Raw genomic sequence first — 41,093 nt, 5'->3', positions numbered from 1 at the left:
GTGTTTGGCGCCTTGTTGTGGAAGTAGGGAGGTTGGGGGGGGGGGGGAGGGGGGGCCGCCCACCGTGTGGTGGGCGGCCCCCGGCCCAGCTCAGCGGCGCTCAGTCGCGCGGCTTCTCGCGCATCTCCCAGGTCTCGATGACGTCGCCCTCGGCGATGTCCTTGAAGCCCAGGTTGATACCGCACTCGTAGCCCTCGCGGACCTCGGTGACGTCGTCCTTCTCACGACGCAGGGTCTCGATGGTGAGGTCGCCGTTGACGACCACGCCGTCGCGCACCAGACGCGCCTTGGCCCCGCGCCGGATGACGCCCGAGCGCACCAGGGAGCCCGCGATGGAGCCGAACCTCGAGGAGTGGAAGACCTGACGGACCTCGGCAGTACCGAGCTCGACCTCCTCGTAGACGGGCTTGAGCATGCCCTTCATCGAGGCCTCAACGTCCTCGATCGCCGCGTAGATGACCGAGTAGAACTTCATGTCCACGCCCTCGCGGTCGGCCATCTCGGCGACCCGCACCGCGGGGCGCACGTTGAAGCCGATGATGACGGCGGAGTCCACCGTGGCGAGGTTGACGTCGTTCTGCGTGATCGCACCGACACCGCGGTGGATGATGCGCAGCGCGACCTCGTCGCCGACGTCGATCTTGAGCAGCGAGTCCTCCAGCGCCTCGACCGCACCCGAGCTGTCGCCCTTGAGGATGAGGTTGAGGGTGTCAACCTTGCCCTCCTTGAGGACGTCGGTGAGGTTCTCCAGGGACACGCGCTTGCGGCGCCGGGCCAGCAGGGCGGCGCGCTCCGCGGCCTCACGCTTGTCGGCGATCTGGCGGGCGGTGCGGTCGTCGGGGGCGACGATGAAGGAGTCACCGGCGCTCGGCACGCTGGTCAGGCCCAGCACGAGGGCCGGACGCGCGGGACCGACCTCCTCCAGGTTCTGGCCGTGCTCGTCGAACATGGCGCGCACGCGCCCGTAGGCGGAGCCGGCGACGATGGGGTCGCCCACCCGCAGGGTGCCCTGCTGGACGAGGACCGTCGTCGTGGCGCCACGGCCCTTGTCGAGCTTGGCCTCGATGGTGACACCGCGGGCGTCACTGCTCGGGTTCGCCCGCAGGTCCAGGGCGGCGTCGGCGGTGAGCACGACGGCCTCAAGCAGCTCGTCGATGTTGAGGCGCTGCTTGGCGGAGATGTCAACGAACATCGTGTCGCCGCCGTACTCCTCGGGCACCAGGCCGTACTCGGTGAGCTGGCCACGGATCTTGTCCGGGTTGGCGCCCTCCTTGTCGATCTTGTTGACCGCGACGACGATCGGCACGTTGGCCGCCTGCGCGTGGTTGAGGGCCTCAATGGTCTGCGGCATGACACCGTCGTCGGCGGCCACCACGAGGATGGCGATGTCGGTGACCTCGGCACCTCGGGCACGCATGGCGGTGAAGGCCTCGTGACCGGGGGTGTCGATGAAGGTGATCGACCGGCGCTCGTCACCGACGGAGACCCGCACCTGGTAGGCACCGATGGACTGGGTGATGCCACCGGCCTCGCCGGCGACGACGTCCGTGGAGCGGATGGCGTCGAGCAGCTTGGTCTTACCGTGATCGACGTGGCCCATGACGGTGACCACCGGCGGACGGGACTCGAGGTCCTCGTCGGACCAGCCGGCCTCCTCGGCCTCGAGGTCGATGTCGAAGGACTCGAGCAGCTCGCGGTCCTCGTCCTCGGCGGAGACGAGCTCGACGTTGTAGCCGAGCTCGACGCCCAGGAGCTGGAAGGTGTCCTCGTCCAGGGACTGGGTGGCCGTGGCCATCTCACCGAGGTGGAACAGCACGGTGATAAGGGCGGCGGGGTTCGCGTTGATCTTCTCGGCGAAGTCCGTCAGGGTCGCGCCCTGGCGGATGCGCACCGGGGTCGAGCCGTCACCGCGCGGGACGATGACGCCGCCCAGCGACGGTGCGCTCTGCTGCTCGAACTCCTGCCGCTTCGCGCGCTTGGACTTGCGCCCGCGGGGCGCGCCGCCACCACGCCCGAAGGCGCCCTGCGTCGAGCCGCGCCCGCCGCGGCCGCCACGAGGGCCGCCGCCGAAGCCGCCGCCGGGACGTCCGGCGCCACCGGCGCCCTGGCCACCACGGCCGGCAGCTCCCGGCCGGCCACCGCGGCCGGCCTGGCCGCCGCGCGCCGGGGCACCCGGGCGCCCCACGGAGGAGGTGCCCGGCATCATGCCGGGGTTGGGACGCAGGCCACCGGGGCGCGGACCCGGACGGGCACCGCCCTGCGGGCGCGGCCCGGCTCCCTGGGGACGAGGCGCGCCGGCGCCAGCACCCTGACGGCGCGGGGCACCCGGGCGCGGACCGCCCTGGCCCGGCTGGCCGCCCTGGCCGCGCGAGCCGCCCGGACGGGGCATGCCCTGCGAGGAGGCGAAGGGGTTGTTGCCCGGACGCGGCGCACCCGGACGCGGCGCACCCGGACGCGGCGCACCCGGGCGCGGGCCCGGAGTCGGGGCGCTGCGGCGCTCAGCGGGGGCCGTGTCTCGCTGGGGCGCGGCCGGACGCGGCCCGGGGGCCGGGCGCGGCGACGGGGCCTCGGCGGTGGCCGGGGCAGCGGGCGCAGCCGGGCGCGGCGCGGCAGGCCTGGCGGCGGGCTTGGGCGCGGCCGGACGGGCCGCAGGCTTGGCGCCCGCCTCGGCCCTGGGCCCGAAGTGCTCGCGCACGCGGCGCGCCACCGGGGGCTCAACGGCGGAGGAGGCCGCCTTGACGAACTCTCCCTGGTCCTTGAGCCAGGCCAGGATCACCTTCGAGGTGATCTTCTTGCCAGTGGGGTCGAGCTCCTTGGCGAGCTCGTGAACGCGTGGTTTAGCCACATTTCTCCTGTCAGGTTGCCTGCTCCTGACCAGGAGCAGGCGCTAGTAGAGGCAGCTCATCGCTGGGTACTCATCGGGTGCCCATCGGCTTCCTACCCGCCTTTGCAATCGGTGTTCCCGGTCCCAGGACCGGTGTCATGCGCTCAGGCCCTGCCCTTGCGGGAGAGCCAGTCGCGCACGGGGGCCGCATCCAACGGCCCACGGGTGCGCAGCGCGCGCCCAAGGGCGCCCCTGCGCTCAGCGAGCTCCAGGCACGCGGGGTCCGGGTGGATCCACGCGCCCCTCCCGGGCGACACCGCCCGAGGGTCGACGGCGAGCCCGCCGCCGTCGAGGACCAGACGCAGCAGCTGCGCCCGGGGACCCTTGCCGCGGCACCCGACACAGGTGCGCTCGGGCACGTGTGAGGTGCTCGTGGCCGTCACGCGTGTCCTTCCGCTCATCCTGCCCGGGCGCCTTGTGCACGGCAGGCCGCACCCAAGGCTGGCAGGGTCCGCGTCAAGTTTACCGGCGGCCCGCTCAGGCCTCGTCGCCGGGCTGTGAGGGACCGGTCACGTCGTCAGCGCGCGAGCCGGTGCCGGGCACGACCCGCCCGGACTCGGAGTCCGCGTGGATGTCGATCTTCCAGCCGGTCAGGCGCGCGGCGAGGCGGGCGTTCTGCCCCTCCTTGCCGATGGCCAGCGAGAGCTGGAAGTCCGGGACGGTCGCACGGGCCGTCTTGTCCTCCATCGACACGATGCGCACCTCGGACACGCGCGCGGGCGACAGCGCGTTGGCGACGAAGCGCGCCGGGTCCTCGGAGTAGTCCACGATGTCGATCTTCTCGCCACCGAGCTCAGAGGTGACGGCGCGCACGCGCTGGCCCATCGGACCGATGCAGGCGCCCTTGGCGTTGACACCCTTGACGCGCGAGCGCACGGCCATCTTGGTGCGGTGGCCGGCCTCGCGGGCGATCGCGACGATCTCGACGTCGCCGGAGCCGATCTCGGGGACCTCGCGCTCGAAGAGCTTGCGCACCAGGCCCGGGTGTGAGCGGGAGAGGATGATCTGGGCCCCCTTGAGGCCGCGCGAGACCTCGGTGACGTAGACGCGCACGCGGTCGCCGTGGCGGTGGCGCTCGCCGGGGACCTGCTCGTGTGGCGGCATGATCCCCTCGTGCTCCTCGTCCAGGCGCACGTAGACAAGGCGGGGGTCACGCCCCTGCTCGACGGTGCCGGAGATGAGCTCCCCCGCCTTGTCCTTGAAGACCCCCAGGACCTCGAAGTCGCGACGGTCCTGGATGCGCTGGACGATGACCGAGCGGGCCGTGGCCTGGGCGATGCGCCCGAAGTCCTCCGGGGTGTCGTCGAAGAACTCACCGGTGGGCTGGTCCTGCTCGTCCAGCTCCGGGGCGAGGACGGTCATGTGCCCGCTGCGGCGGTCGATCTCGACCTGGGAGCCGCGGATCGCGCCGGGGACCTTGAGGTAGGCGGTGAGGATGGCGTCCTCGATGGCGGGAAGGAGGTCGTCCAGGTCGATGCCCAGCTCGTCGGCCGCGCCTCGCAGCTCCGGCATGTTGATGTCCATGGTGTCCTGGGTGTCCTCTCTCGTCTGGTGGGGCGCTCGGGCCCGGTGCGCGGCCGCCCGGCCGCAGGTGTCTGGTGGTCGGGGTGTCAGAGGACGACGACGGTCCGGGCCTCGGTGACCTCGTCCAGGGGGAGCGTCGTGGCGGCCCCGTCGACGTCAAGCGTGAGGGTGTCCGCGTCGGTGGCGAGCAGCGTTCCGGTGAGCGTCGCGCCGGCCGTGGTGACGGCGACGGTGTGGCCGACGGCGCGGCGCAGGTGGCGCGGGGTGGTCAGCCTCCGCTCGGCGCCGGGGCTGAGGACCTCGAGGGTGTACTGGCCCTTGACCGGGTCAGCGGCGTCCAGGGCCGCGGAGACGGCCCCGGTGGCGGCGGTCACCATGTCCAGGTCGATGTCGCCCTCGCCGTCGGGAAGGTCAACGACGACGCGGACGGCGCAGTGGCGCCCGGCCCTCGTGGTCTCAACACCCTCGAGGAAGAGCCCCACGCCCTCCACCACGGGGGTGAGCAGCTCGGTGAGCCGGGTGGCGAGAGCGTCGGCCATGGGTGTCCCTCCAGGGTCGGTGGCGCCCGCGGGCGGGCAGGCGCCCAGCCCGCGGGCGTGGTCATACGCGCCCATGCTACCCGTCCGTGGCAGGATCACCGCGTGACGAGCATCCCCACAGGCCCCGCCGACCGCCTCACGCCCCTTGGCCGCACGGCCGCGCTCCTGGCCGTGTGCGCCCTCGCCGTCGGCACCACCGGCTGCGGGCTGAGGATCGGTGAGGCGGCACCCCGGACCCTCCCCTCGGCCTCCGAGCAGGAGTCCGTGCGCGACGGCCTCGCCCGCCGCACCGTGCTCGTGGCCTCAACCGCCTCCTCCTTCCTGGCCGCCTTCCCCGAGGACCCGGCCGCCGGCATCGCCTCCGCCCTCGTGACGGACACCGCCGTCCAGCTCGAGGCCCTGGGCGGGGTGTGGGAGCCCTACACGGCACCCGTGCCCTCGACCTTCCCGACAGCCTCCCCGGTCGCCACGGCCGCAGCGGGGGCCTCGCGCGACGCCCTGGTCGAGGCCCTCACCGCCGGCGCCGCGCAGGCACGTGAGGCCTGCCTCACCGCCGCCCAGGCACAGGAGGCCTCGCTCTACGCCGCCGTGGCCGTGTCCTGGTCGGTGGCGCTGGAGGCTCTTGAGCCCGGCACCGCCGGGGCCGAGGGTCGCGCCACGCCGACCTCCGAGCCCCTGCCCGGTGCCCTGCTCCAGGCCTACGACGCCGCCCGCTACGCCCTGGAGGAGGTGGCGGCGCGCGGTGACGAGGAGACCCGCTCACGCGCCCAGGCGCAGGCGGCCGGGGCCGACGACCTCGTCAACGCCTCCGTCGCCCTGGGCGGTGAGGACACGCGGCTCGCCGCCTACGCCGCGCCTGGCGCCCAGGACGGTGCGAGCGCCGAGGTGACCTGGGCCCGCCAGGTGTGGCTACGTGTGGCCGACGCCGAGGTGGTCGCCGTGTCCACCACCACGGGCCGGGCGCGCGCCGAGGCCCTGGACGCGGCCGTGGCGGCGGCGTTGACGGCCGTCTCCTGGGGCGCGGACGTCAGCGCCCTTCCGGGGCACTGAGCCGGCCTGCCGGCTGCGGCCCCTCGACCCACCAGCGCAGGCGGCTGACGCTCACACCCCTCGTGCTGGCGCACGCCCCCAGGAGCGCGGCGGCGTCGCCCTCGTCCCTCACCAGGCGCAGGCGGCAGGGGCCGATGAGACGGCTCCAGGCGTCCACAAGCGCCACCGCCTGGGTGCGCGAGCGCACCAGCGAGGCGGGCACCGCCAGCATGATGACCCGGTCGGGACCGCGCCACAGGGCCGCCTCGAGGCGCGACAGCAGGCGCCGCAGCACGCCGAGCCTGCTGCCGGCCCGCCGGCTCCAGGACCCGGTGGCGACCTCCAGGACGAAGCGCGGTGCGGTGGCCGCAGGACCCAGCAGGGCCGCCACGGCCTCGGCCACCGCCTGGGCGTGGCGCTGTTCCACCCCGGCCAGGCCCACGACGACGGCGTCACGGTCGGTGAGGGACACGACCTGCCCCTCCTCAAGGGGCGCGCCTGTGCGCTCAGCCAGCACCTCGGCCACGACGCGCACGAGCGCCGTCCACAGCCCCTCGGGCGTGCCCCGGCGCAACAGGCCCGGGCGCAGGCGGATCTCGACCGCCTCCACAGCCGTGCCCGGGCGCAGCCCGTCCTCGCTGCCGGTGGCGCCGCTCCCGGCGGCGTGGGCCGCGCCGGCGCCCGCCAGCCAGGCCTGCCGTTCCCCGGCGCGGTCGGACAGGCTGGCGACGGTACCCGCGTTGAGACGGGCCACGGCCGCCGCCGTGCCCAGCGGCGCCCGCTGAGGGGCCGCGCCGGCCAGGGCGTCGAGTACCGCGACCTGCTCAGGCTCCAGCACCCCGGCCGGACCGGTCGTGATGAGCGCCGGCCGCCCGCTGCCGTCACCCGCGCCCGGGTCCTGCACGCGCAGAGACCACTGGTGGTCGAGCTTGCGCTCCAGGCGCGCCAGGTCGGGCTGCTGCGCCAGGCCGGCCTCGGTGGGCAGCAGGCAGGCCAGTGACCAGGTGTGGGCCACCTTGCCCGGCCACGCCGGGTCCAGCCGGACCGTGCGACCGCGCAGCTGGCAGACCGCCGTCGCCGTCGTGGCCGTGGTGAGGTCCACCAGGGTGTTGACCTGCGGGCAGTCCCACCCCTCCCCGAGCAGGCCCCGGGTCCCCAGCACCAGACGGACCTGCCCGGCGGCCACGAGGCGGCAGACGGCGAGCACCAGCCCTGAGGCCCGCCCGGCGGGAGCGGTCACGCGCGTGGTCCAGCCGTCGTCCGTGACGCTCAGGGGCAGACCGGTCTCGGTGCGCAGCCGCTCCAGCAGGCTCTCCTCGCCGCTGGCAAGGCGCAGGTGCGAGGAGGTCAGCGCCACCGGGTGCAGGGCACGCAGCCGCTGGTCGGTGAGCACAGTCTCCAGGCAGCGCAGCACGCCGCCGACGGGGCGCCCGCTGTGGGCCCCGGCCAGCACGTCGAGGGCCTTGTGGGTGGCGGAGCGCTCGGCGGCGTCAGTGACGACGACAGCGCACAACCGCTCACCCAGGGCGTCGAGCTCGGCACGCAGGACCTCGACGACGGCCGTGTCCTTGGCCCGGGTGCTGGCTGCGATGAGATCCAGGGGCGAGCGCCCGGCGCGCAGGCCGGAGTCGGTGAGGCTCACCCCCAGTCCACCCAGCAGGTCGCGCAGCCCCTGCCACTCGCCGCGCCGGGAGGGGTCCGGCAGCACCCGTTCCAGGGCGTAGCGGCCCACGAGCCGCAGCTCGTCCTCCAGCCCCAGCGACCCGACGTCGGGCAGCTCGGGGACCACGAGGACGCTCAGGGCCGTGGGCGTGTAGGTGCCGGTGCGCCGCAGGACGGCGGCCGCGGCCGTCGCCAGCACAGGATCGGCGTCGATTCCCGCAGCCAGGCGGGCCAGGACCTCCTCACGGCTGGCGGGCACCGGCGCTCCTGCCCGCTGCACGGCGCCCGACGCCGGCGCTGCGTGCCCGGCCTGGCCCGGGGCGCGCCCCTCGGGGACGGGGGCCACGAGGTCCAGGAGGAAGTCGATGCCGTCGGGGGCCAGCAGCGTCTGGGCCACCCTGGCGCGCAGCTCGGCGCCGCGCGCCTCCAGGAAGGCCGTCTCCTGCGCTGTCGGGGTGGTGAACCACACCAGGCTGCGGGCAGGGGCCAGGTGCCCGGCACGGACCACGGCAGGCAGGGGGATCTCGGCGTCGACGTCACCGAGCAGGGCGTGGTAGCGAGACCAGGAGGAGTCCTCGGTGCTGGGCTGCGTGGCGGTCAGGCCGATGAGGGTCGGCGCTGCGCCGGCGGCGCTCAGACGGCGCAGCAGGTACTGGACCACGACCGCCCAGTGCGCCGTGAGGTGGTGGCACTCGTCCAGGACGACGGTGGCGGTGCCGCTGCGCACCAGGGCGTCGAGGCGTCGTCGCGCCCCGGGGGCCAGCAGGCTCTCGACGGCGGTGTCGTCGAGCTCATCGACGTGGGAGCGTAGACGTCCGGCGCGTGCCGCCACTCCCCGGCGCCAGGCCGCGGGGTGCTCCGCCTCGAGGCGGCTCAGCCAGCCCTCAGCGGCGCCAGCGCTCATACCCTCCTCGACGCGCTCGGCAGCCCAGCGCCTGCGAGCGGCGTCCTGCCAGGGTCCGGCGCCGTCCACGACGGTCAGCGACTGGTAGGTGAGGACCGTCAGGCCCTCGGGCGCGGCGTCCTCGGCCAGGCCGGCGGCCTTGGTCAGGCAGGCGGTGTGCTCGGGCGGGCCGGCGTCGTCGGGCCGCAGGAACCTGCGCGCCTGGGCCGCCCACTGGTCGCGGATGAGCGTCGTGGGGGCCAGGACCAGGGCACGGCGGCCGTTGCGGCGTGCCAGCTCCAGGCCCAGGAGGGTCTTGCCCGCGCCCGGTGGCGCCACCAGGTGCAGGCGGGCGCCGTCCTGCGGCTCGACGGCGTCGAGGAGCTCACGCTGGTAGGGGCGCAGGGACGCGCCGAGCCGCAGCCGCCGCAGCGGCCGGCCGTCACCTGGTGGCGTGGGGCCCGTCTCCGGGCCCGGCGGCTCAGAGCCCCTCACCCGTCGGGACGGCCTCCAGGGCCGCCACCACGGTGGAGCGGATCTGCTCCGCTGCGCTGTCGACGGGCACCGAGCGGCGCTCGCCGCAGCGGCGCTCGCGGATCTCGACCGTGCCGGACCGGGCGAGGTCGCGGCCCACGACGACGGTGAAGGGCACGCCCAGCAACTCGGAGTCGGCGAACTTCACGCCCGCGGAGACCTTGCGGCGGTCGTCGTAGAGGACCTCGAGACCGGCCTGGTCGAGCTCGGTCGCCAGCGCGGCGGCGGTGGAGAAGACCTCGTCGTCCTTGCCGGTGGCGAGCACCTGCACATGGTAGGGGGCGACCTGGATCGGCCAGGCCAGGCCGTGCTCGTCGCAGCTGGCCTCGGCCAGGGCGGCCATGACGCGCGAGACGCCGATGCCGTAGGAGCCCATGGTGACGGTGCGCGCCTTGCCGTTGTCGTCCAGGACGGTGAAGCCGAGGGCGTCGGCGTACTTGCGGCCCAGGGCGAAGATGTGCCCCAGCTCGATGCCGCGGGCGATCTCCAGGGGGCCAGAGCCGTCCGGGGCGGGGTCTCCCGCACGCACCTCAGCGGCCTCGATGGTCCCGTCGGCCTCGAAGTCGCGGCCCTTGACCAGGTGCAGGACGTGCTTGCGGTCCGCGTTGGCCCCGGTCACCCAGCTCGTGCCATCGACGACGCGGGGGTCGAGCAGGTAGCGCACGGAGCCCACCAGGACCTCGTGACCGTGCTCGTCGGTCTCGACCCGGCGGGCCGGGGAGGAGGGGCCGACGGCGGTGGGGCCGATGTAGCCGCGCACGAGCTCGGGGTGGTCCGCGAAGTCCGCGTCCTCGGCCACAGCGACCTCGGCGGGGCTGAGGGCGGCCTCCAGGCGCTTGAGGTCCACCTCGCGGTCACCGGGCAGCCCGACGACGAGCAGCTCCTTGGAGCCGTCAGGCTGGGTGAGGGTGACGACGACGTTCTTCAGCGTGTCCGCCGCGGTCCAGGCACGCTCCGGGCGCGGGTAGTCGGTGTTGAGCAGGTCCACCAGGGTGTCGATGGTCGGGCAGTCGGGGGTGTCAACGACGCGGGCGGGCGGGACCTCGGAGGCGTCAACCGGGTCGGGCACGGGGGTGACGACCGCCTCGGCGTTGGCGGCGTAGCCCCCGGGCGAGCGCACGAAGGTGTCCTCCCCCACCGGGGAGGGGTGCAGGAACTCCTCCGAGCGGGAGCCGCCCATCGCCCCCGCCATGGCGTTGACAGGCACGTACTCCAGGCCCAGGCGGGTGAAGATGCGCTCGTAGGCGGCGCGGTGGCGCTGGTAGGAGGCCTCCAGGCCCTCGTCGTCGAGGTCGAAGGAGTAGGAGTCCTTCATGATGAACTGGCGGCCCCGGATGATCCCGGCGCGGGGGCGGGCCTCGTCGCGGTACTTCGTCTGAATCTGGTACAGCGCCGTCGGCAGGTCCTTGTAGGAGCTGAGCAGGTCCTTGGCCAGGAGGGTGAACATCTCCTCGTGGGTGGGGGCGAGCAGGTAGTCGCCGCCCTTGCGGTCCTTGAGGCGGAAGAGGGTGGGACCGTACTCGTCCCAGCGGTGGGAGTCCTTGTAGGGCTCGGCCGGCTGCAGGGCGGCGAAGTGGACCTCCTGGGCACCGATGCGGTTCATCTCCTCGCGGATGATGGCCTCGATCTTGCGCAGGACGGCCAGCCCGAGTGGCAGCCAGGTGTAGATGCCCGGTGCGGTGCGGCGCACGTAGGCGGCGCGCACGAGGAGCCGGTGGCTGGCGACCTCTGCGTCGGCCGGGTCCTCACGGAGGGTACGGATGAAGGCGGTGGACATCGTCTGAAGCACGGCACGATCCTACGTGCTCGCCGGGCGCCCGCCGTCGTGGCCCGGGGGCGGGGCCGCTCACGCCCCGGGCCCGTTCGGGCACGGGGGCGGGCCCTCATCTCGTATCCTGCCTCCGGGCCCGGCGACGGTCCCTCCTTCCTGCCCCACCCGGGCGGCTCCTGTGCCGACGACGTGGCGCGCTGCCCGCGGGCCGCGCGCAGCAGACACCGGCTTGCGGGCCCTCCGAGCGGGTCACTAGCCTCGGCAGCGCCCTTCCTTGCGCCGTCCAGGCAGCAGGGCCGCAACCGGTGACCGACGACAAGGGAACGCTGAGCATGGATCGACAGCCCATTCGCGTGGGGCACGGACGCACCTGGGCCAAGGCGATCCTCATCGGTGAGCACTCGGTGGTCTACGGCCACCCGGCGGTGGCCGTGCCCCTGCACGACCTGCGGATGCAGGCCACCGCGACCCCCACCGACGGCCCCTCGTGGCTGCGCTCCCTGGACTATGACGGCCCGCTGCGCGCGGCCGGCCACCACTTCGCCTGCGTGGCCCGGGCCTTCGAGGTGGCCCGCGAGCGCTCCGGCTGCCTGGGGCAGTCCTTCGAGCTGACGACCACCAGCGACTTCCCCCACGAGAGGGGACTGGGCTCCTCGGCGGCCTCCGCGGGCGCCATCATCCGTGCGGTCCTGGACGCCTGCGGGCGCCAGGCCACCCGTGAGGAGCTGCTGCCACTCATCCACCAGGCCGAGCAGATCGCCCACGACCGCCCCTCGGGGCTCGACGCCGCGGCGACGACGGCCCCCTCCCCCATCCGTTTCCAGTCCGGCGAGATGCGCCTGCTGAGCCAGCGCATCGAGGACGTCCAGCTGGTCATCGCCGACTCCGGGGTCCACGGCTCCACCCGTGAGGCGGTGGGTGGGCTGCGCCGCCGCTACGAGGCGGACCCGGGCTTCTACGGCCCCCGCATCAACCGGCTGGGCGAGCTCACCCACCGCTCCATCCGGGCCCTGGCCGACGGCGAGGCGCAGGTCCTGGGCGAGATGATGAACGCGGCGCACGAGGTGCTCTCCGAGATCGGGGTGAGCCTGGACCTGCTGGACTCGCTCACCGTGGCGGCGCGCCGGGCGGGGGCTCTGGGCGCGAAGATGACCGGCGGGGGCCTGGGAGGCTGCCTCATCAGCCTCACGGACTCGCCCCAGACGGCCGCAGCGGTGTGCACCGCCCTGCGCGAGGCCGGTGCGGCGCGCACCTGGACCTACCAGCTGCGCGCGAGCGGGACGGCGCAGTGAGCGCGGGCACCGCGACGGCCCGCACGGCGACGGCGAGCGCGAACTCCAACATCGCCCTCATCAAGTACTGGGGCAAGACGGACGACCTCCTGCACCTGCCAACCACCTCGAGCCTGTCGCTCACCCTGGACGAGACGTGGACGACGACGACCGTCTCCTTCGACGGCGGCGCCGACGGCCAGGACGTCGTGACGATCAACGGTGTGGGTGTCGAGGGCACCGCCCGCGAGCGCGTGCACCGCTTCCTGTCCCTCGTGCGCGAGCGCGCGGGCCTGGGCCAGGACGAGGCCGCGAGCGTGGTGTCAACCTCGACGGTGCCGCTGGCGGCGGGCCTGGCCTCCTCCGCCGCGGGCTTCGCAGCCCTGGCGGGGGCCGCCTCGCGCGCCGCGGGCCTGGACCTGGATGCCCGGGCGCTGTCGTGCCTGGCGCGTCGGGGCTCGGGCTCGGCCTCCCGCTCCGTCTTCGGGGGCCTGGTGCGCTGGAACCGGGGGACGGACGACGCCTCCTCCTTCGCGGAGCCGGTGCCCTGCGCCCTGGACCTGGCCATGGTCGTCATCGCCCTGGACGCCGGCGCCAAGGCGGTGTCCTCCACGGTGGCGATGCGCCACACGATGCGGACCTCGCCGCTGTACCCGGCGTGGGTCGAGGCCAGCGCCGCGGACCTGGCTGAGGCCCTTGAGGCGGCCGCCTCGGGTGACCTCGAGCGCCTGGGGGCGGTGGCGCAGGCCAACGCCCTGGGGATGCATGCCACGATGGTGGCGGCGCGCCCGGCGGTCCTGTACTGGCGTCCGGGCACGGTCGCGGTCCTGCACGAGGTGGAGCGGCTGCGCCGGGACGGCCTGCCGGTGTGGGCCACGATGGACGCGGGCCCCAACGTCAAGGTCCTCACCGACACCGCTCACGCCGGTGCGGCGGCCGAGGCCCTGGCCGGTCTCCTTCCCGGGGCGTCGGTGACGGTGCGGCGCGGCGGTGAGGGGATCCGCTATGAGCAGCCGGGGTCCTGATTGGCTGGGGCCATGAGTCGGTCTGTCACGTGCCAGGCCCCGGGCAAGCTGTACGTCGCCGGGGAGTACGCGGTCGTCGAGAGCGGTCACTCGGCCCTGCTCGTGGCCGTGGACCGCTTCATCACGGTGACGGCGGCCACGGCCGCGGGCCCTCGTGCCCGGGTGTCCTCCGCCCTGTACGACGGCGGTGAGCGCACCTGGCAGCGCGACGCGCGGGGGCTGGCCGTGCCGAGCACCGGCGCGACCGACTACGTCATCTCCGCGCTGCGCGTGGTCGAGGAGCTCGTGCGCGAGCAGGGCCGGGAGCCCGCGATGGTGCACCTGGACGTCCTCAGCGAGCTCGACGACGCCTCCGGGCGCAAGCTGGGCCTGGGCTCCTCCGCGGCGGTGACGGTGGCCACCGTGCGGGCCGTGGCCGGCTTCCACGCACTGGACCTGAGCGACCTGGACGTGTTCAAGCTCGCGCTGCTGGCCTCCGACGCCGTCGAGCCGGTGGGCTCCGGCGGGGACCTGGCGGCGAGCGCCCTGTCGGGCTGGGTGCTGTACTCCTCCCCTGACCGGCACTGGCTGCGGCGCCAGCGGCGCGTGCGTGGCGTCGGCGCGCTGCTCCAGGCGTGCTGGCCCGGGCTGGCGGTGCGCCGGATGCCGCAGGCGGACGGGATCGACCTGCTGGTCGGCTGGACCGGTGAGCCGGCCTCGACGGCCAGCCTCGTCTCCCACGTCCAGTCCCGTCTCCAGCCAAGAGCCCCGGCAGCGGGCCCAGCCGCCCCAACGCCGTCCCCTGCCTCCGGTGGCCCTTCCGGGCCCTCGACGCGAGCGCCGGAGGCGAGGACCTATGAGCAGTTCCTCGCCGCTTCCGAGCACTGCCTGGCCGGGCTCGTCACCGCCCTGGAGGCCGGGGACCTGGCGGGGGTGCGCCGTCAGGTGGCCGGGCACCGCCGGCTCCTGGCGGACCTGTCGCGGATGAGCGGCGTCGTCATCGAGACGCCCGGGCTCTCGCGCCTGGTTGAGATCGCCTGCGCCCACGGCGCGGCCGCCAAGAGCTCGGGGGCCGGCGGTGGGGACTGCGGCATCGCCCTGCACGGTCCCGCCACCAGCACGGCGGCCCTGCGCTCGGCCTGGGCCGCGGCCGGCATCGTCCCCCTTGACCTGGCTGCCTGGACCCGTAGCGAGGAGGCCTTATGAGCCCCGTCACCCAGCCCGCAGCCGACGCGGCGCCCCGGCACGGCGCAGCCGTGAGCCAGCACGGCGAGCGCAAGGACGAGCACGTGCGCCTGGCGATGGACCTGCACGGTCCCGGCAGGACGACCCCCTGGGCGGACGTCGGCTTCCTCCACCACGCCCTGCCGGAGACGGCCACCGAGGCCGTGGACCTGTCCACCCAGGTCCTGGGCGGGCGCTGGCCGCTGCCCTTCTACGTCAACGCGATGACGGGCGGGACCGAGGCCACGGGCCGGCTCAACGCGGCCCTGGCCGAGGCCGCGGCGGCCGCGGGCGTGGCCATCGCCTCGGGCTCGCAGCACGTGGCCCTGCGCGACCCCTCGCGCGAGGACACCTTCCGGGTCATCCGCCGTGCGGCCCCCGAGGCCTTCGTGCTGGCCAACGTGGGGCCCACGGTCGGCCCCGAGGAGGCGCTTCGCGCCGTCGAGATGCTTGAGGCCGACGCCCTGCAGGTGCACGTCAACGTCGCCCAGGAGGTGCCGATGCCCGAGGGGGACCGGGACTTCTCCGGCTGGGGGCAGCGCATCGCGCAGATCGCCGACGCCGTCGAGGTGCCGGTGGTGGTCAAGGAGGTCGGCTTCGGCCTGTCGCGGCGCACCGTGGACCGGCTCGCCCTCCTGGGCGTGGCGGCGGCGGACGTGGCCGGCAACGGGGGCACGGACTTCGTGGCCATCGAGACCTCACGGCGCCAGGACGGCGCCTACCGGGACCTCATCGGCTGGGGCCAGAGCGCGGCCCTGTGCCTGCTCGAGTGCCTGCACGGGCCGGCCGGGGCGCCCCCGGTGGAGGTGCTGGCCTCCGGCGCCGTGCGCAGTCCCCTGGACGTCGTGCGGGGCCTGGCCCTGGGGGCGCGCGCGGTGGGGGTCTCGGGCCACTTCATGCGCACGCTCACCGAGTCAGGCCCCGAGGCCCTAGTCGACGAGCTCGTCTCCTGGACGCAGCAGGTGCGCGGGATCATGGCGCTGCTGGGGGCCTCACGGGTGGCGGACCTGGCCCGCACGGACCTGCTCGTCACGGGCGCCACCGCTGAGCGCGCCCGCCTGCTGGGAGTGGACCTGCCGGCCCTGGCCCGCCGCTCCGCCTAGGCTGGCACCCGGCCCAGCGCACAGGCCCGGCGCCCGGCCGGTGGCGCCGGCCACAGCGCTGGCGCCACCGGCCTCAGAGGGAGGCGAGCCAGGTGACGATACCGGGCGAGGCGTACAGCGTCATGAACTGCACCCCGTAGGACACGCCCAGGCGGTTGAGCGAGCCGCACACGATGCCCACGAGCAGCACGCCGAAGACGTTGGCCACCCCGGCGTCGATGTAGGCCAGCACGACGATGAGGGACACGAACAGGGACAGGACGGCCTCGTGGGGCACGCGCCTGATGACGAAGTGCGTGATCTGGCTGGACCAGCGCACAGCCACGACGTAGGTGACGACGACGGCGACCAGCGCGCCCAGCACCGTGGCCAGGACGAACTGCGGCAGGCTCAGCAGGTGGTGGATGTTGTGCTCGAGGCTGTAGACACCGTCGGCCTCGAACAGGGGGCCTGCCGGTCCCGCGGACACGCCCGAGATCGGGATGCCCAGGGCGACAAGCGGGATGATGACGCCTGCCAGGTAGGTCGAGTGCGTGAGCGAGCTCATGACGGTGACGGCCCGCTTGGCCCGCTCCACCGGGTCCTTGAGCCGGGCCGCTGAGGCCTCGCCGAGCAGGAAGGTCAGGCCCACCGGGGACAGGACGAACAGGGGCGTGGAGGCGGCCGCCATGGCGGCGCTCCACGCGCCCTCGCCAGCGGTGACGAGCCGGTGGGGGCGCAGCTCGCGCGAGCGGAAGCCGTCGGCGCTCAGGCGCGCCTGGGTCAGGGTGCCGTGCGGCAGGGCCTCGCGGCGGCGCCGGTTGAGCAGCTCGAGCAGGGTGACCAGCAGCGGGCCGACGGTGATGCCGAGGAAGAAGGAGATGTTGACGCTGTCGCCGGGCTCGATGACGCCCTTGGCCTCGTACAGGGCCGGCAGGCCCCTGAAGAGGAAGGCCATGGGCACGATGGACAGCAGCGCCAGGACCCGGTTCTGTCCCAGCACAGCCAGCAGGCAGGCGCCCAGGGCGAGGATGAGCGGAGCCTGCTCCTTGATGGGCCCGGCCAGGGGGGCGACGGCGGCGGCCAGGAGGAAGGCCAGCGGGATCGACACGAGCGTGCCGATGGCCGAGCCGACGGCCATCTTGCGGATCGTCGTCGAGGCCATGCCCTTGGAGCGCAGCAGGACCGCGTGCTCCATGAGCGGGGCGCTCATGACGCCGCCGGGCAGGCCTACCAGGGCCGTCGGGATGGCGTTCATGAGGTTGAGGGTGACGATGGCGGAGATGAAGAAGGACAGGACCACCTCGGCGCCGGCGCCCGAGAGCACGAGGGTCAGGGTGATGGGGGCGAGCACGCTCGTCTCGTCCGTGCCGGGGATGAAGCCGATGAAGGAGTACAGGACGACGGCGGCCAGGACGGCCAGGAGCATGAGGGCGAGCATCGTGAGGGTCACTGCTGCGCCTCCGTGCGCTCGGCGGTGGCTGCGGCCTCAGCGGGCGCTGCGTCGTCCTCAGTCTCGACGACGCTCACCTCGCGCTTGGGGCGCACCATCAGGCAGCTGAGCGTGAAGCCGAGGACGCAGCCGCCCAGGCCCCAGAAGAGGAGCTGGCCACCCGTGACGGTGGCGACGGCGAGGGCTCCGCAGGCGCAGGCGGAGCACAGGGCCAGGGACAGGACGAGGTCGCGCGCGCTGACGAGGTCGTTCCAGACCTCGATGTGGGGTGCCTGGGGCAGGTCAGCACTCGTGGAGGCGTTGTGGTACACGCCAGGACTCTATGCGCCCAACCGCCTCCAGTAGGTACGACGTCCTATGAGGTAGCCCATGAAATGCGTCCCTCCCCCGGCGGCCCGCGGGCGGGCTGGCCCCGGCGGCCCGCGGGCGCACGAGGCTCAGGGCCTGCGGTAGCGGCGCACGCCGTCCACCACGCCGGTGAGGGCGTAGGGGCCTTCGTCCGGCAGGAGCGTGGCCGAGGCGTCCTCACCGACCGGCCCCAGGGACTCGGTGAGCACCGACTCGTACTCCTCGACACCCAGGCGCCGGCGCGCGTCGAGCGCGGACACGGTCGCGCCAGGGTCCCGGCGCGCGCCGAAGCCCTCGACGACCGTGACGGTGACGAGCTCGCCCACCGCGCCCGAGCCGTAGGAGAACAGTCCCAGCCGGTCGCCGGCGCGCAGGTCGCAGTGGTCGAGCAGGGAGGCCACGCCCAGGTACAGGGAGGCCGTGTAGCAGTTGCCCACCCGGCGCGAGTAGACCAGGGAGTCGTCGTAGCGGCGGTGCAGGTGGCCCAGCCCGCGGGCCTCGGCCTCCTCGGGGGGCAGCACCCCGGCCAGCGCCTTGCGGCCCATCTTGGTGTAGGGAAGGTGGAAGCACAGGGCCGCGAAGTCCTCCAGCCCCAGGCCGCTGGCCTCCTGGTGGGCGGCCAGGACCCGGGCGAACATGTCCGTGTAGCACCGGTTGGACAGGTGGCCGTCCACGCGCGGGACGCTCTCGCCCTCGGGACGCCAGAAGTCGTAGACGTCCTGGGTGCGGGCGGTCGAGGCCGGGTCGATGACGAGCAGCCGCGGGTCCTGGCGCACGAGCATGGCGACGGCGCCCGCGCCCTGGGTGGGCTCCCCACCGGTGCCCAGCCCGTAGCGGGCCAGGTCGGAGGCGATGACGAGGGCGGTGCGCCCCGGGTGGGCGGCGACGTAGTCCACCGCGGTCATGAGCCCGGCGGTGCCGGCGTAGCAGGCCTCACGGATGTCGAAGGCGCGCACGCCCTCGGGCAGGCCGAGCAGCCCGTGGACCATGACGGCCATCGCCTTGGAGGCGTCAACGGCGGACTCGCTGCCCACGACGACGAGCCCGAGGGAGGCGGTGTCAGCCTCCTCCGCCCTGTCCAGGACGGCGGCAGCGGCACGGGCGGCCAGGGTGACGACGTCGGTGGTGGCGGGCGCGACGGCCATCTGGTCCTGCCCGAGACCGGTGTGGAACTTGGCGGGGTCCACGCCGCGGGCCACCGCGAGGTCGGTCATGTCGAGGTACAGCTCCGGGGTGGCGATCTCGAGCGAGTCGATGCCGATGAGCACGCGGGCCTCCAGGGGTCGGTGGGCGGGGGCGGTCAGGCCGTCACGACGGCGTCGGAACGCCGCTGACGCGGCAGAGCGCACGACGCCCCGGGCACCGCAGCAGTTTAGACTACGCCCCAGACACCACCTCATGAACGGGGGCTCCATGCACGACACCCGCCGCGACCTCGCCCACCTCGAGGGCAGTGCCGCCGTCATCGTCTCAGCGATGCGCACACCGACGGGGCGCCGCCGCGGCAGCCTGTCGCACATGACCGCTGCCGAGCTCGGCGCCCACGCGGTGCGCGCGGCCCTGGAGCGGGTCCCGGCAGTGGCCAACGACGTCGCCCAGCTCATCTTCGGCAACGTCTACCAGGGCGGGGCCGGGCAGAACGTGGCGCGGCAGGTCGCGCTGGGAGCCGGGCTGGCGGTGCGGGTGCCGGCGATGACCGTCAACGAGGTCTGCGGCTCCGGTCTGAAGTCCGTCATCCTCGCCGAGCAGCTCATCCGCCTGCGCCGGGCCAACGTCGTCGTCGCCGGCGGGACGGAGTCGATGACCCGGGCCGCGCTCGTGTCCGCCTACGACCCGGAGACCCGCTCCTACCTCGACCCCCAGCCCTCCCTCATGGTGGACGGGCTCACGGACGCCTTCAGTGGCGAGGCGATGGGGGTCACCGCCGAGGAGGTCGCCAAGCAGCACGACATCGACCGCGCGAGCCAGGACGCCTGGGCGCTGCGCTCCCACGAGCGGGCCGCCAGCGCCACCCGCGAGGGCCTGTACGCCGAGGAGATCTCCCCGGTGGACCTGCCCGACGGCGAGCGCCTGGACCGCGACGAGCCGATCCGCCCGGACACGGACGAGGAGCGGCTGGCGGGGCTGCGTCCCGTCTTCGCCGAGCACGGCACCGTCACCGCCGGCAACGCCTCCTCCGTGGCCGACGGCGCGGCCGCCCTCGTGCTGACCTCCGCGGACTACGCCCGCCGTCACGGCCTGGACGTGCTCGCCGTGATGTCGAGCTCCTCGGAGATCGCCATCGACCCGCGGATCATGGGCTTCTCCCCCACCACCGCGATCCGGGACCTGCTGTCCCACCAGGGGCTGACGACGGCGGACATCGACTCCTACGAGATCAACGAGGCCTTCGCCGCGACCTCCCTGGCCGTGAGCCAGGACCTGGACCTGGACCCCGAGACGGTCAACCCCATGGGCTCGGCCATCGCGCTCGGGCACCCGTTGGGCGCCTCCGGCGCCCGCATCCTCGTCACCCTCGTGCACCGGCTGCGCCGCGACAACCTGCACCGGGGCGTCGCCTCGCTGTGCGTGGGCGGTGGCATGGGCATCGCCGTGCTCGTCGAGTCCCTGGCCCGCCCCGTGGCGCAGGAGGCCCGGTGAGCCGCCGCTTCTACGAGCTCAGCCCCGCCGAGCGGCGCGAGCAGATGGTCGCCGAGGGCCGGCTGACGCCCGAGGCGGACGAGCTCCTGGCCGCCCCCGTGGGCCTGGACCCGCACACCGCCTCCCGGCTCGTGGAGAACCAGGTGGGCCAGCTGCACCTGCCCATCGGGGTGGTGCCGGGGGTGCTGGTCAACGGCCGCACGTACACGGTGCCCCTGTGCACCGAGGAGGCCTCCGTGGTGGCCGCCGCGGCCAACGGCGCGAGGATCGTGCGCATGGCGGGAGGCTTCACCGCCGTGACCCCCACGCGCCTCATGACAGGCCAGGTGGTGGTGGCCGAGCCACGCGACCCTCGGCTCGCCGAGCGCATCGGGCAGTGCCGCGAGGAGCTGTTTGCCGCCGCGGCCCAGGCGCACCCCTCGATCATCGCCCGGGGCGGAGGCCTGCGCGACCTGCGCGTGCGCGACCTGCCGCCCGCGGACCCGGCGGGCGGCGCGGCCGGCACACGCGGCTTCGTCAGCGTGGACCTGAGCGTGGACGTGCGCGACGCCATGGGCGCGAACATCATCGACACCATCGGCGAGGCGGTGGCCGCCGTCCTGCGTGAGCGCTTCCCCGACGAGGAGGTGCTCATGGCGATCATCTCCAACTACGCCGTCGGCTCCCTCGTGGAGGTCTCCTGCGACCTGCCGGCGGCGCTGCTCGTGCCGGCCCGCGCCGCCCGCGGGCTGGAGGGCGAGGAGCTGGCGGGCCTGGCGGAGCGCACCGCCCGCCGCATCGCCCTGGCCTCCGACCTCGCCCAGGTCGATACCACCCGCGCCGTGACGCACAACAAGGGCGTGATGAACGGGGTCCACGCCGCCGCGCTCGCCATCGGCAACGACACGCGTGCCGTGGAGGCCGGCTGTCACGCCTGGGCCGCGCGTGACGGGCGCTACCGGGGCCTGTCGCAGTGGTCGCTCACGCGCCCGCAGGGCGCCGCGGTGCTGCACGGGCAGATGAGCGTGCCGCTGCCGCTGGCGAGCGTCGGGGGCACGATCCACGCCCTGGCCCAGGCCGAGGCCGCGCTCGGGCTCATCGGGGCCGAGGACGCCGCCGAGGTGGCGCGGGTGGTCGCCGCCGTCGGCCTGGCGCAGAACCTCGCGGCCCTGCGGGCGCTGGTCACCGACGGGATCCAGAAGGGCCACATGTCGATGCACTCGCGTGCCCTGGCCATCACCGTGGGCGCACGCGGTGAGCAGATCGAGCAGGTCGCCGAGCTGCTGCGGTCCGCGGAGCGCATGAACCAGGACACCGCCCGCCGGCTGCTCGCCCAGGTCCGTGCCGCGGCCGGTGAGGGCTGAGCAGGCGCGTCCTCACAGCAGGACGGTCGCGTAGGTCCCCACGCGCTCGAAGCCCAGCCCCCGGTACAGGCCGAGGGCCGGCGTGTTGTAGTCGTTGACGTACAGGCACACAGTGCCGTGGTGGCCCACGTGCTCGGCGCGCACCGCATCGACGACGGCGGCCAGGGCCACGCTGCCCACCCCCTGGCCGCGCAGGTCCTTGCGGGTCCACACGCCGGTGATCAGGGCGACGCCGCCGCGCCCGTGGGGCGGGTGCCACAGGGCGCCGACGTCCGCCTTGAAGGCCACGGCCCTCGGCCCGCCCGGCAGCGACGCACGCCCCGCACCGTCATCGAGGACGACGTAGCTGCGCCCGGCGCCCACGAGCCAGGAGACGTGACGAGCGTAGGCGCCGCCTGAGTCCGTCGGGTTGTAGCCGAGCTCCGCGCGGAACATCGCGACCGAGGCCTCCAGCACGGCAGGCTCCTGCGGGCTCGTGGCCGCGTGCAGCAGCGCGGCCACCCATCCGGCCTCCCGGCGCCGTCGGAGCACGGCAGCGGCCAGGCCACCGGGCGGGTGGGGCGCCACGAGCAGCGGCTGGCTCCACCTCTCCTCACGGCTGGCCACCCCCATCCCCGCCAGCTCGCCCCACACGGGCTCGACGTCCTCGACGGGGCCGTAGACGGAGCCGTTGCGGGTCAGGCGCCGGCGGGCGTGCTCGGCCAGCGCACGCACCTGGGCGCTGCTGGAGCCCGGGTGGCCCAGGGCCGGCCGGGCGGCGAGGCCGAGGGGAAGGAGAGAGCTGGTGGCCCAGGCCCCGCCGTCGGGCTGCCCGGCACGGCCCAGGGCGACGACGTCGCCGCTGCCCCATGTCGGCCAGCGGCCCAGCTGACCGGCCAGGCCCACGCCGGCCACCGGGTCCAGGGCGCACAGGGAGAGCAGCCCCCCGGTCATCCGTTGGGACACGGGAACCAGGAGCCGGGAGGTACGGGGCGTCAGGCGCACAGTGCTCCTCACAGGGGGGCGACGAGATCCACCCAGACGAGCACAACCGCCAGGACGACGAGCAGCCCGGCCACCACCTGGCCGACGGGGAGCATGCGGGCCGTGTCCACGTGGCCGGGGTCGGGCCGGCCGGTGGCACGCGCCCAGGTTCGGCGCAGCCCCTCCCAGCAGGCTCCGGCCACGTGCCCGCCGTCCAGCGGCAGCAGGGGAACGAGGTTGAAGGCGAACAGGGCGAGGTTGAGCGAGCCCAGGAGGCTGATCATCGAGTACAGGCGCACGGACAAGGGCACGCGCCCCGTGCCGGTGCCCGCCGAGGACACCTCCCCGGCGATGCGCCCGACGCCCACGAGGCTGACCGGGCCGTCCTGGCTGCGTTCCTGCGTCCCCAGGCCCGCCAGGACCGCGTGGTAGACGCCGACGGGAAGGGAGGCGATGGCCTTGAGGGTCTGGCCGACGGCGCCCGCGACCTGTCCCGCGACCTCGTCGGCGGGCACACGCACGGTTCCCAGGGCCGGACTGATCCCGACGTAGGCACGCGGACGGGTCAGCGGCGCCCCGTCCTCGCCCGTGACCGGCCGGCCGGCCTCGTCGTAGACGCTCCGCTCGACCTCGACGGCGGTGACGGTGAGGGTGAGCCGTTGGCCACCGCGCTCGACGACCACCTCCTGAGGGCCCGCCCCGTGAGCGGCGATGGCGGACTGCACCTCGGCCCAGCTCGCGAGCGGGTCGCCCGCCCAGGTCAGCAGGCGGTCACCCGGCTCGAGGCCGGCGGAGCGCGCCGGCGAGAGCGGGTCCGTGCTGGCGCAGTCGGCCGAGGGGTCGGAGGTGACGCACTGCGCGACCGTGGCGACGGTGGCGGTGTAGCCCGGCTGCCCGACGACGCCCAGGGCGACGGCCAGCAGCACCACGCCCAGGACGAGGTTGGTGAGGATACCTCCGGCCATGACCACGAGCTTGCGGGGCACGCTCAGGCGGTAGAAGGCGCGGTGCTGCTCGTCGGGGCCGAGCTCGGCCAGGGACTCCTCACGGGCCTGGGCCACCATGGAGCCGGGCCTGTCCGGGTGGCCGGGCCGGGCCGGCGGCAGCATGCCCAGCAGGCGCACGTAACCGCCCAGCCACACCGCCTTGACGCCGTACTCGGTGCCACCGCGGTGGACGGACCACAGGCGCGGCCCAAAACCGATGAAGTACTCGGTGACCTTCACCCCGAAGGCCTTGGCCGGCAGCATGTGACCCAGCTCGTGCAGCGCCACGGACAGGGCGATACCGACGACGAGGACGAGGACGCCCAGGACGTAGGCGAGGGTGGCGCTCATGCGACGGTCTCCTGTGATCTGGGCTGGAGGACGGCCCGGGCGCTCACTCGACGCAGAGCAGCACCTCGATGACGCGGGCGAGGTAGCGGTCCACGCTGCGCTCGTCATAGGCCCTGGTGCCGCGTGCGGAGGTGAACAGGGTGGAACGGATCTGCCCGGAGCTGAGCGTGGTGCCGGAGTCGAAGTAGGCGGCGACGCGGTCCATGAGGGCGTCCACCTCGTCACGGCTGTAGCCGCGGCCCCGGGCGGGGGCGAAGCGCGCCCCCGCAGGGCGCAGGAGCCTGGGGTACAGGCTCGTGGCGAGCTCGGCCACCTGGCGCATCCAGGCTTCGCGTCCCAGCCGGGAGACGACGTCGGCACGGCGCTGCTGGAGGAAGGCCGCCTCCAGACGGTCCAGGGCGGCGTCAACGGCCTCGGGCTGGTAGCCGCCGTGGACGACGTCGAAGGCGACGGCGCGCACGCCCTCGGAGTCCATCTCCTCCAGCTCCCCGGCCTCGTAGATCTCGTGCGCGCTGCTGAAGTAGCGATCGACCTGCTCGGGCCGGTAGCCCCGGCGCAGGGCACCCACTGTGGGGAACATGCCGCTCATTGCTGTGTCCTCGACCTCTCCTGGCCCAGCACCTCGGCGGCCAGCTGGCCGCAGGCGCCGTCGATGTCGCTGCCGCGGGTGTCGCGCACCGTCGTGGTGACACCCGCCTGGCGCAGTGTATCCACGAAGCGGTCCTGGACGTCCGGCTCGGAGCAGGTCCAGATGGAGCCGGGGGTGGGGTTGAGGGGGATGGGGTTGACGTGGGCCCAGCCCCGCCCGCGCCGGTTGAGCTCGTCGGCGAGCAGCTGAGCCCGCCAGGCGTGGTCGTTCATGTCCTTGATGAGGGCGTACTCGATGGACACGCGCCGCCCGGTGGCCTCGAAGTAGTCGTGGGCGGCGTCGAGCAGCTCACCGACCTTCCACTTGGAGTTGACGGGGATGAGCTCGTCGCGCAGGACGTCGTCGGGGGCGTGCAGGGACACGGCCAGCGTCACCGGGATGCCCTCCCCCGCGAGCCGGCGGATGAGGGGCACGAGGCCCACCGTGGAGACGGTGATCGCTCGGGCGGACAGGCCGAAGCCCTCCGGCGCCGGGTCGGTCATGCGGTGCAGGGCGGCGACGACGTTCTTGTAGTTGACCATCGGCTCGCCCATGCCCATGAAGACGACGTTCGACAGGCGCGCAGGCCCGCCGGTGAGGTCGCCGCGCTGGGAGGCCAGGGCGGCGTGACGGACCTGCTCGATGATCTCCGCGGTGGACAGGTTGCGGGTGAGCCCCATCTGGCCGGTGGCGCAGAAGGGGCAGGCCATGCCGCAGCCGGCCTGGGAGGACACGCACAGGGTGGTGCGCTCGCGGTAGCGCATGAGGACGGACTCCACACGCACGCCGTCGTGCAGCTGCCACAGGTGCTTGATGGTGCGCCCACCGTCAGCCCTCAGGGCACGCACCTCGGTGATGAGCTCCGGCAGGAGCTCGGCGGCCATCTGCTCGCGCTGGGCAGCGGGCAGGTCCGTCATGTCCGCTGCCTCGCGTGTGAAGTGCGTGAAGTAGTGACGGGAGAGCTGGTCAGCACGGAAGGCCGGCAGTCCGGCGTCGGCGAGAGCGCTCTTTCGAGCCGACAGGTCGAGGTCCGCCAGGTGCCGGGGCGCCTTGCCACGGGCGACGGGCACGGCGAAGGACAGCCGGGGCCTGGCGTCGGGGCTCGTGGCGCCCTCGGGGGCCTGGTCCGTGGGCATGACCTGGACCTCCCCGGGACGGCGGCGCCTGAGGCCCACGGGCACGGGTGCCGGGGTGCGGGCCCGCCCCGAGGGGGTCGAGGGGGGCGCGGCTTGGGCCGTGCGGCGTGGTTGGTTGCGGGCGGGGCTCACGAGGCTGAGGCTCCTCTCACCGGGTCGGTGGGTGCTCGGGGCGGGGTTCGCGGCTGCCGAGGTTACCGGTCTGCGGGCCACTGCGCCGCGCCGGGGGTCACACGCGCGCCCACGTCCTCGTCACGCCTCGCCCGGACGTGACTCAGCGCATCAGGAGGGTGGCGACGTAGACCACGGGGGCGGCGACGAGGATGGAGTCGAGCCGGTCCATGAGGCCGCCGTGCCCGGGCAGGAGCGTGCCCATGTCCTTCAGGCCCAGGTCCCTCTTGAGCAGCGACTCGCCGAGGTCGCCCAGGGTGGAGACGATGACGATGACGAGCCCGAGCAGGGCACCTGCCCACTGGGGCCCGTCCAGGGCCCGCACGCACAGGCTCCCGGCGAGCACCGTGGCGGCGACTGAGCCAGCGAAACCCTCCCACGACTTCTTCGGTGACACGCTCGGCGCCATGGGGTGCTTGCCGAAGGTGATGCCGGCGAGCCAGCCACCGGTGTCATTGGCGACCGGCAGGGCGATGAGCGTGATGATCTTGCCCGCCCCCTGGTCCTGTGAGACCAGCAGGACGGCGAAGCCGGCGAGGAAGGGCAGGTAGCTGGCGGCGAGCACCGCGGCGGCCGCGGTGACCGAGCGTGAGCGGCGCACGGTGTCATGGGCGTGAGTGCGCGGCACGTCGTCGTGGCCGGCAGCCTCGAGCAGGGTCCCCGAGTCCGCCTCCGCCTGGTCGAGGAAGCACCACAGGACGCAGGCGCCTGAGGTGGCGATGTAGGCGCCGAAGGCCCCCTCCGCGCCGAGGGTCCAGGCGCACACGGCGATGCCGAGCGTGCCGAGCCACAGGGGGGCCAGGGGCAGCCGGATGCCCTTGCGCGCGACGGCGCCGGCGAGCTCCCACAGGGCACCGCACACCGCCACGACGACGAGGCCGACGAAGACGACCTTCTTGACGAGCAAGGAGGCGAGAACCACCGCGATGAGGACGGCTGCCACCCCGATGGCGGCGGGCAGGTTGCGCCCGGCCCGCCCGGTGGAGGGCAAGGGCGTGTGGTTGCGCGTCGGCGGCGGGGCCAGCAGGGTGCTCAGCAGGCTCACGGGCGGTCTCGTCCGGTCGGGGGGCCTGGGTCTCAGACCTCGAGGAGCTCGGACTCCTTGGCGGCCAGGGCGGTGTCAACGGACTCGACGAAGCGCTTGGTGAGGGCATCGAGCTCGGACTCGGCGCGCTTGACGTCGTCCTCCCCGGCCTCCCCGGCCTTCTTGATGGCCTCGAGCTCCTTCTTCGACCTGCCGCGGATGCCGCGGACCTGGACGCGCGAGTCCTCAGCGCGGGTGCGGGCGAGCTTGACGTAGTCCTTGCGGCGCTCCTCGGTGAGGGCCGGCAGGGTCACGCGGATGACGGTGCCGTCGTCGGTGGGGTTGACGCCGAGGTCGGACTCACGGATCGCCGTCGTGATGGCCTTCATCGCGGAGCGGTCGAAGGGGCTGACGATGACGGTGCGGGCCTCAGGGATGGTGATCCCGGCGAGCTGCTGCAGCGGGGTGGGGGCGCCGTAGTAGTCCACCATGAGGGTGTTGAACATGGCAGGGTTGGCGCGGCCGGTGCGGATGGCCGCCAGCTCGCGCTTGGCGGCCTCGAGGGCGGCCTCCATCTTCTCCTCGGCCTCGAGCATGACGTCGTCGATCATCAGTCTTCCTTCGGTGTTCGTGGGGTGGGTGCGGTGCGTGGCCGGTTCAGGCCCTGGTGACGAGGGTGCCGATCTTCTCCCCGAGCAGGGCGCGGGTGATGTTGCCGGGCTCGCCCATGCCGAAGACCCTCATGGCGAGGTTGTTGTCCCGGCACAGGGCGAAGGCGGAGGCATCGACCACCTGCAGCCCGTCGGACAGGGCACGCTCGTAGGTGAGCGTGTCGAGCAGCCTGGCACTGGGGTCCTTGCGCGGGTCGGCGGTGTAGACGCCGTCCACGCCGTTCTTGCCCACGAGGAGCTCGTCGCAGTGGGACTCCAGGGCGCGCTGGGCGGAGACGGTGTCGGTGGAGAAGTAGGGCAGCCCGGCACCGGCCCCGAAGACGACGACGCGGCCCTTCTCCATGTGGCGGATGGCGCGCAGCGGCAGGTAGGGCTCGGCGACCTGGGTCATGGCGATCGCGGACTGCACGCGGGCGGGCACACCGGCCTGCTCGATGAAGTCCTGCAGGGCCAGGGCGTTCATCACGGTGCCGAGCATGCCCATGTAGTCGGCGCGGGCGCGGTCGATGCCCCGCTGGGACAGCTCGGCGCCGCGGAAGAAGTTGCCACCACCGACGACGACGGCGACCTGGACGCCCTGGCGCACGGCCTCGGCGATCTGGCGGGCGGCGTCGGAGACGACGTCGGGGTCCAGGCCGACGCTGCCTCCGCCGAAGACCTCGCCGGAGAGCTTGAGCAGGACACGACGCGGGCGGGGGTGCGTGCTGGGTGTGTCCGCTGTGGCGCTCATGGCTCTCCTCGGTCGTGGGTCCCGGGTCCGGGCTGACGGGCGCGCACGCCCTCGGGCGAGCCTACCCGCTCGCAGGCCGCCGGGCGCCGCGCCAGCAGGCGCGTCCACATGCACGAGGGCCGCTGCCCCGGCCACAGGACGTGGCTGGTGGCAGCGGCCCTCGGTGTGGCCTGTCGGCTCAGGAGCGCTCGGCGCGGCGGCGCAGCAGAAGGCCTCCTGCGCCCAGGGCTCCGGCGGCGGTGAGCAGCGCCACGGTTGCGGCGCCCGTGCGGGCGAGGCTGTGGCCCCGGCTCGACTGGGCGCTCGGCTGGGACGGCGCCGCGGTCGGGCCTGCGGTCGTGTCGTCGGTCGGGCTCGCGGTCGGGGTGGGTGCCGGGTTGGGCTTCAGCGTCAGGGTGAAGGTGGTGGTGGCCGTGCGGGCGTCCAGCCCGGTGCCGTCCTCCTCCTCGATGACGCTCACGGTGACCTGGTAGTCCTTCTGCTCCGTGATGCCCGCCGCCTCACGGCCGCTGATGGTGCGGGTCTGGGGGTCGTAGGCCAGGCCAGCGGGCAGGCCGGTGACGGTGACCGTGTCCTCCAGCGCCGGGTCCCCGCCGCTGGTGCTCACGTCAATGGCGGCCTCATCCTGGCCGTCGGTCAGGCTCTGGGCCGCGGTGCCGGCGACAATGAGCTCGCGCTTGTGGCTCCAGGTCTGGCCGTCGTCGCAGGAGGCGAGCACGGTGCCGTTCGTCCTGGCGCTGGCGTTGAAGGCACCGGAGTACAGCAGGACGCGTGAGCGCGCGGATCCGGGGACGGCGTTGGGGTAGGCGCGGATGATCTGGGCGTTGTTGCCGGAGTCGATGAGCTGGGTCTCGACATAGGGCTGGCCCCAGGTCGCCCCGCCGTCGTCGGAGACGGAGATGATGCGGTGGCCGCCACCCGGCGCGCTCTTGGGTGTGCGCGAGTTGAGCATAAGACGGCCGTCGGAGAGCTCGACGACCTTGTTCTCGTCAAAGCGCCACGGGGCCTCGCCAACGCCGCGGTCGGTGGGGGTGTAGGCACCGGTGGCCCAGCTCTGGCCGTGGTCGTCGGAGTACATGGACATGGCCACGACCCGTCCGTCAGTGCGCACGCAGGCGATCTGCTGTACCAGCCGGCCCGCGTGGGGGGCCTGCTTCTTCTGGATGCCGGCGCCGGAGGTCGCGAAGCACGAGCGCAGGTCCGTCTTGTCGTGCAGGGCCTGGGCGGTGACCACCCGCTGGCTCCAGGTGTGGCCGTTGTCGGTGGAGACGGACAGGCCCAGGTTCATCGTGTGCCGGTCGGTCTCGTCGATGCGTCCGTCGGCGCCGCGGGTGTAGGCCGGGTTGTTGGCGAAGACGCCGGAGTCGAAGCTCTGGACGTGGAAGTTGAAGATGGTGCCCGTCGTGGCGTCCACGACGTAGGAGGGGTCGGAGAAGCCCAGGCGGGTCGCGGCAGCGGTGTCTCCCTGGGCGATGACCGTCTCCGGCTGCCAGGTGCGGCCACCGTCGGTGGAGCGGCGCTGGACGATCCAGTTGGCGTTCGGCGAGTCGCCGCCGCCGGCCCCGCCGTCCATCGGGCGGCGGTCGTACGCGGCGAGCAGGTCACCGTTGGAGGCCACAGCGATGGCGGGAATGCGGATGTGGTAGGCGCCCGAACGCGTGGTGGGGCGCGATGTTGCGCCAACGGCAGTTGGCGGTGCCATCGAGGTTCGTTGCGCTGACGAAGGCGGAGCGGGCGCTCGTGGATGTGTTGGTCACGGTCAGTCGGTGGTCGATGACCTGCCCAAGGCCGTAGCCGTCGGCGGGGGCCGGGGTGAGGGCCTCGACCTTGGCCGTCAGGACGGGAGCGCCGGGGTCGTTGGGGTCCTGCTGGTAGACAACGGGTAGCTCGGTGGTGACGGTGCCGACGAGCTCCTCATCGCCCTGGTAGCCGCGGATGCGGAATGCCTCGTAGGCCACCGAGGGCTTGAGGGTGCCCGAGGCGACGTCCTCGGCGGTGACGGTATAACGCGCCCGGCCACTGCAGGTCTGAGGGCTGTTGGGCGCCATCCAGTGCCAGCGGCAGGCCTCGTGACCCGTGAGGTTGGCGTCGGAGGGGCGGAAACCGAGGTTCTGGTCGGAGGTGTTGGTGATGGTGATGTCCAGCGGGACCTGCTCCCCCTCGACCCAGGACGTGCCGTTGGCAGGCACCCCGGCCAGGGCAAGGTCGATCGTCGCCAGATCAAAGGTCTCGGCGTGAGCCTTCAGGGAGGGCACGAGCGCTGCGGGAAGACACAGCGCCAGCGCGGCGAACATGGTCAGAAGGGATGTGGTTCGTCGTTGAGCCACGCCCGGATCATCATACATCTGACATCAGAGTTCAAGTGTGTGTCGGAGGGCGTCACAGCGCCTCGGTGGCGGCTGCGCCGCCCCGAGGGGCCTCCGGGCAGCGGCCGGGACCGGCGGCTGCCGGGCGGGCTGGACAAGGCCCGCGTCGGCACAGGACGACGGCCGGGGGCCAGGTAGACAGCACTACCCGGCCCCCGGCCGTCCACGTCCCCCACCGCGCCCTCGGGCACGGCGGGAACGTCCTGTTGACAGGTGTCAGGCGCCCACGCGCAGGCGCACGAAGCCGGTGACCTCGCCACCGGTGGCCGCCACGACCTTGCCGACCGTGGTCTTGGGGTCCTTGGCGAAGGCCTGCTCGGTCAGGCAGATCTCCTTGAAGAAGCCGCCCAGGCGCCCCTCGACGATCTTGGCGATAGCCTTGTCGGGCTTGCCCTCGGCGCGGGTGGTCTCCTCGGCGATGGCACGCTCCTTCTCAACGACCTCCGCCGGGACCTCGTCCCGGGTGAGGTAGGTCGGGGAGTAGGCGGCGATGTGCATCGCGACGTCGTGGGCGACCTCGGCGGCCTTGTCGTCCGTGCCGACGAGGACGGCCACCTGCGCGGGCAGGTCCGGGTTGGTGCGGTGGAGGTAGAGGTCCACCTTCGGCGCGGCGAGCCGGGCCACGCGCGAGACGACGATCTTCTCGCCGATGACGGCCTGCATGCCGTCGGTGAGGGCCTGGACGGTCTCGCCCTCGACCTCGACCTGGGCCAGGGCCTCGGCGCTGCCGGCCCCGGAGGCGACGGCGGCCGCGAGGACCTTGTTGGAGAAGTCGATGAACTTCTCGTTCTTGACGACGAAGTCGGTCTCGGCGTTGGTCTCGACGAGGATGCCGACCTGGCCCTCGGCCGTGTCGATGACCTGGGCAGCGATGAGGCCGGCGCCGGTCGCGCGGCCCTCACGCTTGGCGATGCCCTTGAGGCCCTTGACGCGGATGATCTCGACGGCCTTGTCAAGGTTGCCCTCGGCCTCGTCGAGCGCCTTCTTGACGTCCATCATGCCGGCGCCGGTCTGCTCACGCAGGGCCTTGATGTCGGCGGTGGTGTAGTTCGCCATGGATGTTCTCCTTGGAAGCTGTGCTAGCGGTGGTGGTCGGTGGAGGGCTCAGGCCTGCTCGGAGGCCTCGCCGTCCTCGGCCGCGGGCGCCTGAGCGGCCTCGGTGCCGGCGAGGAGCTCGGCCTCCCACTCGGGCAGCGGCTCGGCGTCGGCGGCGGGGACCTCGGCCTCCTCGCCCGTGCGGGCGCGCCCGGCGGAGCGGGACACGAGACCGTCGGCGACGCCGTCGGCGACGACGCGGGTGAGCAGCTCGACGGCGCGGATGGCGTCGTCGTTGCCGGGGACGCCGTAGGTGACCTCGTCGGGGTCGCAGTTGGTGTCGAGGATGGCGATGACCGGGATGCCCAGCTTCTGGGCCTCGGCGATCGCCAGGTGCTCCTTCTTGGTGTCCACGACCCAGATGGCGGAGGGCAGCTTGGACATGTCGCGGATGCCACCGAGGGTCTTGGTGAGCTTGTCCTTCTCACGGCGCATCATGAGCAGCTCCTTCTTCGTGCGGCCGGAGCCGGCCACGTCGTCGAAGTCGATCTGCTCGAGCTCCTTCATACGGTCCAGGCGGGCGCGCACGGTGGAGAAGTTGGTGAGCATGCCGCCCAGCCAGCGCTGGTTGACGAAGGGCATGCCCACGCGCTGGGCCTGCTCGGCGACGGCGGCCTGGGCCTGCTTCTTGGTGCCGACGAACAGGATGTTGCCGCCGCGGGCGACGGTCTCCTTGACGAAGTCGTAGGCGACGTTGATGCCCTCGACGCTCTTGGCGAGGTCGATGACGTAGATGCCGTTGCGCTCGGTGAGGATGAAGCGCTTCATCTTGGGGTTCCAGCGGCGGGTCTGGTGGCCGAAGTGGACGCCGGACTCGAGGAGCTGACGCATGGTGACGATGGCCATGACGGTCCTTTCGACGCGGGCGGGGAGGGTGCCCCGCACGCGCAGTGAGGGGGACGGGCCGGGCTGCGCCCCTGCGGCGCTCCGACGGCGTCCCGTGAGTGGTTGTCCCCCGTTGACCTCGAGCCGCGCGAGCGGTCCGGGCTCCGCGGCCAAGAGGCTGCGGACGGGGCCTGGTGCCCGCGACGCCCGGCCACCCGCAGACGGGCTGCGGGACCTCGGCCGTGGCGTCCGAAAGGACGATCCCACTCACCCTCCGGGCACCTGGCGGCAGGGCCGTCAGGTGGGGCGGGCTCGCGGGCGCGGGCACGCGATGTCAGCCCGGTGCGGGAGGTCCCGCACAGACTGCGTCGGCGACACTATCACGGGCCACGAGGACCTTTCCGCGCCGGGACGCCCAAAGGTCCCTGTCACCGGTGTCGTGCGCGTCACCTCGGCGCAGCTGCGCCGCCGCCTGCCCGGGGCCGCCGGGCTCCACAGGCAGGCGCCGCACCATCCTCATGCCGCGCGGTCCACAGGAGCGTGCCGCTCAGGCTGGCGCGCCGTGCCGACGTCGGCACCCTGGAGTCATGAGTACCTCTCCGCCCGCCGCCTCCGTCCCGGCACGTGCGGCCACCGCGCTGCGCAGGCTCGTGGCCTGCCTGCTCCTGGCCGGCCTCGTGCTCGGCGCCGGGGCGCCGACGAGAGCAGGGGCCGCGGTCCACGAGAGCCCGCCCCACGGTCCCGGCGCAGGCCGCGTCGCGCCGGCGCACAGCTGGCAGTGGCCCACCGGGGAGCCTGCCCCGGTTCTCGAGGGCTTCACCCCGCCGGCCCAGGCCTGGGGAGCCGGGCACCGCGGCGTTGACCTGGCACTGCCCGCCGGATCGCCCGTCCTCGCCGCAGGTGCTGGGACCGTGGCCTTCGCGGGGAGCGTCGCGGGGCGTCCGCTCGTGTCCATCGACCACGAGGGTGGTGTCCGCACCACCTACGAGCCCGTGGAGCCGGTGGTCGGAGCCGGGGACCGGGTCGAGGCGGGCCAGGTCATCGGCCTGCTCGTGGCCGGGCACCGCCCGGACGGCGCCGACGCGCTCCACTGGGGCGCGCGCACCGGGCCCAAGAGCTATGTCAACCCACTGCGGCTGCTGGAGCCTCCGGTCATCCGCCTCAAGCCCCTCGGTCGCCGGCCGGGGCCGTGAGCCTGCCCCGTGCTGAGGCCCGCGGGCGCGGGACGCCGCCTCCGAGCGGGCGCCGGCCGCTCACGCGCGGGGGAAGGCCTGGTCGTAGACGGCGCGAAGCCGCTCGGGGGTCACGTGCGTGTAGCGCTGGGTCGTGGCCAGTGAGGAGTGGCCGAGCAGCTCCTGGACGCTGCGCAGGTCCGCTCCGCCGCTCAGCACGTGCGTGGCGGCGCTGTGGCGCAGCCCGTGGGGGCCCAGGTCCGGCGCCCCCGCACGCGCTGCCATGCGGTGCACGAGCCCGCGCACGGCCCGCGGGTCCACGCGCCCGCCCCGCGCCCCCACGAACAGGGCGTCGCCCGAGCGCGGTGAGACAAGCACCCTGCGCTGGGCCAGCCACGCCTCCAGCGCCCGGGCGGCCGGGGTTCCGTAGGGCACGACGCGCTCCTTGCCGCCCTTGCCGAGCACCGTGAGCGTGCGCTCACGGCGGTTGGCGTCGGGTAGGTCGAGCCCGCACAGCTCGGAGACCCGGACCCCGGTGGCGTACAGCACCTCGAGCATGGCGGCGTCGCGCAGCGAGGTCGCCCACTCCCGCTCGGCGCTGCGAGTACCGGCGGCCTCGGCGTGCTCGCGGGCCTGCTCGGCCTCCTGCGCCGCCGCATCGAGCAGGGCCCGGGCCTGGGCGGGGGTGAGCACGTTGGGCAGGCGGTTGTCGGCGCGCGGCGAGCGCAGACGGGCGGCGACGTTAGAGGAGGTCAGCGCCTCACGTGCGGCCCAGGAGGAGAAGGTGCGGATGGCAGCGCTTCGGCGCGCGATGGTGGCCCGTGAGCAGCCCGAGGCGTCCAGGCAGGCGAGCCAGGCGCGCAGCCCCGCCAGGTCGAGCCCGGCCAGGGCATCGGTGACGGGCGCGCTCTGCTGCGGCCCGGCACCGAGGAAGGTGAGCAGATCCTCCAGGTCACCGGTGTAGGCGCGCACCGTGTGCTCGCTCAGGCCCCGCCGGTGGGTGAGGTGGCGGAACCAGGCGTCAAGGAGCTCTCCCCGGGTGAGCGGTGCCTGCTGAGTCATGACCCCAGGCTAGGTGCTCCGCCGCCAGCGCCCTCCATCACGGTGCACCCGGCCCGCCAGCTCGAGCAGTCCCAGAGCGCTGCGCACCTCCCGCTCGCTGAGCCCCGCGGCCCGGGCGATCCCGGAGGCCTCGGCCGCGGCACGCACGGGCATGGCGTCCAGGACGGCGGCGGCGGTCGGCTCGAGGCCGTCCAGCAGGCTCGCGGGCCCGCTGTCGCTGGCCCGCGAGCGCGCGCCGTCCGGGTCCATGGTCCCCACCGGGGTGATGAGCTCGAGGGCGTCGTCGGCGTCGGTGACGCACACCGCCCCCTCGCGCAGCAACCGGTGGCAGCCCACGGACTCGCGTGAGAGCACGGGCCCCGGCACCGCCCCAAGAGGGCGGCCGAGGTCGCGCGCGTGCCGGGCGGTGGACAGGGCCCCTGAGCGCCAGGCGGCCTCGACGACGACGGTGGCGTCGGTCATGGCGGCGATGAGACGGTTGCGTGACAGGAAACGGTGCCTGGCCGGCTGGCAGCCGGGAGGGACCTCGGCAACCAGCGCCCCGGAGCCCAGGACCTCCTGAAGCAGCCGGGTGTTGCCGGCCGGGTAGAGGCGGTCAACGCCTCCGGCGCACACGCTCACGGTCCGGCCACCTCGCAGGGCGCCGGCGTGGGCGCAGGCGTCGATGCCGAAGGCGCCCCCGGAGACGACGACGGCCCCGGCCCGCGCCACGTCCCTGGCCATCCCGCGTGCGACCTGCTCCCCGTAGCGGGTTGAGGACCGCGAGCCGACCAGGGCCAGGGCGAGCCCGCTGCCCGGCCCGGCAGGCACACGGTCCTGCCGCCCGGGCGCCGCGGTCCCTGCTGCTGCGCCCTGTGGGGCGGGCGGCCCACTGTCGCGGCGCGCCAGGAGGGCGGGGTCGCCGCGCACCCACAAGCAGAAGGGAGGCTGCTCGAGCTCGTCCAGGCCTGCGGGCCACCACGGGTCCCCCGGCAGGACAAGGCTTCCGCCCAGGCGCTCGAGCAGGTCGAGGTCGCGCCGGGGCTCGAGCCCGGCGAGTCGAGGTGCCCAGCGGGCGGCGGCACGCGCCCAGGCGGCGCTCGCGCCTGCGCCGCCCGCCTGTGCGCGCAGGGGACGCGGCGGACGGGGGTCGGCGCGCAGAGCGCCGACGGCGTCATGGGCCTCCTCCAGCAGCCAGGTGAGCGCCGGCCCAGGACCCAGCGCCCCCACCAGGGCGCTGGCGGCGCGGTCCGCGGGCTCGGCCAGGCGGGACCAGGCGGCTGCGGCCAGCACACGGTCGTGGTGGTCGAAGGGCAGGCTCAGGCTCATGGGCGGGCTCCTCTCGTTCGCAGGGACAGGGCGGTGCCCAGCTCGGCCGCACCGGGACGCTGCTCACCGGCGAGGTCGGCAAGCGTCCAGGCCAGGCGCAGGACCCGGTCGACCCCGCGCAGGCTGAGGTCACCGCGGTCAAGGGCGTCCATGAGGGGCAGGACGAGCCGTGGGTCCTCGGCTGTGGTGCGCTCACGCACCCACGAGCCCGCGACCTCCCCCATGAGCCGCCAGGGCGTGCCCTCCAGGCGGTGGGCGGCGCGGCCTCTGGCCTGGAGGACGCGGGCGGCGACGTCGGCACTGGCCTCTCCCGCGCCCCCTGCTGCCAGGTCCTGCGCGGTGACGGGCCCGACCTCGAGCCGGATATCGACCCGGTCCAGCAGCGGCCCGGACAGGCGTGAGAAGTAGCGTCTGCGCTGCAGGGAGCTGCACGTGCACCCCAGGGCCCGCCCCGAGCCCTGGCCGCAGGGGCAGGGGTTGGCGGCCAGGACGAGCTGGAAGGCCGCCGGGTAGGTCGCGCGCCCGAGCGCACGGTCGATGGTGACGCGGCCGGACTCCAGCGGCTGGCGCAGGCAGTCGAGGACGCCGGAGGGGAACTCGGGGGCCTCGTCGAGCAGGAGCACGCCCCGGTGGGCGAGCGAGACGTCCCCGGGACGGGGCAGGCCGGAGCCTCCGCCGATGACGGCGGCGCGCGTGGCCGTGTGGTGCGGGGCGCGCAGGGGCGGGGTGCGGATGAGCCCGTGCTCGGGGTCGAAGGCCCCGGCCACCGAGTGCAGGGAGGTCACGGTCACGGCGTCGTCGTCGGTCAGGCTGGGCAGGATCGAGGGCAGGCGCTCGGCCAGCATCGTCTTGCCCGCGCCGGGCGGCCCGACCAGGAGCAGGTGGTGGCCGCCGGCAGCGGCGACCTCGAGCGCGTGGCGCGCCTCCTCCTGCCCGACGACGTCGGCGAGGTCCGCCCCGGACCCCGGCGTGGCAGCGGGCCCGGTGATGACGGCGCCGCGCGGCTCGGTGGCCTCGGCCAGGGCCAGGACCTGTGCGGGAAGGTGCCCACCCAGGGCGGTGATGAGGCTGGCCAGGTGCCGCGCCTCGATGACCCGGGCTCCGGGCACGAGCCGGGCCTCGGCCACGCAGCCGGAGGGGACGACGACCCTGCTCACCCCGGCGCCGGCTGCGGCCCTGACGGCGGGGAGGATCCCGCGCACGGGCCGGATGGAGGCGTCCAGGCCGAGCTCTCCGATGAAGAGGGTGCGGGCCAGGACCGGCAGGGACCGGGCGGGCAGGTCGCCCCGGGCGGCGAGGACGGCGAGGGCGAGGCTGACGTCGAATCCGGTGCCGCTCTTGGGCAGGTCCGCCGGGGAGAGGTTGACGGTCAGGCGCTTCTCCCCCCAGGAGGTGCCGCAGGTGGACAGGGCAGCGCGCACGCGCTCGCGCGACTCGCGCACGGCGGCGTCGGGCAGGCCGACGAGGGTGAAGGAGGGCAGTCCCCCGGCAGCGTGCGCCTCGACGTCAACGAGATGGCCCTCCAGGCCGGTGAGGGTGACGGCCAGGGTCCGGGCGAGGCCGCTCACAGCGTCACCCCACGGTGGTGGCGCAGCTGGGCCGGGGCGCCCGCACGCAGCAGGACGCTGACGACGTCGATCCTCAGCCCAGGTGCGGTGCCGGGCGGGCGGTGGGTCTCGGCCCAGCGTCCGGCCAGGGCGCGCAGGTGGGCGAGCTTGGTGGGGGTCACGGCCCCAGCGGGGGTGCCGACGGCGAGGCCGCGACGGGTCTTGACCTCGAGGGCGACGAGGACGGCGTCGTGCCCGCTGCCGGGCTCGAGGGCCACGAGGTCGAGCTCACCGCGCAGGCCGGAGCCGGGGCCGGGCCGCCAGTTGCGCCCCAGGAGCCGCCAGCCCCGGTCGCGCAGGTAGCGGGCCGCGATCTGCTCCCCGAGCCGGCCGGTGCGCGCGTCCTGCGCCCTGCGCGGCGCGAGCGCCGGGCCGGCAACCGTGCCACCGTCCCTCACCGGCACCGTGCTCACCGTCATGCTGACCACCTCCGCCCCCAGCGTGGGTCAGGGTGGTGCCGCGGGGCGAGGCAGCGGCAGCCGTGCTGTGGACAGCCGCGTCGGCACCCGTCACGGCCCGAGCCTGTGGAGCCCGGCCGCCCCGCCGTCAGCGGGTGCGTGCGGCGCCCGGACGCGCCTCAGTGCGGTGCCGGTCTCAGGCGGGGATCTCCATCTCGGGCTTGGTCAGCTCCTCGACGTTGACGTCCTTGAAGGTGACGACGTGCACGGACTTGACGAAGCGCGAGGCACGGTAGATGTCCCACACCCAGGCGTCCTCCAGGGTGAGCTCGAAGAACACCTCCCCGCCGTTGGTGCGCACCTGGACGTCCACGGAGTTGGCCAGGTAGAAGCGCCGGTCCGTCTCGACGACGTAGGCGAAGAGCGAGACGACGTCCCGGTACTCGCGGTAGAGCTCGAGCTCCAGGTCGTTCTCGTATGCCTCAAGGTCCTCAGCGCTCACCGGGCCATCATGCCGCACGCCGGGCGCACGGGCCCACGGCGCCCGCCGGGCGCGTCGGGAGGGCCTGGACACGTCCCGGCCGCGGTCCGCGCCCCGGCCGCACCGCGCCTGTCAGCCGCGCGGGCCCGGGCGCCCCAGTCCCGGCAGGTGCCAGCTGCGCCGGTGCTGCTCACTGGCCCCCAGCCGGGCGAGGGCGGCGACGTGGGCGGCGCTGGCGTAGCCCTTGTTGGAGGCCCAGCCGTAGCCGGGGTCCTCGAGGGCGCTCATCAGCGTGTCACGGTGCACCTTGGCCAGGACGGAGGCCGCTGCGACGACGGCGCAGCGGGCGTCGCCCTTGACCTGTGTGCGCACGGCCGGCACAGCCACACGCAGCCGGGCCCCCGCGCCGAGCCCCGGGACCTGCCCGCCCAGCCCGACGTCAGGCAGGGTGCCGAGCAGGTCCGCCTGTGGCGGGCTGAGCCAGTCCGAGGTGCCGTCGAGGATGACGAGGCCGGGCGCGTGTCCGCGGCGGGCGGCCTCGTCCAGGGCACGCCTTCCAGCCAGGCGCAGGGCACCAACGATCCCCAGGGCGTCGATCTCGGCGGGGCTGGAGGAGGCGACCGCCCAGTCCAGCACCCAGCGTCGGCAGGGTCCGGCCAGGGCCTCACGGCGGCGGGCGGTCAGCTGCTTGGAGTCGGCAAGGCCCTGTGGGAAGGCGTCCGGGGTGCTGCGCGAGACGACGGCGAGGCCGACGGTGACCGGGCCGGCGAGCGAGCCGCGTCCCACCTCGTCCATGCCTCCCACCAGGCTGTGACGCGCCAGCTCCTCGAGCTCCAGGACACGGTCCGGCAGCAGGTGCGGGGCGCTCACGCGCCCTCCTCGGGGGCCGGCTGCGCAGGGGCCGGGGCCTGTCCGGGCTCGGGCACGAGGTCGAAGGCGCGGGCGCCCTGCCCCAGTCCCTTCCAGCTCGAGACGGGCCAGACGACGGCGACGCCCACCCCGATGACGTCCTCCATGGGGACGAAGCCGCCGTGCGCGTCGTCCTGGTGGAAGCGCGAGTCCGCCGAGTTGGACCGGTTGTCCCCCATCACCCACACGAAACCCTCCGGCACCACCACGTCGAAGGCCACGTCCGAGGCCGAGCGGCCCTCCTTGACGTACCCCTCGTCCAGGACCACCCCGTTGACGCTCACCGTCCCCGAGCCGTCCGCCACCACACGGTCCCCCGGCACCCCGACCACCCGCTTGATGAGGATGTGCCCGGTGTCCTCGGGAAGCTGGCGCATGAGGATGAGCAGGTCCTGGACCGCGCCGCGCAGCCCGGTGGGGTCCTGGGTGTCGAGCCAGTGGTCGGGGTCGCGGAAGACGACGACGTCGCCGCGCTCGAGGTCACCGACGTCATACAGGGTCACCACCACGCGGTCGCCCGCCACCAGCGTGTCCTCCATGGAGGCGGAGGGGATCTCGAACCACTGGACCACGAAGGTCTTGACGAAGGCCGTGACGACGAGCACCGCCAGGACGGCGACGAGGGCCGCCACACGCGGGCGCCTGCGACGTCGGCCCTGGGCGGGGGCCTGGACAGCACTGACGTGCGGCCTGGCCCGCCGCGCGGGCGGGTACGAGGGGGGAAGGGTGGGGGCCGGCAGGTCGTCGGGGGCGGCGTCGGGGGTGTCCGCGGTGCGCAGGGCGTGGGTGGGTGTCCCCGCGTCGGCCGGCGCCGAGCCCGTGGTGCCGGGGGCCTCGACGCCGGCCCCGGCGGCGGTACTGGTGTCACCGGCCTGGTGGCGCGAGCGGTCACTGGTGCTCGTCATGCGGGCCCCCTCTCATCGGGGCTGCGGGAGGGACGGCGGCGGGAGGGTGCCCGCCTGGGACGCGGCGTCGCCCGGCACCCGGAGGGGCACCGGGCGACGCCGATGAGCTGAGGGGCGAGCCGGGGCTCAGTCCTCGCGACGCTCCTTGATCTTGGCTGCCTTGCCGCGCAGGTTGCGCAGGTAGTACAGCTTGGCGCGACGCACGTCACCGCGGGAGACGACCTCGATCTTCTCGATGGAGGGGGTGTGGAGCGGGAAGGTGCGCTCGACGCCGACGCCGAAGGAGACCTTGCGGATGGTGAAGGTCTCGGCGACGCCCGCGCCCTGGCGGCCGATGACGATGCCCTGGAAGACCTGGACACGGCTGCGGCTGCCCTCGACGACCTTGACGTGCACCTTGAGGGTGTCGCCGGGACGGAAGGCGGGGACGTCGTCTCGAAGCGACTGGGCGTTGATCTCGTCGATCAGGTTGCTCATAGGAGTATCTCCACACGCTCGTGCCACTGGTCAGGGGCGATCGGTCGGTGGCGCCGCGCCCCCACCGAGCCGGGGCTGAGGGGGCTGCGCCGTGTGCTGGCGCCCTGGGGTCCTTCCCGATGGGCGTCCCCCCAGTGGCAGGGACGCTCTGAGGCCCGAGGGCCCGGCCAGTGTGCCACAGCGCCGCACGGGGCGGCGAGCCCCTCGATGGCGACGTGCCCGACCTCACGCATCCAGCGGCCCCGCCCGGCACCCCCGGCCAGCGCCCTCAGCCGACGCCCCGCGAGCCTGCGGTCAGGAGGCGGGGACGGCACTGAAGGCCTCCCGGCCACCGGACAGGGTGCCGAGCCTGCCCAGCGGCCACACGACGACCTTGGCGACGCCGACGACCTCGCTGACGGGGACGAAGCCGCCGTGCGCGTCGTCCTGGTGGAAGCGCGAGTCCGCCGAGTTGGACCGGTTGTCCCCCATCACCCACACGAAACCCTCCGGCACCACCACGTCGAAGGCCACGTCCGAGGCCGAGCGGCCCTCCTTGACGTACCCCTCGTCCAGGACCACCCCGTTGACGCTCACCGTCCCCGAGCCGTCCGCCACCACACGGTCCCCCGGCACCCCGACCACCCGCTTGATGAGG

37 protein-coding genes are annotated in these 41,093 nt (G+C 74.1%); 8 read left to right on the top strand and 29 right to left on the bottom strand.

Going from position 1 to position 41,093, the window contains the following annotated elements:
* Nucleotides 1-100: 100 nt before the first annotated feature.
* From infB to rimP, 4 genes are all read right to left on the bottom strand, one after another.
* Nucleotides 101-2,845: a translation initiation factor IF-2 gene (gene infB, locus ACSJJR_RS06940; protein WP_435942846.1), complete on the bottom strand. Its 2,745-nt coding sequence runs from the start codon at nucleotides 2,843-2,845 to the stop codon at nucleotides 101-103.
* 143 nt (nucleotides 2,846-2,988) lie between these two features.
* A complete protein-coding gene (locus ACSJJR_RS06935; RefSeq protein WP_435942845.1) occupies nucleotides 2,989-3,267 on the bottom strand; it encodes a YlxR family protein in 279 nt (92 codons plus the stop codon).
* Nucleotides 3,268-3,361: 94 nt separating this feature from the next.
* Entirely contained in the window at nucleotides 3,362-4,408 is a 1,047-nt protein-coding gene (gene nusA, locus ACSJJR_RS06930; RefSeq protein ID WP_435942844.1) for a transcription termination factor NusA, read from the bottom strand.
* Nucleotides 4,409-4,494: 86 nt separating this feature from the next.
* On the bottom strand, nucleotides 4,495-4,947 hold the full coding sequence (gene rimP, locus ACSJJR_RS06925) for a ribosome maturation factor RimP (protein WP_435942843.1): 453 nt from the start codon (nucleotides 4,945-4,947) through the stop codon (nucleotides 4,495-4,497).
* Nucleotides 4,948-5,049: 102 nt separating this feature from the next.
* Here rimP and ACSJJR_RS06920 point away from each other — a divergent pair, with 102 nt between their 5' ends.
* Nucleotides 5,050-5,997, top strand: a complete 948-nt coding sequence (locus tag ACSJJR_RS06920; RefSeq protein ID WP_435942842.1) for a hypothetical protein — start codon at nucleotides 5,050-5,052, stop codon at nucleotides 5,995-5,997.
* Here ACSJJR_RS06920 and ACSJJR_RS06915 read toward each other — a convergent pair.
* Nucleotides 5,975-9,016 carry a DEAD/DEAH box helicase gene (locus ACSJJR_RS06915; protein WP_435942841.1) on the bottom strand — a complete coding sequence of 1,014 codons (3,042 nt, stop codon included), beginning with the start codon at nucleotides 9,014-9,016 and terminating at the stop codon, nucleotides 5,975-5,977. The genes ACSJJR_RS06920 and ACSJJR_RS06915 overlap by 23 nt on opposite strands.
* Entirely contained in the window at nucleotides 9,003-10,844 is a 1,842-nt protein-coding gene (locus ACSJJR_RS06910) for a proline--tRNA ligase (RefSeq protein ID WP_435942840.1), read from the bottom strand. The genes ACSJJR_RS06915 and ACSJJR_RS06910 overlap by 14 nt, the downstream gene beginning before the upstream one ends.
* A 314-nt stretch (nucleotides 10,845-11,158) precedes the next feature.
* On the opposite strand from ACSJJR_RS06910, the gene mvk reads away from it, so the two are divergent.
* From mvk to fni, 4 genes are read left to right on the top strand one after another with little or no spacing between them, the layout of a single operon-like run.
* Entirely contained in the window at nucleotides 11,159-12,118 is a 960-nt protein-coding gene (gene mvk / locus ACSJJR_RS06905; RefSeq protein WP_435942839.1) for a mevalonate kinase, read from the top strand.
* Nucleotides 12,115-13,122 (top strand): diphosphomevalonate decarboxylase, encoded by a 1,008-nt coding sequence (gene mvaD / locus ACSJJR_RS06900; RefSeq protein WP_435942838.1) that lies wholly within the window; start codon nucleotides 12,115-12,117, stop codon nucleotides 13,120-13,122. Before mvk ends, mvaD begins: the two co-directional genes overlap by 4 nt.
* 12 nt (nucleotides 13,123-13,134) lie before the next feature.
* On the top strand, nucleotides 13,135-14,307 hold the full coding sequence (locus tag ACSJJR_RS06895) for a phosphomevalonate kinase (RefSeq protein WP_435942837.1): 1,173 nt from the start codon (nucleotides 13,135-13,137) through the stop codon (nucleotides 14,305-14,307).
* Nucleotides 14,304-15,428, top strand: coding sequence for a type 2 isopentenyl-diphosphate Delta-isomerase (gene fni / locus ACSJJR_RS06890; RefSeq protein WP_435942836.1), 1,125 nt, complete (start codon nucleotides 14,304-14,306; stop codon nucleotides 15,426-15,428). Before ACSJJR_RS06895 ends, fni begins: the two co-directional genes overlap by 4 nt.
* 73 nt (nucleotides 15,429-15,501) lie before the next feature.
* On the opposite strand, the gene ACSJJR_RS06885 is transcribed toward fni, so the two are convergent.
* The 3 genes from ACSJJR_RS06885 to ACSJJR_RS06875 all read right to left on the bottom strand — a co-directional run bounded on the left by ACSJJR_RS06885 (nucleotide 15,502) and on the right by ACSJJR_RS06875 (nucleotide 18,476).
* Nucleotides 15,502-16,860, bottom strand: coding sequence for a tripartite tricarboxylate transporter permease (locus tag ACSJJR_RS06885; protein ID WP_435942835.1), 1,359 nt, complete (start codon nucleotides 16,858-16,860; stop codon nucleotides 15,502-15,504).
* Complete coding sequence (locus ACSJJR_RS06880; protein ID WP_435942834.1) at nucleotides 16,857-17,171, bottom strand: hypothetical protein; 315 nt, start codon at nucleotides 17,169-17,171, stop codon at nucleotides 16,857-16,859. Before ACSJJR_RS06880 ends, ACSJJR_RS06885 begins: the two co-directional genes overlap by 4 nt.
* Nucleotides 17,172-17,297: 126 nt before the next feature.
* Entirely contained in the window at nucleotides 17,298-18,476 is a 1,179-nt protein-coding gene (locus ACSJJR_RS06875) for a hydroxymethylglutaryl-CoA synthase (protein WP_435942833.1), read from the bottom strand.
* Nucleotides 18,477-18,606: 130 nt separating this feature from the next.
* Here ACSJJR_RS06875 and ACSJJR_RS06870 point away from each other — a divergent pair, with 130 nt between their 5' ends.
* Entirely contained in the window at nucleotides 18,607-19,848 is a 1,242-nt protein-coding gene (locus ACSJJR_RS06870; protein WP_435942832.1) for a thiolase family protein, read from the top strand.
* Nucleotides 19,845-21,191, top strand: coding sequence for a hydroxymethylglutaryl-CoA reductase, degradative (locus ACSJJR_RS06865; protein ID WP_435942831.1), 1,347 nt, complete (start codon nucleotides 19,845-19,847; stop codon nucleotides 21,189-21,191). Before ACSJJR_RS06870 ends, ACSJJR_RS06865 begins: the two co-directional genes overlap by 4 nt.
* Nucleotides 21,192-21,203: 12 nt before the next feature.
* On the opposite strand, the gene ACSJJR_RS06860 is transcribed toward ACSJJR_RS06865, so the two are convergent.
* The 11 genes from ACSJJR_RS06860 to rpsB all read right to left on the bottom strand — a co-directional run bounded on the left by ACSJJR_RS06860 (nucleotide 21,204) and on the right by rpsB (nucleotide 32,158).
* A complete protein-coding gene (locus tag ACSJJR_RS06860; protein WP_435942915.1) occupies nucleotides 21,204-22,124 on the bottom strand; it encodes a GNAT family N-acetyltransferase in 921 nt (306 codons plus the stop codon).
* A gap of 59 nt (nucleotides 22,125-22,183) precedes the next feature.
* Nucleotides 22,184-23,491 carry a M50 family metallopeptidase gene (locus ACSJJR_RS06855; protein ID WP_435942830.1) on the bottom strand — a complete coding sequence of 436 codons (1,308 nt, stop codon included), beginning with the start codon at nucleotides 23,489-23,491 and terminating at the stop codon, nucleotides 22,184-22,186.
* Between the two features lie 43 nt (nucleotides 23,492-23,534).
* Nucleotides 23,535-24,080: a DivIVA domain-containing protein gene (locus tag ACSJJR_RS06850; protein WP_435942829.1), complete on the bottom strand. Its 546-nt coding sequence runs from the start codon at nucleotides 24,078-24,080 to the stop codon at nucleotides 23,535-23,537.
* Nucleotides 24,077-25,255: a 23S rRNA (adenine(2503)-C(2))-methyltransferase RlmN gene (rlmN, locus tag ACSJJR_RS06845; RefSeq protein ID WP_435942914.1), complete on the bottom strand. Its 1,179-nt coding sequence runs from the start codon at nucleotides 25,253-25,255 to the stop codon at nucleotides 24,077-24,079. Before rlmN ends, ACSJJR_RS06850 begins: the two co-directional genes overlap by 4 nt.
* 274 nt (nucleotides 25,256-25,529) lie before the next feature.
* The gene (locus ACSJJR_RS06840; protein ID WP_435942913.1) at nucleotides 25,530-26,462 is read right to left on the bottom strand and encodes a phosphatidate cytidylyltransferase; all 933 of its coding nucleotides are present in this window, start codon (nucleotides 26,460-26,462) and stop codon (nucleotides 25,530-25,532) included.
* Nucleotides 26,463-26,503: 41 nt separating this feature from the next.
* Nucleotides 26,504-27,061: a ribosome recycling factor gene (gene frr / locus ACSJJR_RS06835; RefSeq protein ID WP_435942828.1), complete on the bottom strand. Its 558-nt coding sequence runs from the start codon at nucleotides 27,059-27,061 to the stop codon at nucleotides 26,504-26,506.
* A gap of 46 nt (nucleotides 27,062-27,107) precedes the next feature.
* The gene (gene pyrH / locus ACSJJR_RS06830) at nucleotides 27,108-27,851 is read right to left on the bottom strand and encodes a UMP kinase (RefSeq protein ID WP_435942827.1); all 744 of its coding nucleotides are present in this window, start codon (nucleotides 27,849-27,851) and stop codon (nucleotides 27,108-27,110) included.
* Nucleotides 27,852-28,029: 178 nt separating this feature from the next.
* Nucleotides 28,030-29,553 (bottom strand): sialidase family protein, encoded by a 1,524-nt coding sequence (locus ACSJJR_RS06825; RefSeq protein WP_435942826.1) that lies wholly within the window; start codon nucleotides 29,551-29,553, stop codon nucleotides 28,030-28,032.
* On the bottom strand, nucleotides 29,453-30,145 hold the full coding sequence (locus tag ACSJJR_RS06820) for a hypothetical protein (protein WP_435942825.1): 693 nt from the start codon (nucleotides 30,143-30,145) through the stop codon (nucleotides 29,453-29,455). Before ACSJJR_RS06820 ends, ACSJJR_RS06825 begins: the two co-directional genes overlap by 101 nt.
* Nucleotides 30,146-30,433: 288 nt before the next feature.
* A complete protein-coding gene (gene tsf, locus ACSJJR_RS06815; protein WP_435942824.1) occupies nucleotides 30,434-31,273 on the bottom strand; it encodes a translation elongation factor Ts in 840 nt (279 codons plus the stop codon).
* Between the two features lie 48 nt (nucleotides 31,274-31,321).
* Entirely contained in the window at nucleotides 31,322-32,158 is an 837-nt protein-coding gene (gene rpsB, locus ACSJJR_RS06810; RefSeq protein ID WP_435942823.1) for a 30S ribosomal protein S2, read from the bottom strand.
* 566 nt (nucleotides 32,159-32,724) lie between these two features.
* Between rpsB and ACSJJR_RS06805 the strand changes: the two genes are divergently transcribed.
* Complete coding sequence (locus ACSJJR_RS06805) at nucleotides 32,725-33,330, top strand: M23 family metallopeptidase (protein WP_435942822.1); 606 nt, start codon at nucleotides 32,725-32,727, stop codon at nucleotides 33,328-33,330.
* A 60-nt stretch (nucleotides 33,331-33,390) separates the two neighbouring features.
* Here the strand turns inward: ACSJJR_RS06805 and ACSJJR_RS06800 are convergent, their stop codons facing one another.
* The 9 genes from ACSJJR_RS06800 to lepB (ACSJJR_RS06760) all read right to left on the bottom strand — a co-directional run.
* Complete coding sequence (locus ACSJJR_RS06800) at nucleotides 33,391-34,371, bottom strand: tyrosine recombinase XerC (protein ID WP_435942821.1); 981 nt, start codon at nucleotides 34,369-34,371, stop codon at nucleotides 33,391-33,393.
* Nucleotides 34,372-34,380: 9 nt separating this feature from the next.
* Nucleotides 34,381-35,679 (bottom strand): DNA-processing protein DprA, encoded by a 1,299-nt coding sequence (locus ACSJJR_RS06795; protein ID WP_435942820.1) that lies wholly within the window; start codon nucleotides 35,677-35,679, stop codon nucleotides 34,381-34,383.
* The gene (locus ACSJJR_RS06790; RefSeq protein ID WP_435942819.1) at nucleotides 35,676-37,247 is read right to left on the bottom strand and encodes a YifB family Mg chelatase-like AAA ATPase; all 1,572 of its coding nucleotides are present in this window, start codon (nucleotides 37,245-37,247) and stop codon (nucleotides 35,676-35,678) included. The genes ACSJJR_RS06795 and ACSJJR_RS06790 overlap by 4 nt, the downstream gene beginning before the upstream one ends.
* Nucleotides 37,244-37,705, bottom strand: a complete 462-nt coding sequence (locus ACSJJR_RS06785) for a YraN family protein (protein WP_435942818.1) — start codon at nucleotides 37,703-37,705, stop codon at nucleotides 37,244-37,246. Before ACSJJR_RS06785 ends, ACSJJR_RS06790 begins: the two co-directional genes overlap by 4 nt.
* A 175-nt stretch (nucleotides 37,706-37,880) precedes the next feature.
* Nucleotides 37,881-38,186, bottom strand: coding sequence for a DUF2469 domain-containing protein (locus ACSJJR_RS06780; RefSeq protein ID WP_435942817.1), 306 nt, complete (start codon nucleotides 38,184-38,186; stop codon nucleotides 37,881-37,883).
* A 111-nt stretch (nucleotides 38,187-38,297) separates the two neighbouring features.
* Nucleotides 38,298-39,035, bottom strand: a complete 738-nt coding sequence (locus ACSJJR_RS06775; protein ID WP_435942816.1) for a ribonuclease HII — start codon at nucleotides 39,033-39,035, stop codon at nucleotides 38,298-38,300.
* Complete coding sequence (lepB, locus tag ACSJJR_RS06770) at nucleotides 39,032-39,979, bottom strand: signal peptidase I (RefSeq protein WP_435942815.1); 948 nt, start codon at nucleotides 39,977-39,979, stop codon at nucleotides 39,032-39,034. Before lepB (ACSJJR_RS06770) ends, ACSJJR_RS06775 begins: the two co-directional genes overlap by 4 nt.
* 126 nt (nucleotides 39,980-40,105) lie before the next feature.
* The gene (gene rplS / locus ACSJJR_RS06765; RefSeq protein ID WP_435942814.1) at nucleotides 40,106-40,456 is read right to left on the bottom strand and encodes a 50S ribosomal protein L19; all 351 of its coding nucleotides are present in this window, start codon (nucleotides 40,454-40,456) and stop codon (nucleotides 40,106-40,108) included.
* 294 nt (nucleotides 40,457-40,750) lie between these two features.
* Nucleotides 40,751-41,093: signal peptidase I (gene lepB / locus ACSJJR_RS06760; RefSeq protein ID WP_435942813.1), on the bottom strand; the 343-nt coding region annotated here is incomplete at its 5' end.

Source organism: Actinomyces sp. W5033, from assembly GCF_051303165.1.
The sequence above is the reverse complement of the archived record's forward strand: the minus strand, read 5'-3'. Positions and strand labels throughout refer to the sequence as shown.

Coding starts and splice junctions, on each gene's coding strand:
- ACSJJR_RS06795 (WP_435942820.1), bottom strand. CDS start 35,679: ATGAGCCTGAGCCTGCCCTTCGACCACCACGACCGTGTGCTGGCCGCA.
- ACSJJR_RS06785 (WP_435942818.1), bottom strand. CDS start 37,705: ATGACGGTGAGCACGGTGCCGGTGAGGGACGGTGGCACGGTTGCCGGC.
- ACSJJR_RS06895 (WP_435942837.1), top strand. CDS start 13,135: ATGAGTCGGTCTGTCACGTGCCAGGCCCCGGGCAAGCTGTACGTCGCC.
- ACSJJR_RS06805 (WP_435942822.1), top strand. CDS start 32,725: ATGAGTACCTCTCCGCCCGCCGCCTCCGTCCCGGCACGTGCGGCCACC.
- ACSJJR_RS06825 (WP_435942826.1), bottom strand. CDS start 29,553: ATGGCACCGCCAACTGCCGTTGGCGCAACATCGCGCCCCACCACGCGT.
- ACSJJR_RS06860 (WP_435942915.1), bottom strand. CDS start 22,124: ATGACCGGGGGGCTGCTCTCCCTGTGCGCCCTGGACCCGGTGGCCGGC.
- fni (WP_435942836.1), top strand. CDS start 14,304: ATGAGCCCCGTCACCCAGCCCGCAGCCGACGCGGCGCCCCGGCACGGC.
- rimP (WP_435942843.1), bottom strand. CDS start 4,947: ATGGCCGACGCTCTCGCCACCCGGCTCACCGAGCTGCTCACCCCCGTG.
- ACSJJR_RS06820 (WP_435942825.1), bottom strand. CDS start 30,145: ATGTTCGCCGCGCTGGCGCTGTGTCTTCCCGCAGCGCTCGTGCCCTCC.
- pyrH (WP_435942827.1), bottom strand. CDS start 27,851: ATGAGCGCCACAGCGGACACACCCAGCACGCACCCCCGCCCGCGTCGT.
- ACSJJR_RS06800 (WP_435942821.1), bottom strand. CDS start 34,371: ATGACTCAGCAGGCACCGCTCACCCGGGGAGAGCTCCTTGACGCCTGG.
- tsf (WP_435942824.1), bottom strand. CDS start 31,273: ATGGCGAACTACACCACCGCCGACATCAAGGCCCTGCGTGAGCAGACC.
- frr (WP_435942828.1), bottom strand. CDS start 27,061: ATGATCGACGACGTCATGCTCGAGGCCGAGGAGAAGATGGAGGCCGCC.
- mvk (WP_435942839.1), top strand. CDS start 11,159: ATGGATCGACAGCCCATTCGCGTGGGGCACGGACGCACCTGGGCCAAG.
- lepB (WP_435942815.1), bottom strand. CDS start 39,979: ATGACGAGCACCAGTGACCGCTCGCGCCACCAGGCCGGTGACACCAGT.
- rplS (WP_435942814.1), bottom strand. CDS start 40,456: ATGAGCAACCTGATCGACGAGATCAACGCCCAGTCGCTTCGAGACGAC.
- ACSJJR_RS06850 (WP_435942829.1), bottom strand. CDS start 24,080: ATGAGCGGCATGTTCCCCACAGTGGGTGCCCTGCGCCGGGGCTACCGG.
- ACSJJR_RS06855 (WP_435942830.1), bottom strand. CDS start 23,491: ATGAGCGCCACCCTCGCCTACGTCCTGGGCGTCCTCGTCCTCGTCGTC.
- ACSJJR_RS06870 (WP_435942832.1), top strand. CDS start 18,607: ATGAACGGGGGCTCCATGCACGACACCCGCCGCGACCTCGCCCACCTC.
- nusA (WP_435942844.1), bottom strand. CDS start 4,408: ATGGACATCAACATGCCGGAGCTGCGAGGCGCGGCCGACGAGCTGGGC.
- rlmN (WP_435942914.1), bottom strand. CDS start 25,255: ATGCCCACGGACCAGGCCCCCGAGGGCGCCACGAGCCCCGACGCCAGG.
- rpsB (WP_435942823.1), bottom strand. CDS start 32,158: ATGGCCATCGTCACCATGCGTCAGCTCCTCGAGTCCGGCGTCCACTTC.